The organism is Amycolatopsis rifamycinica, from assembly GCF_000695625.1.
In the GTDB taxonomy this organism is placed as follows: Bacteria; Actinomycetota; Actinomycetes; order Mycobacteriales; family Pseudonocardiaceae; genus Amycolatopsis; species Amycolatopsis rifamycinica.
In genome coordinates this window covers 109457-164043 of record NZ_JMQI01000011.1, presented here as the reverse complement: position 1 = coordinate 164043, position 54587 = coordinate 109457, and the positions used below count along the sequence as shown (strand labels likewise).

General features: G+C 66.3%; 66 protein-coding genes (2 of these 66 running past the window's edge). 45 read left to right on the top strand and 21 right to left on the bottom strand.

What is annotated here, in order from left to right; translation table 11 throughout:
- On the top strand, positions 1-972 hold the 3' portion of the coding sequence (gene prfA, locus DV20_RS05510) for a peptide chain release factor 1 (protein ID WP_043776892.1). It extends 99 nt beyond the left edge of the window; the window shows 972 of its 1071 coding nt (coding positions 100-1071); its start codon lies beyond the left edge, outside the window; its stop codon occupies positions 970-972.
- 119 nt (positions 973-1091) lie between these two features.
- On the opposite strand, the gene DV20_RS46085 is transcribed toward prfA, so the two are convergent.
- From DV20_RS46085 to DV20_RS45425, 7 genes are all read right to left on the bottom strand, one after another.
- Entirely contained in the window at positions 1092-1670 is a 579-nt protein-coding gene (locus tag DV20_RS46085; RefSeq protein WP_084093331.1) for an IS3 family transposase, read from the bottom strand.
- 54 nt (positions 1671-1724) lie between these two features.
- The gene (locus tag DV20_RS05500) at positions 1725-2012 is read right to left on the bottom strand and encodes a transposase (RefSeq protein ID WP_043776891.1); all 288 of its coding nucleotides are present in this window, start codon (positions 2010-2012) and stop codon (positions 1725-1727) included.
- Positions 2013-2122: 110 nt separating this feature from the next.
- Positions 2123-2497 carry a VOC family protein gene (locus DV20_RS05495; protein WP_043776890.1) on the bottom strand — a complete coding sequence of 125 codons (375 nt, stop codon included), beginning with the start codon at positions 2495-2497 and terminating at the stop codon, positions 2123-2125.
- Between the two features lie 11 nt (positions 2498-2508).
- Positions 2509-3774 (bottom strand): mannosyltransferase family protein, encoded by a 1266-nt coding sequence (locus DV20_RS05490; protein WP_043776889.1) that lies wholly within the window; start codon positions 3772-3774, stop codon positions 2509-2511.
- The gene (locus DV20_RS05485; protein ID WP_043776888.1) at positions 3767-4201 is read right to left on the bottom strand and encodes a GtrA family protein; all 435 of its coding nucleotides are present in this window, start codon (positions 4199-4201) and stop codon (positions 3767-3769) included. Before DV20_RS05485 ends, DV20_RS05490 begins: the two co-directional genes overlap by 8 nt.
- Positions 4198-5202 carry a glycosyltransferase family 2 protein gene (locus DV20_RS05480; RefSeq protein WP_043776887.1) on the bottom strand — a complete coding sequence of 335 codons (1005 nt, stop codon included), beginning with the start codon at positions 5200-5202 and terminating at the stop codon, positions 4198-4200. Before DV20_RS05480 ends, DV20_RS05485 begins: the two co-directional genes overlap by 4 nt.
- A gap of 119 nt (positions 5203-5321) precedes the next feature.
- Positions 5322-5465 (bottom strand): hypothetical protein, encoded by a 144-nt coding sequence (locus DV20_RS45425; RefSeq protein WP_160169699.1) that lies wholly within the window; start codon positions 5463-5465, stop codon positions 5322-5324.
- A gap of 270 nt (positions 5466-5735) precedes the next feature.
- Between DV20_RS45425 and prmC the strand changes: the two genes are divergently transcribed.
- Positions 5736-6602 (top strand): peptide chain release factor N(5)-glutamine methyltransferase, encoded by an 867-nt coding sequence (gene prmC / locus DV20_RS05475; RefSeq protein ID WP_043776886.1) that lies wholly within the window; start codon positions 5736-5738, stop codon positions 6600-6602.
- 171 nt (positions 6603-6773) lie between these two features.
- On the opposite strand, the gene DV20_RS05470 is transcribed toward prmC, so the two are convergent.
- A complete protein-coding gene (locus DV20_RS05470) occupies positions 6774-8747 on the bottom strand; it encodes a M6 family metalloprotease domain-containing protein (RefSeq protein ID WP_043776885.1) in 1974 nt (657 codons plus the stop codon).
- 173 nt (positions 8748-8920) lie between these two features.
- Here DV20_RS05470 and DV20_RS05465 point away from each other — a divergent pair, with 173 nt between their 5' ends.
- The 14 genes from DV20_RS05465 (at position 8921) to aroA (ending at position 20997) form a co-directional block, all read left to right on the top strand.
- Positions 8921-9571, top strand: coding sequence for an L-threonylcarbamoyladenylate synthase (locus DV20_RS05465; RefSeq protein WP_043776884.1), 651 nt, complete (start codon positions 8921-8923; stop codon positions 9569-9571).
- A 75-nt stretch (positions 9572-9646) separates the two neighbouring features.
- Positions 9647-10804, top strand: a complete 1158-nt coding sequence (locus DV20_RS05460) for a glycosyltransferase family 4 protein (RefSeq protein WP_043776883.1) — start codon at positions 9647-9649, stop codon at positions 10802-10804.
- Between the two features lie 47 nt (positions 10805-10851).
- Complete coding sequence (locus DV20_RS05455; RefSeq protein ID WP_043776882.1) at positions 10852-11295, top strand: hypothetical protein; 444 nt, start codon at positions 10852-10854, stop codon at positions 11293-11295.
- 543 nt (positions 11296-11838) lie between these two features.
- The gene (gene atpB / locus DV20_RS05450) at positions 11839-12624 is read left to right on the top strand and encodes a F0F1 ATP synthase subunit A (protein WP_043776881.1); all 786 of its coding nucleotides are present in this window, start codon (positions 11839-11841) and stop codon (positions 12622-12624) included.
- 55 nt (positions 12625-12679) lie between these two features.
- Positions 12680-12937: an ATP synthase subunit c family protein gene (locus tag DV20_RS05445; protein ID WP_043777226.1), complete on the top strand. Its 258-nt coding sequence runs from the start codon at positions 12680-12682 to the stop codon at positions 12935-12937.
- A 29-nt stretch (positions 12938-12966) separates the two neighbouring features.
- Positions 12967-13527, top strand: a complete 561-nt coding sequence (locus DV20_RS05440) for a F0F1 ATP synthase subunit B (RefSeq protein WP_043776880.1) — start codon at positions 12967-12969, stop codon at positions 13525-13527.
- A gap of 4 nt (positions 13528-13531) precedes the next feature.
- Complete coding sequence (locus DV20_RS05435) at positions 13532-14356, top strand: F0F1 ATP synthase subunit delta (RefSeq protein ID WP_043776879.1); 825 nt, start codon at positions 13532-13534, stop codon at positions 14354-14356.
- A 57-nt stretch (positions 14357-14413) separates the two neighbouring features.
- A complete protein-coding gene (atpA, locus tag DV20_RS05430; RefSeq protein ID WP_043776878.1) occupies positions 14414-16051 on the top strand; it encodes a F0F1 ATP synthase subunit alpha in 1638 nt (545 codons plus the stop codon).
- 11 nt (positions 16052-16062) lie between these two features.
- Entirely contained in the window at positions 16063-17010 is a 948-nt protein-coding gene (locus tag DV20_RS05425) for a F0F1 ATP synthase subunit gamma (protein WP_043776877.1), read from the top strand.
- Positions 17010-18437 (top strand): F0F1 ATP synthase subunit beta, encoded by a 1428-nt coding sequence (gene atpD, locus DV20_RS05420; RefSeq protein ID WP_043776876.1) that lies wholly within the window; start codon positions 17010-17012, stop codon positions 18435-18437. Before DV20_RS05425 ends, atpD begins: the two co-directional genes overlap by 1 nt.
- Positions 18438-18550: 113 nt before the next feature.
- Positions 18551-18916, top strand: a complete 366-nt coding sequence (locus tag DV20_RS05415; protein ID WP_043777225.1) for a F0F1 ATP synthase subunit epsilon — start codon at positions 18551-18553, stop codon at positions 18914-18916.
- Positions 18917-18941: 25 nt separating this feature from the next.
- Positions 18942-19376: a DUF2550 domain-containing protein gene (locus DV20_RS05410; protein ID WP_013229520.1), complete on the top strand. Its 435-nt coding sequence runs from the start codon at positions 18942-18944 to the stop codon at positions 19374-19376.
- Between the two features lie 52 nt (positions 19377-19428).
- Positions 19429-19749, top strand: coding sequence for a putative quinol monooxygenase (locus tag DV20_RS05405; protein ID WP_043776874.1), 321 nt, complete (start codon positions 19429-19431; stop codon positions 19747-19749).
- A 9-nt stretch (positions 19750-19758) separates the two neighbouring features.
- Positions 19759-20997, top strand: a complete 1239-nt coding sequence (gene aroA / locus DV20_RS05400; RefSeq protein ID WP_043776873.1) for a 3-phosphoshikimate 1-carboxyvinyltransferase — start codon at positions 19759-19761, stop codon at positions 20995-20997.
- On the opposite strand, the gene DV20_RS05395 is transcribed toward aroA, so the two are convergent.
- The gene (locus tag DV20_RS05395) at positions 20994-21569 is read right to left on the bottom strand and encodes a cob(I)yrinic acid a,c-diamide adenosyltransferase (RefSeq protein WP_043776872.1); all 576 of its coding nucleotides are present in this window, start codon (positions 21567-21569) and stop codon (positions 20994-20996) included. The genes aroA and DV20_RS05395 overlap by 4 nt on opposite strands.
- Positions 21570-21630: 61 nt before the next feature.
- On the opposite strand from DV20_RS05395, the gene murA reads away from it, so the two are divergent.
- Positions 21631-22905: a UDP-N-acetylglucosamine 1-carboxyvinyltransferase gene (murA, locus tag DV20_RS05390; protein WP_043776870.1), complete on the top strand. Its 1275-nt coding sequence runs from the start codon at positions 21631-21633 to the stop codon at positions 22903-22905.
- A gap of 1 nt (position 22906) precedes the next feature.
- On the opposite strand, the gene DV20_RS05385 is transcribed toward murA, so the two are convergent.
- A complete protein-coding gene (locus tag DV20_RS05385; RefSeq protein WP_043776868.1) occupies positions 22907-23500 on the bottom strand; it encodes a TetR/AcrR family transcriptional regulator in 594 nt (197 codons plus the stop codon).
- A 78-nt stretch (positions 23501-23578) separates the two neighbouring features.
- Here DV20_RS05385 and DV20_RS05380 point away from each other — a divergent pair, with 78 nt between their 5' ends.
- The 7 genes from DV20_RS05380 (at position 23579) to DV20_RS05350 (ending at position 29443) form a co-directional block, all read left to right on the top strand.
- Positions 23579-24013 (top strand): nuclear transport factor 2 family protein, encoded by a 435-nt coding sequence (locus tag DV20_RS05380; RefSeq protein ID WP_268747395.1) that lies wholly within the window; start codon positions 23579-23581, stop codon positions 24011-24013.
- A complete protein-coding gene (locus tag DV20_RS05375) occupies positions 24006-24824 on the top strand; it encodes an NmrA family NAD(P)-binding protein (RefSeq protein ID WP_043776865.1) in 819 nt (272 codons plus the stop codon). The genes DV20_RS05380 and DV20_RS05375 overlap by 8 nt, the downstream gene beginning before the upstream one ends.
- A gap of 54 nt (positions 24825-24878) precedes the next feature.
- The gene (locus DV20_RS05370; protein WP_043776863.1) at positions 24879-25505 is read left to right on the top strand and encodes a LysE family translocator; all 627 of its coding nucleotides are present in this window, start codon (positions 24879-24881) and stop codon (positions 25503-25505) included.
- Positions 25505-26131, top strand: coding sequence for a LysE family translocator (locus DV20_RS05365; RefSeq protein WP_043776861.1), 627 nt, complete (start codon positions 25505-25507; stop codon positions 26129-26131). Before DV20_RS05370 ends, DV20_RS05365 begins: the two co-directional genes overlap by 1 nt.
- Before the next feature lie 98 nt (positions 26132-26229).
- Positions 26230-26751 (top strand): YdbT family protein, encoded by a 522-nt coding sequence (locus DV20_RS05360; RefSeq protein ID WP_084093328.1) that lies wholly within the window; start codon positions 26230-26232, stop codon positions 26749-26751.
- 60 nt (positions 26752-26811) lie between these two features.
- On the top strand, positions 26812-27339 hold the full coding sequence (locus tag DV20_RS05355) for a hypothetical protein (RefSeq protein WP_043776858.1): 528 nt from the start codon (positions 26812-26814) through the stop codon (positions 27337-27339).
- Between the two features lie 85 nt (positions 27340-27424).
- A complete protein-coding gene (locus DV20_RS05350) occupies positions 27425-29443 on the top strand; it encodes a protein meaA (protein WP_084093327.1) in 2019 nt (672 codons plus the stop codon).
- Here DV20_RS05350 and DV20_RS05345 read toward each other — a convergent pair.
- Positions 29436-29978 carry a cysteine hydrolase family protein gene (locus DV20_RS05345; RefSeq protein WP_043776854.1) on the bottom strand — a complete coding sequence of 181 codons (543 nt, stop codon included), beginning with the start codon at positions 29976-29978 and terminating at the stop codon, positions 29436-29438. The two genes, DV20_RS05350 and DV20_RS05345, sit on opposite strands and share 8 nt — an antisense overlap.
- A gap of 72 nt (positions 29979-30050) precedes the next feature.
- Here DV20_RS05345 and DV20_RS05340 point away from each other — a divergent pair, with 72 nt between their 5' ends.
- The 4 genes from DV20_RS05340 (at position 30051) to DV20_RS05325 (ending at position 32817) form a co-directional block, all read left to right on the top strand.
- Complete coding sequence (locus tag DV20_RS05340) at positions 30051-31034, top strand: GlxA family transcriptional regulator (RefSeq protein WP_043776852.1); 984 nt, start codon at positions 30051-30053, stop codon at positions 31032-31034.
- Positions 31016-31783: an enoyl-CoA hydratase-related protein gene (locus tag DV20_RS05335; RefSeq protein ID WP_043776851.1), complete on the top strand. Its 768-nt coding sequence runs from the start codon at positions 31016-31018 to the stop codon at positions 31781-31783. Before DV20_RS05340 ends, DV20_RS05335 begins: the two co-directional genes overlap by 19 nt.
- 72 nt (positions 31784-31855) lie before the next feature.
- Positions 31856-32356, top strand: a complete 501-nt coding sequence (locus tag DV20_RS05330) for a TetR/AcrR family transcriptional regulator (RefSeq protein ID WP_235190711.1) — start codon at positions 31856-31858, stop codon at positions 32354-32356.
- The gene (locus DV20_RS05325) at positions 32353-32817 is read left to right on the top strand and encodes a DUF2867 domain-containing protein (protein WP_043776848.1); all 465 of its coding nucleotides are present in this window, start codon (positions 32353-32355) and stop codon (positions 32815-32817) included. Before DV20_RS05330 ends, DV20_RS05325 begins: the two co-directional genes overlap by 4 nt.
- On the opposite strand, the gene DV20_RS05320 is transcribed toward DV20_RS05325, so the two are convergent.
- Entirely contained in the window at positions 32789-33334 is a 546-nt protein-coding gene (locus DV20_RS05320) for an NUDIX domain-containing protein (protein ID WP_043776846.1), read from the bottom strand. The genes DV20_RS05325 and DV20_RS05320 overlap by 29 nt on opposite strands.
- 37 nt (positions 33335-33371) lie before the next feature.
- Here DV20_RS05320 and nucS point away from each other — a divergent pair, with 37 nt between their 5' ends.
- Positions 33372-34112 (top strand): endonuclease NucS, encoded by a 741-nt coding sequence (gene nucS / locus DV20_RS05315; RefSeq protein ID WP_043776845.1) that lies wholly within the window; start codon positions 33372-33374, stop codon positions 34110-34112.
- A 54-nt stretch (positions 34113-34166) separates the two neighbouring features.
- On the opposite strand, the gene DV20_RS05310 is transcribed toward nucS, so the two are convergent.
- Positions 34167-34376, bottom strand: a complete 210-nt coding sequence (locus DV20_RS05310; RefSeq protein WP_043776843.1) for a DUF397 domain-containing protein — start codon at positions 34374-34376, stop codon at positions 34167-34169.
- Positions 34377-34383: 7 nt separating this feature from the next.
- Complete coding sequence (locus tag DV20_RS05305) at positions 34384-35214, bottom strand: helix-turn-helix domain-containing protein (protein WP_051735798.1); 831 nt, start codon at positions 35212-35214, stop codon at positions 34384-34386.
- A 308-nt stretch (positions 35215-35522) separates the two neighbouring features.
- On the opposite strand from DV20_RS05305, the gene DV20_RS05300 reads away from it, so the two are divergent.
- From DV20_RS05300 to DV20_RS44695, 8 genes are all read left to right on the top strand, one after another.
- Entirely contained in the window at positions 35523-35882 is a 360-nt protein-coding gene (locus DV20_RS05300) for a hypothetical protein (RefSeq protein ID WP_043776836.1), read from the top strand.
- Positions 35872-36138, top strand: a complete 267-nt coding sequence (locus tag DV20_RS43660) for a hypothetical protein (RefSeq protein WP_084093325.1) — start codon at positions 35872-35874, stop codon at positions 36136-36138. The genes DV20_RS05300 and DV20_RS43660 overlap by 11 nt, the downstream gene beginning before the upstream one ends.
- A 662-nt stretch (positions 36139-36800) precedes the next feature.
- Positions 36801-37670: a S1 family peptidase gene (locus tag DV20_RS05295; protein WP_043776834.1), complete on the top strand. Its 870-nt coding sequence runs from the start codon at positions 36801-36803 to the stop codon at positions 37668-37670.
- 123 nt (positions 37671-37793) lie between these two features.
- Positions 37794-38057 (top strand): hypothetical protein, encoded by a 264-nt coding sequence (locus tag DV20_RS05290; protein ID WP_043776832.1) that lies wholly within the window; start codon positions 37794-37796, stop codon positions 38055-38057.
- 101 nt (positions 38058-38158) lie between these two features.
- Positions 38159-38899: a DddA-like double-stranded DNA deaminase toxin gene (locus DV20_RS05285; protein ID WP_043776830.1), complete on the top strand. Its 741-nt coding sequence runs from the start codon at positions 38159-38161 to the stop codon at positions 38897-38899.
- Complete coding sequence (locus DV20_RS05280) at positions 38893-39312, top strand: Imm1 family immunity protein (RefSeq protein WP_043776828.1); 420 nt, start codon at positions 38893-38895, stop codon at positions 39310-39312. Before DV20_RS05285 ends, DV20_RS05280 begins: the two co-directional genes overlap by 7 nt.
- Positions 39309-40403, top strand: coding sequence for a hypothetical protein (locus DV20_RS44700; RefSeq protein WP_152603630.1), 1095 nt, complete (start codon positions 39309-39311; stop codon positions 40401-40403). The genes DV20_RS05280 and DV20_RS44700 overlap by 4 nt, the downstream gene beginning before the upstream one ends.
- Entirely contained in the window at positions 40400-41413 is a 1014-nt protein-coding gene (locus DV20_RS44695; RefSeq protein WP_152603629.1) for a hypothetical protein, read from the top strand. Before DV20_RS44700 ends, DV20_RS44695 begins: the two co-directional genes overlap by 4 nt.
- A gap of 52 nt (positions 41414-41465) precedes the next feature.
- Here the strand turns inward: DV20_RS44695 and DV20_RS05270 are convergent, their stop codons facing one another.
- Positions 41466-41843, bottom strand: a complete 378-nt coding sequence (locus tag DV20_RS05270; RefSeq protein ID WP_043776826.1) for a hypothetical protein — start codon at positions 41841-41843, stop codon at positions 41466-41468.
- Positions 41844-42089: 246 nt separating this feature from the next.
- Positions 42090-43253, bottom strand: coding sequence for a hypothetical protein (locus DV20_RS46080; RefSeq protein WP_051735796.1), 1164 nt, complete (start codon positions 43251-43253; stop codon positions 42090-42092).
- 118 nt (positions 43254-43371) lie between these two features.
- Here DV20_RS46080 and DV20_RS05260 point away from each other — a divergent pair, with 118 nt between their 5' ends.
- The 6 genes from DV20_RS05260 to DV20_RS05240 all read left to right on the top strand — a co-directional run bounded on the left by DV20_RS05260 (position 43372) and on the right by DV20_RS05240 (position 47488).
- Positions 43372-43716 (top strand): hypothetical protein, encoded by a 345-nt coding sequence (locus DV20_RS05260; protein ID WP_043776824.1) that lies wholly within the window; start codon positions 43372-43374, stop codon positions 43714-43716.
- A gap of 3 nt (positions 43717-43719) precedes the next feature.
- The gene (locus DV20_RS05255) at positions 43720-43962 is read left to right on the top strand and encodes a hypothetical protein (RefSeq protein ID WP_043776822.1); all 243 of its coding nucleotides are present in this window, start codon (positions 43720-43722) and stop codon (positions 43960-43962) included.
- Entirely contained in the window at positions 43946-44104 is a 159-nt protein-coding gene (locus tag DV20_RS45420) for a hypothetical protein (RefSeq protein ID WP_160169698.1), read from the top strand. Before DV20_RS05255 ends, DV20_RS45420 begins: the two co-directional genes overlap by 17 nt.
- A gap of 51 nt (positions 44105-44155) precedes the next feature.
- Entirely contained in the window at positions 44156-46453 is a 2298-nt protein-coding gene (locus tag DV20_RS05250; protein ID WP_043776820.1) for a type IV secretory system conjugative DNA transfer family protein, read from the top strand.
- A 2-nt stretch (positions 46454-46455) separates the two neighbouring features.
- Positions 46456-46698: a hypothetical protein gene (locus tag DV20_RS05245; RefSeq protein ID WP_043776819.1), complete on the top strand. Its 243-nt coding sequence runs from the start codon at positions 46456-46458 to the stop codon at positions 46696-46698.
- A gap of 118 nt (positions 46699-46816) precedes the next feature.
- The gene (locus DV20_RS05240) at positions 46817-47488 is read left to right on the top strand and encodes a replication-relaxation family protein (protein ID WP_043776817.1); all 672 of its coding nucleotides are present in this window, start codon (positions 46817-46819) and stop codon (positions 47486-47488) included.
- 46 nt (positions 47489-47534) lie between these two features.
- Here the strand turns inward: DV20_RS05240 and DV20_RS44690 are convergent, their stop codons facing one another.
- A complete protein-coding gene (locus tag DV20_RS44690) occupies positions 47535-47771 on the bottom strand; it encodes a hypothetical protein (protein ID WP_152603628.1) in 237 nt (78 codons plus the stop codon).
- Between the two features lie 105 nt (positions 47772-47876).
- On the opposite strand from DV20_RS44690, the gene DV20_RS43655 reads away from it, so the two are divergent.
- The gene (locus DV20_RS43655; protein WP_152603627.1) at positions 47877-48647 is read left to right on the top strand and encodes a RusA family crossover junction endodeoxyribonuclease; all 771 of its coding nucleotides are present in this window, start codon (positions 47877-47879) and stop codon (positions 48645-48647) included.
- 18 nt (positions 48648-48665) lie between these two features.
- On the opposite strand, the gene DV20_RS44685 is transcribed toward DV20_RS43655, so the two are convergent.
- Positions 48666-49880, bottom strand: coding sequence for a hypothetical protein (locus tag DV20_RS44685; protein ID WP_152603626.1), 1215 nt, complete (start codon positions 49878-49880; stop codon positions 48666-48668).
- 655 nt (positions 49881-50535) lie between these two features.
- On the opposite strand from DV20_RS44685, the gene DV20_RS43650 reads away from it, so the two are divergent.
- Positions 50536-52752 carry an SGNH/GDSL hydrolase family protein gene (locus tag DV20_RS43650; RefSeq protein WP_160169697.1) on the top strand — a complete coding sequence of 739 codons (2217 nt, stop codon included), beginning with the start codon at positions 50536-50538 and terminating at the stop codon, positions 52750-52752.
- A 559-nt stretch (positions 52753-53311) separates the two neighbouring features.
- On the opposite strand, the gene DV20_RS05225 is transcribed toward DV20_RS43650, so the two are convergent.
- The 3 genes from DV20_RS05225 to DV20_RS05215 form a co-directional block, all read right to left on the bottom strand.
- Positions 53312-53635 (bottom strand): hypothetical protein, encoded by a 324-nt coding sequence (locus DV20_RS05225; RefSeq protein ID WP_043776812.1) that lies wholly within the window; start codon positions 53633-53635, stop codon positions 53312-53314.
- Between the two features lie 268 nt (positions 53636-53903).
- On the bottom strand, positions 53904-54506 hold the full coding sequence (locus tag DV20_RS05220; protein ID WP_043776809.1) for a hypothetical protein: 603 nt from the start codon (positions 54504-54506) through the stop codon (positions 53904-53906).
- A gap of 29 nt (positions 54507-54535) precedes the next feature.
- A protein-coding gene (locus DV20_RS05215) for a recombinase family protein (RefSeq protein WP_043776807.1) crosses the window boundary here: on the bottom strand, positions 54536-54587 show its final stretch. Its footprint extends 833 nt past the window's final position; 52 of the gene's 885 nt are visible here — the last part of the coding sequence; its start codon lies beyond the right edge, outside the window; its stop codon occupies positions 54536-54538.

Genomic DNA, 54587 nt, shown 5'->3' with positions numbered 1-54587 from the left:
AAGCTCGGCCGCCGCTACGCCGAGCTGACGCCGGTCGTGCAGGCCGTCCGCGAGCTGGACACCGCCCGCGACGACCTTTCGGCGGCGAAGGAGATGGCCGGCGAGGACGCGGAGTTCGCCGCGGAGGCCGAGGAGCTGTCGGCCAAGATCCCCGAGCTGGAGTCGAAGCTCACCGAGCTGCTGCTCCCGCGCGACCCGTACGACGGCTCCGACGTCGTGATGGAGATCAAGTCCGGCGAGGGCGGCGAGGAGTCGGCCCTGTTCGCCGGCGACCTCCTGCGCATGTACCTGCGCTACGCCGAGCGTCACGGCTGGAAGGCGGAGGTCCTCGACTCGGTGGACTCCGACCTGGGCGGCTTCAAGGACGTCACGCTGTCCATCAAGAGCAAGACGGCCGACGTCGACGGCGTGTGGTCCCGCCTGAAGTTCGAGGGCGGCGTGCACCGCGTCCAGCGCGTGCCGGCGACCGAGTCGCAGGGCCGCATCCACACGTCGGCGTCCGGCGTGCTGATCTACCCGGAACCGGAGGAGGTCGAGGTCGAGATCGACCCGAACGACCTGCGCATCGACGTGTTCCGGTCCTCGGGCCCGGGTGGCCAGAGCGTCAACACGACGGACTCGGCGGTCCGGATCACCCACCTGCCGACCGGCATCGTGGTGTCCTGCCAGAACGAGAAGTCCCAGATCCAGAACCGCGCCCGGGCCCTCCAGGTGCTCCAGGCCCGCCTGCAGGCGATCGCGGAGGAGGAGGCGGCGGCGAAGGCGTCGGACGCCCGCCGGTCGCAGGTCCGCACGGTGGACCGCTCGGAGCGGATCAGGACGTACAACTACCCGGAGAACCGCATCTCGGACCACCGGGTGAACTACAAGGCCTACAACCTGGACCAGGTCCTGGACGGCGACCTGGACGGCGTCCTGGACGCCCTGGCAACGGCGGACCGCGAAGAGCGCCTGGCGGCTCAGTCCGGCTGACGCCGGGTCGACCTCCTGATCACGCGAGTCGCCCCTTCGATCACGAGCCCGAGCCGTCCGGCCCGTGATTGGAGGGGCGACACGCGTGTGGAGTTGCCCCGGTGAGCGGACACGGATTTTCAGGCAGCGAGGGCCTGACGATAGGTGGTTCGGGCTTCGGCCGGGGTGTTGTGGCCGATGGCGGAGTGGTTGTAGTAGCGCAGCCAGGTGAACACGTCCTGGCGGGCTTGGGCTCGGGTGGGCCAGATCGACGTGCCGATCTCTGTTTTGAGGGTGGCGAAGAAGGCTTCGGCGACGGCGTTGTCGTAGCAGGATCCGACCCGTCCGACCGATGGGCGGATCCGGTGTCCGGCCAAAGCGGCGCGGAACTGGCCCGAGGTGTACTGGACGCCGCGGTCGGAGTGAAACACCGCCTCGGGCTGGATGAGGCCGCGGGCGGTGGCGAGGTCGATCGCGTCGCAGACCAGGCTGGTGCGCATGTGGCTGGCCATGGCGTGGCCGACGATTTCGCGGGTGTGCAGGTCGATGACGGTGGCCAGGTAGAGCCAGCCTTCGAAGGTGGGCAGGCAGGTGATGTCCCCGACCAGCCGCGTGCCGGGCGCGTCAGGTCGGCCTCGACTTCCGCCCTCGCCGCCTGAGCTTGCTCGGCGCGGATCCGCTCGTGGTAGCCCTGCCGGCGCAAGCCCAGGACCTGGCACAACCGCTGGACACCAAACTCGGTGCGGTGTCGGAGATGAACCGGTAGCGGTAGATCATCGATCCATCTCGCGCGCAAAATAGGCGGCCGCTTTCCGCAGGATCTCCTTCTCTTTCTGCAGCTCAGCGACCTGCCGCCGCAACCGCGTCACCTCATCGGCCACCGCCGGGTCCTCCACCGGCCCGGCGTCGGCGGCCTGCTTGGCGGCGTTCACCCACGAGCGCAGGGTCTCGTGGTTGACCCCGAGCTCGCGGGCGATCTGCCGCAACGGCCGATCACTCGAGTTCACCAGCTCGACCGCGTCACGACGGAACTGCTCCGGATACTTCGACCTGCGAGACACCAGGACATCCTCCCTCCAGACCACTGTCTGGAATCAAGGTGTCCGGCCCCCAAGGGGCAACTCCACGTGATTGGAGGGGCGACACGCGTGATTGCAGGGGCGACACGGGCCTAGCGGGGGACCAGCCAGCACAGGCAGAAGGGGTGGCCGGCCGGGTCGGCGTAGACCTGGAAGTCGTCGCCCGACGTGGTTCCGGCCGCCGGCTTGAGGACCGTGGCGCCGAGGGCCATCACCTGCTCGTGGGCCTCGGCGAAGTCCTCGACCCACAGGTCGAGGTGGATCTGCTGCTTCGTCGGGCCGTCCGGCCATTCCGGTGGCACGTGATCGGGGGCGAGCTGCACGCCGATCCGCGGCGCCCCGTCCACCAGCACCATGTGCCAGTCGCCGTCGTCGTCGACCTCGCCGCCGAGCACGCCCGCCCAGAAGCGGCTTTCGGCCGCCAGATCGGCCGCGTCGAACGTCACGACCTGGTGCATGATCCGCATCGCGGAACCTCTCAGCCGGACCAGAACCCCGTGATGAAGCGCAGGTAGATCATGCCGCAGACCAGCGCGTTCGCATAGAGGACCACGTGCACGGCGCCGCGCAGCCGCGGGCGGCGCTCGCCGAACAGCACCAGCGCCACGTACATCACCAGGCACGGCAGCAGGTAGCGGTGCACCGACACCACGTTGTTGTTCATCGTCAGCATCACGATCGACGCGAACCCGAACAGCGCCAGCGGGACGCCCTTCGAACGCAGCGCCACCAGGACGTACACCGAGGACGCGAACAGCAGCGTCAGGCCGATCATCGGCAGCACGTGGCTCATCAGCGTCCACGCGTCCATCCGGGTGTCCCCGAGCAGCGCGTGGCCGGTGATCTTGGCTTCGCGCCAGAGCGTCTCGACGATGTTCGGGTTGAACTTGTGGTACGACCACTCCCGCACGCCCTTGAGCGCGTTGAAGCTGCCGAAGAAGTCCCCGGTCTGGATCTTCATGGCGACCATCACGCCGCCGAGGCCGACGAACGCCGCCGGGAACCACAGCAGGTGCCACGACAGCAGGCCGCGCGGTTTCCAGTCCTTCGACCGCCAGAACTCCAGGAAGCACAGCCCGACGAACACCGCCGCGGTGATGCGGGAGGCCGTCAGCGGGATCAGCGTCAGGCCCATCCACAGCCACTGGCGGCGCAGCGTGAACAGGTAGGCCCAGAAGCCCAGCGCGCAGAACACCGCCTCGCTGTAGAACGAGTGCAGGAAGAACGCGGCGGGCGCGGTCAGGAACGCCGCGACGACCAGCCACGGGGCCCGCTCGCCGTCGAAGAAGTGGCGGCCGATCTTCAGCAGCGCGACCGCGGCCAGCCAGGTGGCGACCAGGTTGACCAGGAACCCGGCGACGAGCAGGCCGATCGTGCCGAAGCTGACCGTCTGCACCAGCCAGACCAGCAGCGGGAACACCGGGTAGAACGCCCGCGTCGGGGCGTAGCTGCCGGTGTAGGCGTGCATGGCGATTTCGCCGTAGTTGCCGGCGTCCCAGCGGTAGGTGTGCGCCAGCAGGCTCGCCGTCGAGCCGATGCCGGTCTTCGGGATGCCCTCGTCGACCGGGCTGGACGGCGCGAACAGGTACGCCAGCGCGATCAGCACCACGTTCCAGGCCAGCACCACGGCGAAGACGCGGGCGTAGTCGCCGTTCAGCCAGGCCCGGCGACTGGCGCGAGCCGTCTCCGGGTGTTCCGGCTCGACCTGGTCGGTGACCCGGGACGGGACGGCCGTGCTAGTCATGCGTGACCTCCGCGACCGGCGTCTCGACCGCCGAAGCGGGCCGGTGCCGGAAGACGACCTTGTTGTAGAGCACGTAGTTCCAGACCAGGCCGACCGCGATCCCGGCGAACTTCGGGATCAGCACGTTCACCCCGGGGAACGCGCTGGTGACCGCGAAGATGATCGCCGCCTGCACCACCCACAGCCCGAACGCGGTGACGCCGAAGAACAGCAGCGCCTGGCGGCGGACGTCGCCGTCCTTGGCCCGGAAGGTGAAGTTCCGGTTGAGCGTGAAACTGAGCAGCATGCCCGTGGTCGTCGAGAGGAAGTTCGCGACGAACAGCGGGACGCCCAGCGTCACCAGCAGCGCGTAGCCGAGGGCGTCGACGAGCGTGTTCGCCACGCCGACCAGACCGAAGCGCAGCTGGGTCGCCGAGATCAGCTTCACCGGGCGCCTCTTCCCGCGTCGGCGCCCTCGCGGGCCGCCACCGGCACCGCCGGGCCGGTGCGCACCGACGCGACGCCGTAAAGCGGCCGGTTCTGCACCTGGGAGTACGTGCGGCCGATGTAGCTGCCGAGCACGCCGAGCATGATGATCTGGATCCCGCCGAGGAAGAACATCGCGATCCCGAGGAACGCCCAGCCGGGCACCGCGGTCTCCGGCGCGAACAGCTTGACGCCGCCGACGTAGAGGATCCCGACGAAGCTCAGGAACGAGATCAGGTAGCCCATGCGCGTGATCATCCGCAGCGGCGTCACCGAGAAGCCGAGGATGCCGTCGGCGGCGAAGCGCAGCATCTTGCGCAGCGGGTAGCCCGTCACACCGGCGTGGCGCTTGTCGCGGTCGAACAGCACGGCCGTCTGCTTGAAGCCGATGTAGCTGACCAGCCCGCGCAGGAAGCGGTCGCGCTCGCGGTACTTGCGCAGCTCGTCGACGACCTTGCGGTCGATCAGCCGGAAGTCGCCGGTGTTCTTCGGGATGTCGACCGCGGCCATCTTCCGCAGGAACCAGTAGAACCCGCCGGCGGTGAGCTTCTTGAACGCCGAGTCCTGCCGCGAGCGCCGCTGCGCGTAGACGACGTCGAAGCCCTCTTCCCACTTCTCGATCAGCTCCAGCGCGACCCGCGGCGGGTCCTGCATGTCGCTGTCCATGATGACGACGGCGTCCGCGTCGACCAGGTCCAGCCCGGCGGTGACGGCCATCTGGTGGCCGAAGTTGCGGGACAGCTCGACCACCGTGACCCGCTCGTCGCGGGCGCTGAGCTCGGTGAGCTTGGCCAGCGAGCCGTCCCGGCTGCCGTCGTCGACGTAGAGGAAGCTGAAGTCGTACTTCCCGGCGAGGGGGGCGGTCACCTCGTCCACCGTCTTGTGCAGCAGGTCGATGTTCTCTTCCTCGTTGTAGATGGGGAAGATGAACGCCACCCGGCGGGTGATCGGCTCTGTGGGCACTGCGGGGCTCCCCGGAGTTTCGGTGCGGAACGGTTCGGGCGGCGCCGTCGAGCAGGCGAATCCCCGACCCGGTGACCTGCATCCTAGAAGATCCGGCCCACCGCGGTCCCGCGGCCCGGTCAGCCCACCGCGGCGGCCGGCTCGGCCATCCGCCCTCCGCCGCCCTGGTGACCGCCGAAGTGGACGACCGCCGCGTCGGCGCCCGCGCCCCGGTGGGCGCGGGCGTCGGGGGCCGTCGAGTGGCCCCCGGCGGTGACCGGCACGGAGCTCGGCCGAGGGTGGCCATCGGCTCGCACACCCCGCCGTACGGGGCGGGCGGCACCAGGTGGCCGGGCAGATCCGGCGGTGGCTCGCCGCCGGGCCGAGCGCACCCCCGGATCGGGGCGCCGCGGCGGTGGCGGGCCGTGCCGGCGGGGTACTTGTCGGCCGATCGGTGCGGGTGCCTCGATACGCTGGACGGCGTGGGACCGGCGCGTGTCCTCACGGGGGAGTTCCGCCTGGTGTGCCAGGCTCGACGAGGTGAAGGACGACGAGTGAACCGGCAGCCGCTGCGCCTGGCCATCATGGAGGCCACCCGCATCCTCGAGCGCGCGGGCGTCGCCTCGCCGCGGTTCGACGCCGAGGTGATCGCCGCGCACGTGCTCGGGGTCGAACGCGGGCGGCTGCCGATGGTGCCGCTGGTCGACCCGCCGGTCATCGAGGCCATCGGCCAGCTCGTCCAGCAGCGCGCCAAGCGCATCCCCCTGCAGTACCTGACCGGCTGGGCGGCGCTGGGCGACATCACCGTCGCGGTCGGCGCCGGCGTGTTCGTGCCCCGGCCGGAGACCGAGCTGCTGCTCGAGTGGGGGGTCAAGTTCCTGCAGGGCCGCGAGTTCCCGGTGGTCGTGGACCTGTGCACGGGCTCCGGGGCGCTGGCACTGGCGGTGGCCCACGCTCGCCCGGATGCGGTCGTGTACGCGGTGGACATCGACCCGCAGGCACTGGCCTGGGCCCGCCACAACGCGGACGTCCACGCCGACGCGGGCAACACGCCGATCCGGCTGTACTCGGGCGACATCGGCGACCCGACGATGTTCGCCGAGCTCGACGGCCTGGTCGACCTGGTGCTGTGCAACCCGCCCTACGTCCCGGAGGGCACCCCGGTGCCCCCGGAGGTCGCCGAGCACGACCCGCCGCGAGCGGTGTTCGCGGAGGAGAGCGGCCTGGCGGTGATCCGCCACGCGATCGCGGCGGGGGCGCGGCTGCTGCGCCCGGGCGGCGGCCTGGCGATCGAGCACGACGACACGCACGGCTCGGCTGTTCCGGCGCTGGTCCGCGCCCGGCGGGTGCTCACCGGGGTCGAGGACCACGCGGACCTGACCGGCCGGGCCCGGTTCGTCACCGCGCGCCGGCTGGGCTGACCGCGGCGGGGCCCGGCGCCTGGGGGCGCCCCCCGTCTTCCACGCTACCGGCGGCCACCGACAGTTCCGTCTGCCCTCCGGACCGCCTGCCGAAGGTGTCCACAAGACGAGCAAGTTGTCCACAAGACGAGCAAGGGGGCCGCCCGAAGTGGCGCGACCCCCCGGCCGGGGCTAGAAACCGAACGCCGTGCAGCTCGCCGTGGCCGTCTTCGACGGGTCGGTCACCGACGTCGCCGTCAGCTTCACCCTTGCCGCCAGGTCGCCGCCCTGGCCGCGCTTCGCGTACGCCGGCACCTTCGCGTGCCCGCCGAACTTCGCCGTCGCCAGCTCGTTCGGCAGCCTGACCTCCCAGCCGCGCGCGTCCGTCGACACGCTCAGCCGGTACGTGTCCGTGTCGTACGGCGCCTTCGCACCCCGCGCCGCACCCGTGTTCAGCAGGCCGAACTCGCAGGTCGCGAGGCCGCCGTGGGCGATGGCCGGCAGTGCCGGGGTCAGTGCCGCTCCACGGGTCTGGCTGCCCGCGCCGTCCAGGGACGCCACCGTCACCGCGTACGACAGGATTCCGCGGCGGTCGCGGGCCAGGTCCGTGATCAAGAAGCGCAGGCGGTTCGCCTCGTCGGTGTACTCGTACGGGCTCGCCGCTTCGGTGCCCGCCTTGAACAGGGCGTCGTTGAGCTGGCGGTAGTCACCGATGGTGATCTTGACCGGCGTCCCGTCCGGCTTCGTGTAGTCGGTGATGCCGATGTCCCGCGGGTTGGCGTCGATCACCCAGTCGAACGGGGCGTTGTCCTTGTTCTTCGTCTTCGTGATCAGCACGCCCGAATCGGGGGTGAAGGAGTCCGAACCCATCCGGTCGACGACCTCGACGGTGTAGTTGTCGTAACCGCCGCCGTCGCAGAACGGGTCCGTCGCCCGGTCGCACTTCGGTGCCTTGTCACCGCCGGTGAGCTTGATGTTCAGGCCGGTGAACGCGCCGGGCTGCGCCTCGGTTTCGCGTGCCGTGAGCCGGACCGAGACCGGGCCGGTCTTCGCCAGCTCGTCGCGGTCGAGCTGCAGCACGTCCGCCGGGTCGACGATGCCGAGCTTCAGCTTGTTGCGCAGCTGGTGCTGGGCGCCCATCGAACTGCCCTGCGTGGCCGGGATCTGCCAGCGGGTGTGCGGGCCGCCCGGCCCGTTGAACGTGCCGCGCGAGAGCATGTCCCACGGTCCGCTGTAGGAGCGCGACGGCGGATTGCCGAACGGGTTGTTGTAGTTGTCGCCGATGCCCAGGATGTGGCTGAACTCGTGCGCGTAGGTCGACTGGCCGGAGCTCTCGGCCTGCACCGAGCTGCCGTTCTGGGCGTTGGGCCAGATGCTGGCGGCCGACGCCCACGACGTCCACGGCACGTACCGCGTGGCCGCGTAGTTGGGCAGGTCGTGGTTCGGCGGCCCGAAGGCGTCGGGCACGTTCTCCTTCGTCCCGAACTTCATTTCGCCGAACTCCTGCCAGGTCGAGCTCTCGTCCTGGCCGGCGGAGAGGTAGAAGACGAAGTCGAACTGGTTCGCGGCGTCGCCGGCGTCGGCGCGCCAGGCGTCCCCGGCGTCCTTGCGGAGGTCGCGGGTGCAGTTCGCGCCGGGTGGGCAGGCGTCCGGCTGGAACTCCATGCCGTATTCGTAGGACTTCCCGGGCATCCGGTACGGCCCGAACGCGGTCAGCTGCACGCCGAACCGGCCGCCGGAGTCCTCCATCCAGTACTCGTTGATGGTGTGGCCGTTGTTGAGGGCGATCGGCTTGTTGAGGAAGTCCTGGTAGTACTGCGCGACGTTCGCCCGCGGGATGTTCGCCGCGGTCGGCGCGGGGTTGCCGAACACCGTCGAGTTCGCCGGTTTCGTGACGACGAAGTCCTGGTCCGGGTAGTCGGCGAGGACGACGGCGCCCTTGAAGGTGCGCTGGGTGGGTTTCAGCGAGGGATCGGCCCAGTTCGTGCCGGGGACCTTGCGGTAGTCGGACCAGGTCATGTGGTCCTGGTTCTCCCAGTGCGCGGCGTCGATCGGGGCGGGCCAGCCACGGGTGAGGGGCTCCGCCGCGGCGGTCCCGGCACCGAGCCCGGACAGCACGGCGACGGCGGCGAGCAGGGCGAGCGCTTTCGGGGTTCTGGGGCGCATGTGCGGCTCCTTCACTGGGAACCCACGGGGGTGGTGGTTCCCGAAGATCGACCGTATTGAGCCGCGCTGTCGTGGTTCCGCCTCGAGACGAGGTCCACCCGCTTGCCCCACGACGAAAGTCGGGCCGCCCGCGGTGGCGGCGGCCGCGGGCGGCGGGGCTACCCTTGGGCGCCATGAGCGTGGTCTACGACTGCAGCAAGCGGGAGACCCGCGCCGACGGGCTCGCCGCCGCCGCCGGGGCGGTCCGGTCCAGCCGGCTGGTCGTCCTGCCGACCGACACGGTCTACGGCATCGGCGCCGACGCCTTCGACGCCGGGGCCGTCCAGGCGCTGCTGCGGGCCAAGAACCGCGGCCCGGACATGCCCGTCGGCGTGCTCGTCGGTTCCTGGTCCACTGTGGACGGCCTGGTGCTCGGGGTGCCGCCGCAGGCCCGCGCGCTCATCGAAGCCTTCTGGCCCGGGGACCTCTCCATCGTGCTGCCGCACGCGCCGAGCCTGCAGTGGAACCTCGGCGACGCCCGCGGCACCGTGATGCTCCGGATGCCGCTGCACCCGGTCGCGCTGGAGCTGCTGCGCGACGTCGGCCCGATGGCCGTCTCGAGCGCGAACGTCTCCGGGCGGCCGCCGGCCCGCACCGCTCAGGAAGCGCAGGAGCAGCTCGGCGACTCGGTCGCCGTGTACCTCGACGGCGGGTCGAGCGGGGAGTCCGTCGCGTCGAGCGTCGTGGACCTCACCGGCAGCGAACCGGTGGTGCTGCGCGAGGGCGCGGTGGGCACGGAAGCCATCGCGGAGGTGCTCGGTGTGCCCGCGGAATCGTTGGCCTGAAGCCGGATCACGGCGGCAACCGCGGCACGATAGCGTGTCGCGGGTGACCCCGACCCCGCGAGCGTGACCCCCCCCGTGCCGCCCACATCCGGTCTCCTCCCCATCCGGGAATACATCCTCGTCGCGCTGACCGCGACGGCCGTGACCTACCTGCTCACCGGCGTCGTCCGCCGGGTCGCGATCCGCGTCGGCGCGATCGCCAACCCCCGCGCCCGTGACGTGCACGTCGCCCCGATCCCGCGGATGGGCGGGGTCGGCATCTACCTCGGCGTCGCCGGCGCGATGGGCCTCGCCCACCAGCTGCCCGCGCTGTCGCACGGCTTCGACGCCTCCTTCGACTCGGTCGGCGTGCTGCTGGCGGCCGGGGTCATTTCGCTGATCGGCGCGCTCGACGACCGGTTCGAACTGGACGCCTGGACGAAACTGGCCGGCCAGGTCATGTGCGCCGGCATCCTGGTCATCTTCGGTGTGCAGTGGGTGTCGTTCTGGGTGCCGTGGGGCGGCACCGGCGGCTCGTTCGGCTCGGTGCTCGTGCTCGACAAGAACCAGGGCGCGCTGCTCACCGTCGTGATGGTCGTCGTCATGGTCAACGCGATGAACTTCGTCGACGGCCTCGACGGGCTGGCCGGCGGCCTCGGCTTCATCGCGGCGGCGGCCACCTGCTCGTTCTCCCTCGGCCTGCTCGACAGCTCCGGCGGCGACGTCGGCACCTACCCGCCCGCGCTGATCGCCGCCACCCTCGCCGGCGCCTGTCTCGGCTTCCTGCCGTACAACTTCCAACCCGCGAAGATCTTCATGGGCGACTCGGGCTCGATGATGATCGGCCTGGTGCTCGCGGGCGCGACGACGTCGGCGTCCGGACGCGTGCCGTACACGCAGTTCAGCGCCAAGGACGCGATCGCGCTGCTCTCGCCGCTCGTGGTCGTGGCGGCGGTGCTGTTCGTGCCGATGCTGGACCTGATCATGGCGGTCGTCCGCCGCACCCGCCGCGGCGAAAGCCCGTTCGCCGCCGACAAGATGCACCTCCACCACCGGCTGCTGGAGATCGGCCACTCCCAGCGCCGCGCGGTGCTGCTGATCTACCTGTGGGCCGGGCTCCTCGCGTTCGGCGCGGTGTCGGTGACGCTGTTCGACGACGTCGCCGCGCTCTGGATCATCGGGATCGGCCTGGTCATCGCGGCGGTGGTCTCGATCGTCCCGCGGCTGCGTTCGCGCAACCAGCCGGGCACCTGACCCGCCGGGGTCTCTACACTCGGGGTCAACCGAGCAGGGAGCCAGGAGTGAGCGAAGCCGAACCGCACGAGCAGGAGAACCCGCACGCCAAGGTGGTGCTGCAGGCGGCCCGCGCGATGACGAAGGCCTCGCTGCTGGTGACCCCGCCCGCAGTGGGAGTGTGCATCGCGTTGTTCAGCATCCTCAACGGCCTGCCCGGCTTCCTGGGCTCGCTCGTCGGCGGGGTGCTCGCGATGCTGGCGTCGCTGTCCACGCTGGGCATGATGAAGTTCAGCGCGGGGCAGGACCCGATGTTCGTCATGGTCATCGCGCTCGGCGGGTACGTCGTGAAGGTCGTCCTGCTCTTCGGGGCGCTGACGCTGCTGAAGGGCGTCACCGCGCTGCACCCGATGTCGCTCGGCATCACGATGATCGTGGCCATCATGCTCGCCGCCGCGGCCGAGTTCGCCGCCTTCCGCAAGACGAAGATCCCGACGATCATCCCCTCCTGACGCCGTCCGTTTTGTCGCGAGCACCCGTTACTCTTCGTGCACCGACCTGCGGCCGCTTGAGTGTGACCGGGACCACAAAAGTGCGCTTTCGTGCGCGCTTGCGGACGGTGACCGGGACCCGGCGACGCCGGTGCCTGCGGCGTTCCGGACGCGGTCCCGGTCCGCGCGGGACCTTAGGTCCCGGGACGACCCGGGACCTAAGTCCTGGGCTGATCGGTTGGTTAGGAGTACGCCTGTCCGGCACGGATTGACCTGCTGGTATGGTCCGCGTCAAGGGTGGCGGCCTCGGCCGTACGCTTCCTGAGACGAACCGCGATCAGCAGTGTGGCGACCGTGTAGTTCCGCGTTCCGGCCGCTGGTCCGAAGTAGACCGCAGGGCAGTGTTCAAGCGAGACAACCCCGTGTGCGGAACGTGAAGGCGTGTTCTGCGGACGGTGGGGTAGCCGCCTCCGACGTCCTGATACGTATCGGGTACGTTAAGTCCAGATCGTGACGATTCCCCCGGCGGAGTGAACGCCGGCCGGGAGAACCGGAAGGAGCCCAGTGGGCGCGCTGGTATTGGCCGAGGGTGCGACGTTCGCGCCGCCCGGCGCCGAAAGCTTCGAGTTGCCGGCGTTGTTCGGCGGAGTCACCAAGCCGATGCTGCTCGTCGTGCTTTCGGTTGTCATCATCGCGGCGTACTTCCTGCTGGCGACCCGCAAGCTGCAGGTCGTGCCGGGCAGGGGACAGTTCGTCGCCGAGTCGATCTACGACTTCAGCCGCAACAACATCGCGCGGGAACAGATCGGTTCGAAGGACTTCAAGCCGTTCGTGCCGCTCGTTTTCGCGTTGTTCACCTTCGTGCTGGTGAACAACCTCTACGGGATCATCCCCCTCCTGCAGTTCCCGACCATGGCGCGGTTCGGTTTCCCGCTCGCGCTGTCGGTCCTCGTCGTCTACCCGGTGTACCACTACGTCGGGTTCAAGCGGCACGGTTTCGCGGGCTACTTCAAGAAGGAACTGGCCCCGCCGGGCGTGCCGAAGGCGGTCCTGCCGCTGTTCGCGCTGATCGAGTTCGCGGAGAAGTTCTTCCTCAACCCGCTCACGCTCGCCATCCGTGTTTTCGCCGCCATGTTCGCGGGTCACCTGATCCTGGCGGTGTTCACCCTGGGCGGCACCTTCCTGCTGACCGAGACCTCGGGCTGGGCGCTGAAGCCGGTTTCCCTGGTGGCGTGGATCTTCGCCATCGGGATGACGTTCCTCGAGGCCTTCATCCAGGTGCTGCAGGCCTACATCTTCGCCCTGCTGTCGGCCGGGTACATCGGCGCCGCGCTGGCGTCGGAGCACTGAGAACACAAGCCCCCGATCCACGCGAGCGCGTGGACCGAAGTGAAGGGAAATGCACGTGAGCAACATCGTTCTGGCCCAGGCCGCGGAGCAGGCCGTCAACATCAACCCCGGTCTCGCCGCCATCGGTTACGGCCTGGGCGCGATCGGCCCGGGCATCGGTGTGGGTCTGATCTTCGCCGCCGTCATCAACGGCACCGCGCGTCAGCCGGAGGCGCAGGGCAAGCTGCAGGGCATCGGCTTCTCGACCTTCGTTCTGACCGAGGTGCTCGCCCTGATCGGCATCGTCATCTACTTCATCGCCTCCGCAGGCTGAGTTCCGCTCATCTCGCTTAAGGAGACGCCGTGCTGAACAGTGCCTTGGTCCTCGCAGCAGAGGGCGAAGTTCACAACCCGATCATCCCCGACATCTCGGAGCTGATCCTCGGCATCGTCGCCTTCCTGATCCTGCTGTTCATCCTCAAGAAGTACGTCGTCCCTCGCTTCGAGGCCGCGTACGAAGAGCGTGCGCAGAAGATCGAGGGAGGCATCGAGAAGGCCGAGCGGGCCCAGGCCGAGGCCGAAGAGGCGCTGGCCAAGTACAAGGCCCAGCTGCAGGAGGCCCGGACCGAAGCCGCGAAGATCCGCGACGACGCCCGGCTCGAAGCCGAGCAGATCAAGGCGGAGCTGCGGGCCGAGGCGGAAGCCGAGTCCCAGCGCATCGTCGCCCAGGGCCAGGCCCAGCTGCAGGCCCAGAAGGCGCAGATCATCGCGGAGCTGCGGGCCGACATGGGCCGCAACGCCGTCGAGCTGGCCAGCCGCATCGTCGGCGAGTCGCTCGAGGACGAGGCGCGCCGCCGCGGCACCGTCGACCGGTTCCTGGCGGAGCTGGAGACCGCCGGTGCCTCCAACGGAGCGGGGAAGTAGCCAGATGACGCTGCATGCTGCGAGCCGTGAAGCGCTCGGCCTCGCCGAGGAACGCCTCGGCGAGGTTCTGGCCGACGCGGGAGCCGACGCGGCCACGGTCGGCGACGAGCTGCTCTCGGTCGTCGACCTGCTGGACCGGGAGATCGGCCTGCGCCGGGCAGTGAGCGACGCCTCGGCGACGTCGGAGGCGCGCACCGGGCTGGTGCGCCGGCTGTTCGACGGCAAGCTGTCCGAACCGGCCCTCAAGGTGCTCGACGCCGTGGCGGGCAGCCGCTGGTCCAGCCCCCGCGAGCTGACCGACGGCCTCGAGTCGCTCGGTCGCTCGGCCCTGCTCACCTCGGCGGAGAAGACCGGGAACGTCGACACCGTCGAGTCCCAGCTCTTCCAGGTCGCGCGGGTCGTGGCCAACCACCCCGAGCTCGAGAAGGCGCTGTCGGACCTGACCGGGACCGCCGAAGCGAAGCGCACGCTGGTGCGCGGGCTGTTCGCCGACAAGGTGGACGTCGTCACCGAGACCCTCGTCGAGCAGGTCGTCCGCCGGGCCAAGGGCCGCGGCGTCGGCGTCGGGCTCGACACGCTGGTCAAGCTGGCCGCGGAGCGGCGTCAGCGCTCGGTGGCCTACGTGACCAGCGCGAACGCCCTGACCGACGAGCAGACCGCCCAGCTGGGCGCGAAGCTCGACGCCATCTACGGGCGGCCGATCGCGCTGCACGTCGAGGTCGACCCCCGGCTCGGCGGCGGTCTCGTCGTCCGCGTCGGCGACGAGGTCATCGACGGGAGCGCGGCGGGGCAGCTCGCGGCGTTGCGCAAGCGGCTGGCCCGGGCATAGCTCCAGGTCACACAAGACTTTGCATACTGGCAAGAACGAAGCGAGAGCGGGAAAGACATGGCCGAGCTGACGATCTCCTCGGATGAGATCCGTAGCGCGATCGAGAACTACGTCTCGAGTTACGCCCCGGACGTGAGCCGGGAAGAAGTTGGCATCGTGATCGACGCCGGTGACGGCATCGCCCACGTCGAGGGCCTGCCCTCGGCCATGGCCAACGAGCTGCTCGAGTTCCCCGGCGGCGTCCTGGGCGTCGCACTGAACCTGGACGCGCGCTCCATCGGTGCCGCGATCCTCGGTGACTTCGAAAGCATCGAAGAGGGCCAGCAGGTCAAGCGCACCGGCCAGGTCCTGTCGGTGCCGGTCGGCGACGGCTACCTCGGCCGCGTCGTCAACCCGCTGGGCCAGGCGATCGACGGCCTCGGCGACATCGAGACCACCGACCGCCGCGCGCTGGAGCTGAAGGCCGCCTCGGTGGTCGAGCGCCAGCCGGTGTCGGAGCCGCTGCAGACCGGTATCACCGCCATCGACGCGATGACGCCGATCGGCCGCGGCCAGCGCCAGCTGATCATCGGTGACCGCAAGACGGGCAAGACCGCCGTCGCCGTGGACACGATCATCAACCAGAAGGCCAACTGGGAGACCGGCGACCCGAAGAAGCAGGTCCGCTGCATCTACGTCGCGGTCGGCCAGAAGGGCTCCACGATCGCCGCCGTGAAGAAGTCCCTCGAGGACGCCGGCGCGCTGGAGTACACGACCATCGTCGCGGCCCCCGCGTCCGACTCGGCCGGCTTCAAGTGGATCGCGCCGTACACCGGCTCGGCCATCGGCCAGCACTGGATGTACGAGGGCAAGCACGTCCTCATCGTGTTCGACGACCTGACCAAGCAGGCCGACGCCTACCGCGCGATCTCGCTGCTGCTGCGCCGCCCGCCGGGCCGCGAGGCGTTCCCCGGCGACGTCTTCTACTTGCACTCCCGCCTGCTGGAGCGCTGCGCGAAGCTGTCGGACGAGCTGGGCGCCGGTTCGATGACGGGTCTGCCGATCATCGAGACCAAGGCCAACGACGTGTCGGCCTACATCCCGACGAACGTCATCTCGATCACCGACGGCCAGTGCTTCTTCCAGTCGGACCTGTTCAACGCCGGCCAGCGCCCGGCCATCGACGTGGGCATCTCGGTGTCCCGCGTGGGTGGTGCCGCGCAGGTCAAGGCGATGAAGTCGGTCTCCGGCTCGCTCCGGATCGACCTGTCGCAGTACCGCGAGCTGGAGGCGTTCGCCGCCTTCGCCTCGGACCTCGACGACGCCTCCAAGGCGCAGCTCGAGCGCGGTGCCCGGCTGTACGAGGTGCTCAAGCAGCCGCAGTACTCGCCGATCCCGGTCGAGGAGCAGGTCTGCACGGTCTGGCTGGGCACGAACGGTCACTACGACTCGGTCCCGGTCGAGGACGTCCGCCGCTTCAACCACGAGTTCCTCGACTCGGCCCGCCGCAAGCACGCGGACGTGCTGGGGACGATCCGCGACAGCGGCAAGTTCGAGGACGAGACGGCCGACAAGCTGGTCGCCGCGGTGAACGAGTTCAAGAAGGAGTTCACCACCTCCGAGGGCAAGCCGCTCGAGGAGAACGCGGACGCCATGGAAGCCGACAAGGTCGGGCAGGAGACCGTCAAGGTCAACAAGCCCGCCCCGAAGAAGTGAGCTGGTAGCTCATGGCCGCACAACTGCGGGAACTCCGGTCGCGCATCAAGGCGACCAAGTCGATCGGCAAGATCACCAAGGCGATGGAGCTCATCGCCACCGCGCGCATCACCAAGGCGCGGGCGAAGGTCGCCGCTTCCCGGCCGTACGCGGACGAGATCACCAAGGTGCTCTCGGCGCTGGCCGGTGCGGCGACCAACCTCGACCACCCGCTGCTGGTCGAGCGCCCGAACCCGAAGCGGGCCGCTGTCCTGGTCGTGACGAGCGACAAGGGCCAGGCCGGCGGCTACAACGCCAACGTGCTGCGGGCCACCGAGGAGCTGCTCGCCCTGCTCCGCGACGAGGGCAAGGAGCCCGTCGTCTACGTGACCGGCAACAAGGGCCTCGGCTACTACCGGTTCCGCGGCCGTGAGGTGGCCGACAGCTGGACGGGCTTCTCCGACCAGCCCGGCTACGCCAACGCGGTGGCGGCCGGCGAGACCCTGGTCGAGTCGTTCATGCGCGGCGCGGACGATGCCGACGGCAACGCCGACGGTGTCGCCGGTGTCGACGAGATCCACATCGTCTACACCGAGTTCGTCTCGATGCTGACCCAGCGCCCGACCGCCAAGCGCGTCGCGCCGCTCGAGGTGGAGTACACCGAGGAGGGCGAGGAGCGGAAGCCGGAGCCCGGCGAGCTGTTCCCCAGCTACGAGTTCGAGCCGAGCGCCGACAAGCTGCTGGACTCGCTCCTGCCGAAGTACATCAACACGCGGATCTACGCCGCGCTGCTGGAGTCGGCGGCTTCGGAGCTGGCCGCCCGCCGGACGGCGATGAAGTCGGCGTCGGACAACGCGAACGAGCTGGTGAACACGCTGACGCGGGAGGCGAACCAGGCCCGCCAGGCGCAGATCACCCAGGAGATCTCCGAAATCGTCGGTGGCGCGAACGCGCTCACCGCAGCAGGAAGTGATGACTGATGACCAGTACTGAAGCCCCGCGCGCCAAGGGGCGCATCGTCTCGGTGACCGGGCCGGTCGTCGACGTCGAGTTCCCGCGCGGTTCCGTTCCCGAGCAGTTCAACGCGCTCAAGGTCGACATCGAGTTCGAGCAGCTGCGCAAGACCGTGACCCTCGAGGTCGCCAGCCACCTGGGTGACAACCTCGTCCGCACCATCTCCCTGCAGCCGCAGGACGGCCTGGTGCGCGGCGCGGAGGTCACCGACACCGGCGGCCCGATCACCGTCCCGGTGGGCGACAAGGTCAAGGGCCACGTCTACAACGCCCTCGGCGAGTGCCTCGACGAGCCCGGCTACGGCGAGGACCTCGAGCGCTGGGGCATCCACCGCAACCCGCCGTCCTTCGACCAGCTCGAGGGCAAGACGGAGATGCTGGAGACCGGCCTCAAGGTCGTCGACCTGCTCACCCCGTACGTCCAGGGTGGCAAGATCGGCCTGTTCGGCGGCGCCGGCGTAGGCAAGACGGTGCTCATCAAGGAGATGATCACCCGCGTCGCCCGCAACTTCGGTGGTACGTCGGTGTTCGCCGGTGTCGGCGAGCGCACCCGCGAGGGCAACGACCTCTTCCTGGAGATGTCCGAGGACGGCGTCATCAACGACACCGCCCTGGTCTTCGGCCAGATGGACGAGCCGCCGGGCACGCGCATGCGCGTCGCGCTCTCCGCGCTGACCATGGCGGAGTACTTCCGCGACGTCCAGAACCAGGACGTGCTGCTGTTCATCGACAACATCTTCCGGTTCACCCAGGCCGGCTCCGAGGTGTCGACCCTGCTGGGCCGCATGCCGTCGGCCGTGGGTTACCAGCCGACGCTGGCCGACGAGATGGGTCAGCTGCAGGAGCGGATCACCTCGACCCGGGGTCGCTCGATCACCTCGATGCAGGCGATCTACGTGCCGGCGGACGACTACACCGACCCGGCCCCGGCGACGACGTTCGCCCACCTGGACGCCACCACCGAGCTCTCCCGGTCGGTGTTCCAGAAGGGCATCTTCCCGGCGGTGGACCCGCTGGCGTCGACGTCGACGATCCTCGACCCGTCCATCGTCGGTGAGGACCACTACCGGGTGGCCTCCGAGGTCATCCGGATCCTGCAGAAGTACAAGGAGCTGCAGGACATCATCGCGATCCTCGGGATGGACGAGCTCTCGGAAGAGGACAAGCTGACCGTTCAGCGCGCGCGCCGCATCGAGCGGTTCCTGTCGCAGAACATGCTGGTCGCCGAGGCCTTCACCGGCCAGCCGGGCTCGACCGTGCCGCTGTCGGAGACGATCGAGTCGTTCGACCGCATCACCAAGGGTGACTTCGACCACTACCCGGAGCAGGCGTTCCTGGGCATCGGTGGCCTCGAGGACCTCGAGAAGAAGTACAAGGAAATCACCAAGAAGTGAGTTCCCGACGACGGCGGGGGCAGTGTCCGATGTGGACTCGAGCCCCCGCCGTTCTCATAGCTTGAGTCAGACCTATTACACTCGGTGGCAACACCCCGAGTTAAGGAGTGCACGTGGCTGAGATGTCCGTGGAGCTGGTGGCCGTCGAGCGCCGTCTCTGGTCGGGTACTGCCACTTTCGTGGTGGCCCAGACCACCGAGGGTGAGATCGGCATCATGGCCGGTCACGAACCCGTGCTCGGGCAGCTGGTCGAGGGTGGCGTGGTCAAGGTGACGACCACCGACGGGGAAACGGTCTACGCGGCCGTGCACGGCGGGTTCCTCTCCGTGACCGGTACCGGGGTGAGCATCCTCGCGGAGAGCGCCGAGCTCTCCGACGAGATCGACGTCGAGGCGGCCAAGGCGGCCCTGACCGGGGACGACGAAACCGAGCGGGCGAGGGCTTCGGCCCAGCTCCGCGCAGCGAATCAGTCGGCCTGAGCGCGAGACGGGCAGGAGCCGGGCCGTGAAGATCACCGTGGTCGTAGCAGGGCTCCTGATCGTGCTCGCGGTGCTGGCCGCCTGGTACGGCCAGCGGTGGATCCGGATGCGCCGCGGCGGCGGCGTGAGCGTCGCGCTGCGGTGGCGTCCGGACAACCCGCGGTCCAGCTGGCACCTGGGGCTGGGCCGCTACGAGGGCGACGAGTTCGTCTGGTACCGGGTGTGGAGCCTGCGCACCGGCGCCGACCGGGTCTTCCAGCGCGAGAGCATGCAGATCGCCGACCGCCGCGACCCGTCCGGCACCGAGGCCTACGCCGTCCCGGAGGGCTCGACGGTGTTGCGCTGCGAGTCGGAGACCCAGGAAGCGATCGAGATCGCCATGGGCCCCGGCGCGCTGACCGGCTTCCTCTCGTGGCTCGAGTCCGCCCCACCTGGTCGACGCCTCCCGCGCGCCTCGTAGCTGTCTCATTCCGAGACGGCCGGCGGCGCCTCCCGGGCTTACCGTGGAGGCCATGATTCTCATCGTGGTCAAGTGGCCGGTGAAGCCCGAGTACGCGGATTCCTGGCTGGACATCGTCGGGGACTTCACACGCAGCACCCGCGCCGAGGCGGGCAACAAGTTCTTCGAGTGGTCCCGCAGCGTCGACGACAAGAACACCTACGTGCTGGTCGAAGGCTTCGAGGGCCAGGACGCGGCCGTCGCGCACGTCGGCTCCGAGCACTTCAAGACGGCCGTCGCGACGCTCGGTGCGTACATCTCCGACAACCCGCGGATCATCAACGTCCAGGACGCCTCCGACTGGGGCCCGATGGCCGAGATCTCCCCGCACTAAACTCACTGCGTGACCCTCGTCGAGATCCCCGGCTCCAAGTCCGTCACCGCCCGTGGCCTGTTCCTCGCCGCCGCCGCGCACGGCACCACCACCCTCGGCCGTCCGCTGCACTCGGACGACACCGAGGGCTTCGCCGAGGGCCTGGTCAAGCTCGGCTACCGCGTCGACCGGCAGCCGGGCGCCTGGACCATCGAGGGCCGGCCGTCGGGCCCCGGGGTCGCCGAGGCCGACGTCTTCTGCCGGGACGGCGCCACGACCGCCCGGTTCCTGCCCGCGCTGGCCGCGGCCGGCACCGGCACGTTCCACTTCGACGCGTCCGGCCAGATGCGCCGGCGTCCGCTCGGGCCGCTGACCGACGCCCTGCAGGAGCTGGGCGTCGACCTGACCTTCCACGGCGAGCCGGGGCACCACCCCCTGACGGTCCGCGCGAACGGCGTCAAGGGCGGTGAGCTGACCCTCGACGCGGGGTTGTCGTCGCAGTTCCTGACGGCGTTGCTGCTGCTCGGCCCACTGACCGCGGAGGGCCTGCGGATCACGGTGACCGACCTCGTGTCGGTGCCCTACGTCGAGATCACCCTCGAGATGATGCGCCGGTTCGGCGTCGACGTCCGCCGTGAGGGCAAGACGTTCGTCGTGCCGCCGACGCCGTACCAGGCGTGCGAGTACCCGGTGGAGCCCGACGCGTCGACGGCGAGCTACTTCCTGGCCGCGGCGGCCGTCACCGGCCGCACGGTGACCATCCCGGGCCTCGGCTCGGACGCCCTGCAGGGCGACGTGCGCTTCGCCGACGTCCTGCGCGAGATGGGCGCCCACGTCGAGCTGACTCCCGATTCGGTGACGGTCGCGGGCCCGTCGGACGGCCTGCGCGGCATCACGGTGAACATGCGCGACATCTCGGACACGGTCCCGACCCTGGCGGCGATCGCGCCGTTCGCCTCCGGGCCGGTGCGCATCGAGGACGTCTACAACACGCGGATCAAGGAGTGCGACCGGCTCGACGCGTGCGAGGAGAACCTGCGCGCGATGGGCATCGAGGTCGCGACGGGCCGCGACTGGATCGAGATCCAGCCGGGGCCGCCGACGGGCGCGCTGGTGAAGTGCCGGCGCGACCACCGGATCGCGATGGCCTTCAGCGTCACGGGCCTGCTGGTCGACGGCGTGACCCTGGATGACCCGGAGTGCGTGAAGAAGACGTTCCCCGGCTTCCACCAGGCCCTGGCGGAGCTGCGCGCGAACTGGGGGGTCTAGGCGGGCTGCCCGCCCGGCTGCCACAGCACGTCCCCGTCGGGGTTGGCCAGCCGGGCCAGGATGAACAGCAGGTCCGACAGCCGGTTCAGGTACTTCAGGGCGATCGGGTTCGTCGTCTCCGGCTCGGCTTCGTACAGGGCCCACGCGCTTCGCTCCGCGCGCCGGGACACCGTCCGCGCCTGGTGCAGGAACGCCGCCCCCGGCGTGCCGCCCGGCAGGATGAACGACGTCAGCTTCGGCAGGCGCTCGTTGAACTCGTCGCACCAGCCTTCCAGCCGCTCGACGTACTTCTCGGTGATCCGCAGCGGCGGGTACGGCGGGTCGTCGGAAATCGGCAGGCAGAGGTCCGCGCCGACGTCGAAGAGGTCGTTCTGGACGGTGCGCAGCACGTCCGCGATCTCGCCCGGCAGGGAGCCGGCCGCGATCGCCAGGCCCAGCACGGAGTTCGTCTCGTCGGTGTCGGCGTACGCACCCAGCCGCGGGGACGTCTTCGGCACGCGCGAGCCGTCGCCGAGCGCGGTCGTGCCGTTGTCGCCGACCTTGGTGTAGACGCGGTTGATGCGAACGACCATGGACCCACCATAGCGGCCCCCGCCCGGGCCGAATCCGGGCGAGAGGGCATGATTGGCGGCCATGAGCGAGCACTTCGACGTGCATGGCGGAGCCCGGCTGGTCGGCGAGGTCGACGTGGTCGGCGCCAAGAACAGCGTGCTGAAGCTGATGGCCGCGGCCCTGCTGGCCGAGGGCACCACGACCATCACGAACTGCCCGCAGATCCTCGACGTCCCGCTGATGGGCGACGTGCTGCGGAGCGTCGGCTGCGAGGTCGTCATCGAGGGCGACACGGCCACCATCACGACGCCGGCCGAGCTGTCGCACCGCGCGGACTCGGCGGCGATGGGCAAGCTGCGCGCGTCCGTCTGCGTGCTGGGGCCGCTGGTCGGCCGGCTGAAGCAGGCCGTCGTGGCGTTGCCGGGCGGGGACGCGATCGGTTCGCGGCCGCTGGACATGCACCAGAACGGCCTGCGCAAGCTGGGCGCGACGAGCACGATCGAGCACGGCTGCGTCGTCGCGAAGGCCGAGACGCTGGTCGGCGCGCAGATCTGGCTGGACTTCCCGAGCGTCGGCGCGACCGAGAACATCCTGATGGCGGCCGTGCTGGCCGAGGGCACCACGGTCATCGACAACTGCGCGCGCGAGCCGGAGATCGTCGACATCTGCACGATGCTGACCGAGATGGGCGCGAAGATCGAAGGCGCCGGGACGTCGACGCTGACCGTGCACGGCGTGGAGCAGCTGCACCCGACCACGCACAGCGTGATCGGCGACCGGATCGTGGGCGCGACCTGGGCGTTCGCCGCCTCGATGACCCGCGGCGACATCACCGTGCGCGGGGTCAACCCGCACCACCTCGACCTGGTCCTGAACAAGCTGCAGCTGGCCGGCGCGGACGTCGAAACATTCGGCGACAAGGGTTTCCGCGTGGTCCAGCCGGAGCGCCCGAAGGCGGTCGACTGGGTGACGCTGCCGTACCCCGGCTTCGCGACCGACCTGCAGCCGTTCGCGGTGGCGCTGTCGGCGGTGTCGGAAGGCACGTCGATGATCACGGAGAACGTCTACGAGGCGCGCTTCCGGTTCATCGAGGAGATGGTCCGGTTGTCGGGCGACGCCCGCACGGACGGCCACCACGCGGTGGTCCGCGGCGTCGAGAGGCTCTCGAGCGCGCCGGTCTGGGCGTCGGACATCCGCGCGGGCGCGGGGCTGGTGCTCGCGGGCCTGTGCGCGGACGGCGTCACCGAGGTCTGGGACGTCTTCCACATCGACCGGGGCTACCCGCACTTCGTCGAGAACCTGAACCGCCTGGGCGCGAACATCAAGCGCGTCACCGGCGAACCCGAGCGGAAGTGACTCAGCCGCCCTGCGCGCCCAGTGCGCGCAGGGCGTACTCGACGAGCCGGTCCACGTAGTCCGGCTCGGCGGGTGCCTGCCGGACGATCAGGCGCCAGTAGATCGGCGCGGCCAGCACGTCCAGGGCCATCTCCAGGTCGAGGTCTCCGGGCAGCTCGCCGCGCGCGACGGCCCGGCGCAGCATCACTTCGCCGACCTCGCGCCGCGATCGGCCGACCTGCTCGCGCACGGTGCGGTTGCGCTCCGGGTTTCGCGCGTCCTCCGCGACGAGGTCCGGCAGGATCCGCGAGAACAGCGGGTGGGTCAGCCAGTCGATCAGGGCCTGCATCGTTTCGCGCAGATCGCCGCGCAGTGATCCGGTGTCGGCCACGGTCGCGCGGGTCACGCTGAATTCCGTGACCACCGCGGCGATCATCTCTTCCTTCGACCGCCAGCGCCGGTAGAGCGCGCTCTTGCCGACCCCGGCGCGTTTCGCCACCGCCTCCATCGACAGCCGGCCGTATCCCTGATCGGCCAGTTCCCGGAGGACGGCGTCGGTGATGGCCTGCGTGACCTCGGGCTGGAGGACCGCGGCGCCGGTCGGGGTGCGTGCCATGGAGGCAGTCTAGCGGGTGGACGGAACGGTACCGTCCCGTCTACTCTGACGTCGGGACGGTACCGTCCCGTCCGAACGTTGAAGGAGGCTGCGATGCGCGACTTCGTCGAGCACGCGCTGGAGTTGCTGCTGAAGCACGACATGGCGGGGTTCGCCGGGCTCTGGGCCGAGGACGGCGTCCTCGAATTCCCCTTCGCCGCGCCCGGTTACCCCCGGCGCGTCGAGGGGCGCGAGGCGATCCGCGAGTACCTGCGCGACTACCCGAACCTGCTGGACATCCGCGAAATCACGGCGAAGACCGTGCACGAAACGACCGACCCGGCCGTGGTCGTCGGCGAGTTCACCGTCGCCGGGGTCGTGGTGGCCACGCAGAAGCCGTACGAGCTGTCGTACATCGCGGTGATCACCGTCGAGGACGGCGAGATCCGCCACTACCGCGACTACTGGAGCCCGCTCGCCGCGGCGGAGATCCTCGGCGGCGTCGAAGAGCTGACGGCGGCCTTCGGTGGCTGACGTCCTGGTCCTCGGCGGCACCGGCACGACCGGCCGCCGGGTCGTCGCGGGCCTGCGCGCGAACGGCGTCCCGGCGCGGGCCGCCACCCGCAAACCGGGCCGACCGGGCGAAGTCCGGTTCGACTGGACCGACCGCGCCACCCACGCCGGCGCGCTGAGCGGGGTTTCGGCGGTGTACCTCTTGCCTCCCATCGGCGAGGTCGACCCCGTGCGGCTGGTGCGGCCGTTCTTGACCGACGCCCTCGACGCGGGCGTCCGGCGGGTCGTCCTGCTCAGCTCGTCGGCCGTCACCGGCGACACCCCGGGCCTCGGCGACCTGCAGCGGCTGGTGCGCACGGCGCCGGAGTGGGCGGTGCTGAAGCCGTCCTGGTTCATGCAGAACTTCACCGGCGAGCACCTGGTCGCCCAGGGGGTGCGGGACGGCGAGATCGTCACGGCCACCGGCGACGCGCGGGTCGCGTTCGTCGACGCCGGCGACATCGCGGCGGTCGCTGTCCGCGCATTGACCGATCCGGCCCCGCACAACACCGAACACGTCCTGACCGGCCCGGCCGCGCTGAGCTACGCCGAGGCGGCCGCGATCGTGTCCGCGCACCTCGGACGCCCGGTGCGGCACCGCCCGGTCGGCACGGCGGAGTTCGCCGAACGCGTGGCGGCGTCGGGGATCCCCGCCGGGTTCGCCCGCGTGCTGGCCGCCCTCGACGAGGACATCCGGGGCGGTGCCGAAGACCGCGTCACCCCGGTCGTCGAGCAGGTCACCGGGCGGCCGGCCCGTGCGTTCGAGACCTTCGTGCGGGAGGAACTCCGGTGACGTGACCGAAATCCGCGAGACCGGGCCGGTCGCGGTGGATTAGCGTGGGCAGCCGTGACGTGGAGTTCGTACGGCAGTTACCTGGTCATCGTGGTGCTGATCGTCCTCGCGCCGGGGCCGGACACGATGGTCATGCTCAAGAACGCGTTGTCCGGTGGGTTCCGGGGCGGCCTGCTCGCGTCGCTCGGCATCTTCGCCGGCAACGTCGTGCAGGGCAGCGCCGCGGCGCTGGGGCTCGGCGTCCTCATCGCCCGGTCGCAGCCGGTGTTCGTCGCGCTCAAGTGGGCCGGCGCGGCCTACCTCGGGTACCTCGGCGTCCAGGCGCTGCGCGGCGCCTTCCGCGGCGACTACCCCGCGGTCGGGGAGGTCCAGCGGCGCCGGGGCGGCGGCTTCCGGCGGTTCCGCGAGGGCTTCCTGTCCAACATCACCAACCCGAAGGTGCTGGTGCTGTACCTGTCGGTGCTGCCGCAGTTCCTCGACCCGGCGCGCACGACGACGGGGGACGCGCTCGCGCTGGCCTACACCGTCGCCGTGCTCGGCGTCCTGTGGCTGCTCGTGCTGCTGGTGTTCGTGCACCGCGTGCGGGCCTGGCTCGAGCGCCGCCGGGTGCGCCGCACGCTGGACGGCGTCACCGGCACCGCGCTGCTCGGCTTCGGCGCCGCCCTCGCCCTGGAGTCCTGATGAGCTGGAGCACGTACGCCGGTTTCGCCGGGATGATGGCGTTCCTGGCGATGATGCCGGGCCCGGACACGATGGTGGTGCTGAAGAACGCCCTGACCGGTGGCGCCCGCGGCGGCGGCTGGGCGTGCGCGGGCATCACGGTGGCGAACTTCCTGCAGGGCACGGCGGCCGCGCTCGGCCTGGGCGCGGTGATCACCCGGTACCGCCCGGTGTTCGAGACGGTGAAGTGGCTCGGCGCGGCGTACCTGGTCTTCCTGGGCATCCAGGCCTTGCGCGGCGCGTGGCGCGGCGACTACGAAGCCCTCGACGACGTCCGGAAGGCCCGCGCCTCCCGCGGACGGCGGTTCCGCGAAGGGTTCCTGTCCAACGTCACCAACCCGAAGGTCATCGTGCTGTACCTGTCGGTGCTGCCGCAGTTCCTGACACCGGGCGTGACGGACCAGGCCGACGCCCTGCTGCTGGCGTACACGGTGGCGGCCCTGGGCGTGGTGTGGCAGGTGCTGCTGCTGTTGTTCGTGCACCGGGTGCGGGGCTGGCTGGGACAGCGGAAGGTGCGCCGGGTGATGGACGGCGCGACGGGCACGGCACTGGTGGGCTTCGGAGCGGCGCTCGCACTGGAGGGCTGACGGCTTTCGCCCGTGACCACGCGATCGACCGGGCACAGAAGGTGCACGAGCGCACGCGAGACTCGGCGGGAGGCACTCCGGCGGAGTAGTGTTCGGCCATGTCAGCAGGCGAAATCGATCTTCTGCCCGGTGAACGCGTGCTCTGGGCGGGGGAGCCGGTCCAGCGCCCGCTCTACGTGGCCGCGGACGGGGTCATCGCCCCGGCCGGGCTCGTCCTCGCCGCCGCCGCGCTCTGGTTCCTGCTCACGAAGCAGCCGAGCGGTCCCACGATGGCCCTGACGGTGGTGGCGCTGGTGCTCGGCCTCTACGGCGCGGCCGGCCGGTCGATCGTCCGCTACCTCGCCCTCGGGCGCACGACCTACGCGGTGACGGACAGCCGGATCATCGCGCGCTCGGGCCTGTTCCGGCAGAAGGAGCGCTCCAGCGAGCTGGCCGGTCTGTCGGAGCCGGTGCTCAAGCCAGGACCCTCCCGCACCGGGACCATCACCTTCGGCGGATCGGGCGCGGTGACGCTGATGGGCGTCGGCGAGCCCAAGCGCGTCCGCGACCTGCTCACCAAGGCCATCGACGAGGCCAAGGCCCGCCAGGCCCCGCCGGAAGCGGGCAGTTCGGCCGCCTGACCGGGCAACCCGCGGCCCTCCTCGGAGCGTCACCCCGGCAAGAACGCCGGGGAGGTCGCCGTGGACGAGCCGATCATCGCCCTCGAGCCGGGGGAACGGCTGCTGTGGTCGGGACGGCCGCGGCGGGTCACCCCGACGGGGCTCGAGTGGTACCGCATCGTCTTCGGCGCGGTCATGGTGTCGGGGCTCGCCGTCGCCATCGGGCTGCCGGTCACGGGCGGCGTGGTCCCGGTTCCGCTCGTGGTCGTGGCGGCCGTGGGGCTCGCCATCGTGGTGGGGCCGGTGTTGTGGCGGCTCCGGACGACGCGCCACGCGGTGTACGCGGTGACCGACCAGCGGGTCGTGGTGGCCGACTCCGTCTCGGGCCGCACCCGCGCGTACGAGTACCTGGAAAACCTGGAGCTCCCGGTCGTCCGGCGCGGCCGGAACGGGATCGGCACGCTCACCTTCACGAGGCTGGACGCGTCCGTGCACGTGTTCGGCTACGCGGTGCCGAAGCGGCACCAGCCGGCCCCGATCGAGATGTTCGCCGTGCCGGACGCCGACGGGCTCCGCGAGCTGATCGTGCGGGAGCAGGGCGCGGACTGACGTCACCCGGACGTGTCCGATGGCACTGCCCCCGTAAGTTACCGGCCGGTACACTCGACGAAACGTCCACCGCCGGAGGTGCCCCGTGCCGTACCCAACGGACCGCGAACGAGACCGCCCCTGGGTGATGCGCACCTACGCCGGGCACTCCTCGGCGACCGCGTCGAACGAGCTCTACCGGCGCAACCTCGCGAAGGGGCAGACCGGGCTCTCGGTGGCGTTCGACCTGCCCACCCAGACCGGCTACGACCCGGACCACCAGCTCGCCCGCGGCGAGGTCGGCAAGGTCGGCGTCCCGGTGTCGCACATCGGCGACATGCGGCAGCTCTTCGACGGCATCCCGCTCGCCGAAGCCAACACGTCGATGACCATCAACGCGCCGGCCATGTGGCTGCTCGCGCTGTACGTCTCCGTGGCCCGCGAGCAGGCCGAAGCGGAGGGGCGCGACGTCGGCGAGGTCCTCGCGAAGCTCGCCGGCACCACGCAGAACGACATCATCAAGGAGTACCTCTCCCGCGGGACCTACATCTTCCCGCCCGGGCCGAGCCTGCGGCTGATCACCGACGTGATCGCCTGGACCGTGCACCACGTCCCCAAGTGGAACCCGATCAACATCTGCAGCTACCACCTGCAGGAAGCCGGCGCGACGCCGACGCAGGAAGTCGCGTACGCGCTGTGCACCGCGATCGCCGTGCTCGACGCCGTCCGCGACTCGGGGCAGGTCGACGAGGCCGACATGGCGAAGGTCGTCGCGCGGATCTCCTTCTTCGTCAACGCCGGCGTCCGGTTCGTCGAGGAGATGTCCAAGATGCGCGCGTTCACCGCGCTCTGGGACGAACTCACGCGGGATCGCTACGGCGTCACCGATCCCAAGGCCCGCCGCCTGCGCTACGGCGTGCAGGTCAACTCGCTCGGGCTGACCGAGGCCCAGCCGGAGAACAACGTCCAGCGGATCGTGCTCGAGATGCTCGCGGTGTCGCTCTCCCGCGGCGCCCGCGCCCGCGCGATCCAGCTGCCCGCGTGGAACGAGGCCCTCGGCCTGCCGCGCCCGTGGGACCAGCAGTGGGCGCTGCGGATGCAGCAGGTGCTCGCGTTCGAGACGGACCTGCTGGAGTACGAGGACATCTTCGACGGCTCGCACGTCATCCAGGCGAAGGTCGACGAAATCATGGCCGGCGCCCGCGAGGAGATCGCCCGCGTGCAGGACCTCGGCGGCGCGGTCGCCGCGGTCGAGAGCGGCTACATGAAGTCGCAGCTGGTCGCCTCACTGGCCGAATACCGCCGCGCGATGGAGAACGGCGAACGGATCCTGGTCGGCGTCAACAAGTTCGGGACGACCGAACCGTCGCCCCTGCAGGCCGAAGGCGCGAAGGCGATCGAGACGATCGACCCCGCCGTCGAGAAGGCCGCCGTCACGGCCATCGAGGAATGGCGGTCCCAGCGGGACAACGACGCCGTCGAGCGGTCGCTGGCGACGCTGAAGGAACGCGCGCGGACCACGGAAAACCTCTTCGAGGCCACTGTGGACTGCGCGCGGGCCGGCGTGACCACCGGCGAGTGGGCCGGCGCGCTGCGCGAGGTGTTCGGCGAATACCGGGCGCCCACCGGCGTTTCCGCCGCCGCGGTCGCCGGCACGGGCGACCCCGAGCTGGAGCGGGTGCGCACGCGGGTCCGGGAAACCGAGGCCGAGCTGGGCGAACGGCTGCGGATCCTGGTCGGCAAGCCGGGCCTCGACGGGCACTCCAACGGCGCCGAGCAGGTCGCCGTCCGGGCGCGCGACGTCGGCTTCGAGGTCGTCTACCAGGGCATCCGGCTGACACCCGAGCAGATCGTCGCGGCCGCGGTGCAGGAAGGCGTGCACGTCGTCGGGCTGTCCGTGCTGTCCGGTTCGCACCTCGAGGTCGTCCCGCACGTCGTCGACGGCCTGCGCGCCGCCGGCGCCGGTGACGTGCCGGTGATCGTCGGCGGCATCATCCCGCCGGACGACGCCGCGCTCCTGGCCGAACGCGGCATCGCCCGGGTGTTCACGCCGAAGGACTACGAGCTCACCGGGATCATGGACGGCATCGTCAGCCTGATCCGCGAGCGGCACGGCCTCAGCTGAGCTCCGCCAGGATGTCCTTCGTGGACTTCACGGTGGCGAACTGGTTCGCCAGGTTCGCCGCCGTGACGCGGTACAGCTCGTCCGCGGTCACCTCCGGGAGGTCGAACGTGAACGTGGCGTCGAGGGCGAAAGTGACGTCGTAGCCGAGGTTCCCGCCCATCCGCGCGGTGGTCTCGCAGCAGAAGTTCGTCTGGATGCCGGCCAGGACGAAGCTCGTGATGCCGCGCTTGCGCAGCCACGCGTCGAGGTCGACGTCGCCGATGAACGCCGAGTTGACCTGCTTGCCGAAGACCAGGTCCGGGCGGGCGCCGTCGAGTTCGGGCTTGAAGTCGTTGCCCGGCTGCCCCGGCCGCAGCGGCGAGTCCGGCTTGACGGAGTCGTGGTGCACGAGCACGACGGGCAGCCGCCGCTCCTGCCACGCGTCGAGCAGGGCCTTCATGTTCGCCTCGGCGCCCGGGTTGTTGCGCGGGCCCCAGAACTCCGCGTCGTCGAACCCGCGCTGGACGTCGATCAGGATGAGTGCCGTTTCGGTCATGCCGTCGAGTTTCGCCTGCTCCCGCCGTCGCGGGGGAGTGGCAGAAGAGGCGCGATGCGGTACTTTCCTGCCATGCGCACGATCGGCGTCCTCCTCCTGCCCGGCACCCGGATGTTCGACCTCGCGGTGATCGGCGAGGTCTGGGGCCAGGACCGGACCGACAGCGGGATCGGGCCGTTCACCGTGCGGCTGTGCGGCCCGGGCCGGGTGCGGACGCCCGTGTCGCCGTTCGGCGACGTCGCGGCCACGCACGGGCTCACCGGGCTCGACGGCTGCGACCTCGTGCTGGCGCCGGGCCGCGACGACCCCCTCGCGCCGGTGCCGCCGTCCGCTGCCGCGGCGCTGCGCCGTGCGCACCGGGCCGGGGCGACCGTCGCCGGGTTGTGCTCCGGCGCGTTCACGCTCGCCGCCGCCGGCCTGCTCGACGGCCGCCCGGCGACCACGCACTGGCGCGACTTCGACGCCCTCGCCCGCGTCGCGCCGCGAGCGGAGTTGCGGCGCGACGTGCTCTACACCGAGGACGGCGGGGTCCTGACGTCCGCGGGCGTCGTCGGCGGCCTCGACCTCTGCCTGCACCTGGTCCGGCGCGACCACGGCGCCGACGTCGCCGCCGCGCTGGCCCGCCGGCTGGTGATGCCGCCGGCGCGCGAGGGCGGGCAACGGCAGTACGTCGACAACCCGCTGCCGCCGCCGTCGGCCCAGCCCGGCCTGACGTCCACAATGGACTGGGCGCTGGCCAGGCTCGGCGCCGGGATCGGCGTCGAGGACCTGGCCGGGCACGCGCGGATGAGCGAACGGACGTTCCACCGCGAGTTCGCCGCGGCGACCGGCGTGACCCCGGGACGCTGGCTGCGCGTCCAGCGCGTCCGGTACGCGCGGCAGCTGCTGGAGACGACGTCGCTGCCGGTCGAGCGGGTCGCCGAGCGGTCCGGGCTGGGCACGGCGGCCAACCTGCGGCGCCGGATGCGCGCCGAGGTCGGCGTCGGCCCGGACAGCTACCGGCGCACATTCCGGTCCGGAGGGGCTACCGTCGGGGAATGTACGAGCACCTGCTGATGAGCCGGGACGGCGACACCGTCACGATCACCATGAACCGGCCGGCGCGGCGCAACTCGCTGTCCGCGGACCACCTCGCCGAGCTGCTCGCCGCGTTCCGCGCGGCGGGGGCGTCCGACGCGACCGGCATCGTGCTGGCCGGCGCGGGGCCGGTGTTCTCCGCCGGGCACGACTTCGCCGACGTCGCCGCTCGTGACCTGGTGGGCGTCCGCGAGCTGCTGACGTTGTGCACGGACCTGATGAAGACGATGCAGTCGATCCCGCAGGTCGTCATCGCGCGGGTGCACGGCCTGGCCACCGCGGCGGGCTGTCAGCTCGTGGCGTCGTGCGACCTGGCCGTGGCCGCCGAGTCGGCGGGTTTCGCGTTGCCGGGCGGCAAGGGCGGCTGGTTCTGCCACACGCCGGCGGTGCCGGTGGCCCGCTCGATCGGCCGCAAGCGGCTGATGGAGCTGGCGCTGACCGGCGACGTCATCGACGCGGCGACGGCGCTCGACTGGGGCCTGGTCAACCGGGTCGTGCCCGGCGACCAGCTCGACGACGCCGTCGGGGACCTGCTGTCGCGGGCGACGCGCGGCAGCCGCGCCAGCAAGTCGATGGGCAAGGTGACGCTCTACGCCCAGCTCGACCGGCCCGAGGCCGACGCGTACGCGATCGCCCTGGAGGTCATGGCCGCGGCGGCCCAGCTGCCCGGCGCCCGCGAAGGCATGGCGGCGTTCCTGGAGAAGCGCAAACCCTCCTGGCCCGACTGACCCGAGGGGCACTTTCACGTGAAAGTGCCCTTTTCGCGGTCCGGAGTCCATACCATACGGTATGGTATGGACATGGCGGGCAAACGGGACTGGCTGGACGCGGGGTTGGTGCTGCTGGCGGAGCAGGGCGCGCCGTCGGTGACGATCGAGCGGCTGACCGAGCGGCTCGGACTGTCCAAGGGCTCCTTCTACCACCACTTCAAGGGCATGAGCGGCTACCGCACCGCGCTGCTGGAGCACTTCGAGGCCGAACGCACCACGCGGTTCGTGGAGCAGGCCGAAGCGGCGGAGGAGGACCGGCTGGGCGCCCTGCTCGAGCTCGTTCTCGCGCCGGGACCCGGACCCGAGCTGGAGATCGCCGTCCGGGCGTGGGCGTCGCAGGACGCCGAAGCGAGAGCTGTCCAGGAGCGCGTGGACCGGACCCGCGTGGCCTACCTGACCGAGATCAGCGGCGACGCCGACCTCGCTCAGGCGCTGTACCTCGTCGTCGTCGGCGCCGGCCAGGTCGTGCCGCCGCTGTCCGGGCGGCGGCTGAAGAGCGCGTTGGAACTCGTACTGGGGAGAAGGAAATGACCGGGCCCTACCTCGACGGCGCCGATTACGTCGAATTCAAGGAAATCGAGAGCGAGAACAGCCTCCGCGAGTTCGTCGCGGGTGTCTTCGGCTGGTCACCGGCCTGGGTGAAGGCCCTGTTCGGCGTCCGCTACCTGCTCGCCAAGGCACTGCGGCTGGACACCGCCTCGGTGCCGCGCACCGGCCGCCTCCGGCCGGAGGACGTCGGTTTCGCGCCCGGTGACCGCTTGGCGTTCTTCACCGTGCGCGCCGGCGACCCGGAGCGCTACCTCGTCGCGGGGGTCGACGACAGCCACCTGACCGGGTACCTGACGGTCGAGGCGCTGCCCCGTGGCTTCCGCCTCGGCACGATCGTGCACTTCCACAATCGCGTCGGCCCGGCCTACTTCGCGCTGATCAAGCCGTTCCACCACCTGGTGATCCGCGGGATACTCAAGGCCGGTGCCGCTCGAAGAGCATGAGCTGCGCCCAGGCGGCGATCGACTGCGCGTCGGTGATGTCGCCCGCGAGGATCATCTTCTCGACGTCCGCCCGCGCGAACCACGCGCTGCGCATGTCCTGCTCCTCGTGCTCGCGCTCCGGCTCGCCCTCGGCGATGTCCGTGGCGAGGAACACCCAGCCGCGCTGGCTGCTCATGCCGGCGGCGACGTCGAGCTTGCCGAGCGGAACCATCGAGCCGGCCCGCAACCCGGTCTCCTCGCGCAGTTCCCGCACGGCGAGCTCGGCCGGCGGCACGTCGGCCAGGTCGGGCGCGGTGCCCTGCGGGAACTCCCAGCGGCGCTCGCCGAGCGGGTAGCGGAACTGCTCGACCAGCCGGAACCGGTCGCCGTCCTGGGCGATGACGAGCGCGTAGTCCGGTTTGTCGATCACGCCGTAGATGCCCGGCGAGCCGTCGGTGCGGCGGATATCGTCCTCCCGCACCGTCATCCAGTTGTTCCGGTACACCTCGCGGGACGCGACACGCTGAATGGGGTCCACGCGCCCAGTATCACCGACCCTGTCCTACCCTCCTCGGGTGCGTCTCGTGATCGCGCGGTGCCAGGTCGACTACGCCGGCCGGCTCACCGCCCACCTGCCGATGGCCACCCGCCTGCTGCTCGTCAAGTCCGACGGCTCGGTGTCGGTGCACTCCGACGACCGTGCGTACAAGCCGTTGAACTGGATGAGCCCGCCCTGCTGGCTGATCGAGGACGGCAAGCTCTGGATCGTCGAAAACAAGCAGGGCGAGAAGCTGGTGATCTCGATCGACGAGATCTTCCACGACTACGCCCAGGCCCTGGGCGCCGAACCGGGCCTGCAGAAGGACGGCGTCGAAGCGCACCTGCAGGAACTGCTGGCCGAGCACATCAAGACCCTCGGCGACGGCTACACGCTGGTCCGCCGCGAATTCCCGACGGCGATCGGCCCGGTCGACATCATGGCCCGCGACGCCGAAGGCCGTTCGGTGGCGGTCGAGATCAAGCGCCGCGGCGAAATCGACGGTGCCATAAGCGCTCTACCCGCCGATACCTCACGTGCCCGCCACTGGGCCGTGGAGGTGAAGCGTCGCGCCACGATCGACGCCGTAGAGCAGCTCACGCGGTACCTGGAACTCCTCAACCGTGATCCGCTCTTGGCACCAGTCGGTGGCATTCTCGCTGCTCAGGCCATCGCGCCGCAGGCGCGCACCCTGGCTGAGGACCGGGGCATCCGGTGTGTCGTTCTTGATTACGACGAACTTCGGGGCATCCCCAGCGAAGAGATGCGCCTCTTCTAGCGACCAACAGACGAAGAGCCCGTCCTCGCGCCTTCGAGGACGGGCTCCTCCGTGTCACGCCGGCCGCCGGAACTCGCCGTCTTCAACGCCGCCGATGAACGCGTCCCACTCGCCCGGGGTGAACACCAACACCGGCCCCGTCGGGTTCTTGGAGTCACGCACGGCGGTCAACTCGCCTACGTGCGCGACTTCAACGCACTGGCCGTTGCCGCTGCTCCGTGAGCTCTTACGCCACATGGCACCCGACAGATCAACCTCGGTCATGATCGATCTAACCTCCCTTCGCCTTCAGCTCGCTGGCAATCTCCTTGATGAGTGATGCCGAATCGTTAGGGCTGAGCGCCACCGCCACCAGGTTGTCGAAGATGGATCGATACCGGGTGATGTCGGCGTCCGACTCTAGGAAGAGATCACCAGCCATCGAGTCGATGTAGATGAGGTCAGTGTCCATCGGATCCTCGAAGTCCATCAGGACGAACTGACCCGGCATGCCGGGATGAGCACCGGCACCAAACGGGATCACTTGGAAGGTGATGTTCGGCGACTTCACCACGGTGCTCAGGTGCTTCAGCTGCTCGCCCATCACGGCGGCGCCACCAACCAGCCGCCGCAGTGCCGCCTCGTCGACGATCGCCCAGAACTTGAGCGGCTTGTCCTTGGTGAGGACGGCCTGCCGCTCAATCCGAGCCTGAACACGGTCCTCGACCTCGTCATCGGTCGCCGAGGGAAGAACGCCACGAATCACTGCGCGGGCGTACGCCTCGGACTGGAGCAGGCCCGGCAAGAACAGCGACTCGTAGTTGCGGACGCCCTGCGCCTCGCTCTCGAAGCTGATGTAGGCGGTGTACTCCTCCGGCAGCTCGGAGTGGTACGGCCTCAGCCACCCCTGCTGCGTCGCGTCCTTGAGCAGGCTGATCAAGTAGTCACGCTGCTCAGGTTGGACGTCGTAGAGGTTGAGCAGCGCCATCATGGTGCGCTTCTGCGGGCGTGCCCTCGCCGTTTCAATCCGGTAGAGCGTCGCCTCGTTGATGCCGGTCTGCTCGCTCACCTGTTCGCGGCTTAGATCGGCCGCTCCACGAAGACGGCGCAGCTCAGCAGCCATCCGACGCAGTCGGACGGATGGTGTCTGCCTCCTCGGTGCCACGGTGTCGATCCTTCCTCACCCCTTCGGTCGGGGCCACGTAAGTGTGGCCGTCCTCTACCTGGTCTTCCAAACCGGGGGCGTTTGCAACCCGCGTAAACGCAAGGCGTGCGTTTGCCTCCATGCGGAGGCATCCTTGCATGCGGTACCGGTCGCTGTCCTCCAACTCCGCACCGTTACCGCCACCGGGACCGGCCGGACGGCGTGAATCCGACGCCCGCTGTCCGGCTGGTCCCGCCACGACCACGCACGTAAGCAAGGGGCACGTCATGGAGCTGCTCGATCGGCCGCTCATCGCTGAAGGGAGGACTGGTCAGCTGGCCTACGGCTACATGAAGGTTCCTCGTGACATCGAGGACGAAAAGGTCCGGGTGATGGAGATCCGCATGCGGGCATACGCCACCGACTTAGGGCTGACGTTCTCGGATTTTTTCTATGAGTTCAGCTGCGGCTCTCTCACGGTGTTCGACGAGATGATTGAAGAGCTGGTAGTAAAGGGGGCTCGTTACGTCATCGTGCCGACCCTCCGCCACTTTGCGCGGCACCGACTCTTGCAAGAACAGATGATTGCGCGCGTCTACCGCTTGGCCAACGCCGAAGTACTGGACCTGAGCGCATATGAACGATGACCGCAAACTCAACATGCTGATCGTTCGCCAGCTCGGCGACGTCAATCGGCTTACGGGCGAGTTCGTCGCTGGGATTCTCGACGGCTCAATCAGCAAAGAAGACCAGATCGCTTTCGCGACCAAACTCACCGACCTTGCAGGTTTCATCAAGCAGCGTGCTACCGGCGAGGTTGAGCGGGGCTCGGTTATTGAAGGAGAAGTTCAAGATGACTGTGGTACTTCAAGCGCCGGTTCAGCAGACCATCCAGATTCCTGAGCCTCGCGTTGAGATGGACCGACCACGCAGGCGGGACACGCTTCTCCTTGCTACTGCTCCCTCGGCTCTCAGCTCCGCTTATTCGTTCATCGTCCTGACGCTTGAACGCTGGCAGACACCGCAGCTGATCGACAACGCAAGTGTGCTCGTTCACCAGCTCGTCACGAACGCGCTTGAACAGGCTCCTCAAGACCTGCTGTCGCTTATCCGAATCAACCTGTTCGGCTTCGCGAGGTTCGTCATCATCGAGGTACACGACTCGTCGAGCGTATGCCCGCCAGAGCTCGAGGACGGCTACGAGGGTGAAGCATCCCTTTTGGAGGCGCTACACGGGTGTAGTCGGCGGTGGGGCGGTATGCCGACACCCACAGGCAAGTTGATATGGGCTGAACCACTCCCGGCGCCCGAGATAACTGAAGCGGGCCTACCTAAGCGCAGGCCGGCGCCGACGCCTTATCCGCGTGAATCACCTACGCCCCCCGCACGACAATGAACTTCTCCAATGGATCGCAGACGGCCTGAGGGATTGGTAAGCCTCCACCAATCCACGCTCGGCTCTCCGTTGGAGTCCGGCCCCTCTCAACCGGCGGCAGGTTGAGAGGGGCGCTCCTCTTCCGGCTGTCCGCCGGAGGCTAAGAAATCCCACACAAGAGAGAGTGATAGTGAAGAAGACTGTCCTCGCTGCGTCCGCCTTGGCCGTCGCAGCAACCCTGCCTTCAGCATCCATCGCATCGGCCGACGTCCACACGGACATCGTCGGCGGCACCGGGGCGACGGGTAACACGTCGTGGATGGTGTCGCTCCAATTCGACGCTCCGAAGTACGACCGGACCAACTACCACACCTGCGGCGGGACGCTCGTCTTCCGCAACTGGGTGGTCACCAACGCCCACTGCGTGACGGACATGCCGCCGTCGCTCCTGAAGACGAAGCGCTTCAACTCGACCGGGTGCGAACAGGGTAAGCCGATCCCCACCGCCGACAAGCAGTTCAAGGTGCGCGTGGGCTCGAAGGACCGGACGAACGGTGGGGAGACGGCCAGCGTGGTGCAGATCGTCGCGCACCCGGACTGGCACTGGGGCATGACCGCCCCCGTCGACGACATCGCCATGCTCAAGTTGGACCACCCCGTCAACATGCAGCCAATCCAGCTCGCTGGTCGGGCGGCACTAGCTGGTGACCGGCTCAGGATCTATGGCTTCGGCGGCGACCTGCCGGACTGCTCGGGTGATCTGCCCACCCAGCTCCAGCAGCTCGACACCAAGGTGCTCCCGCCCGCCAAGTGTGCCGAAGCGGGCCAGTCCGCTGGGGAGATCTGCACGAACAACCCGCACCAGACGGACGGCCCTGGCCCGGGTGACTCAGGTGGCCCCGCGGTGAAGTTCAACCGGGACGGCACGGCACAGCTGGTCGGCTCGTGCAGCCGTGCGGCGGCCGAGTTGCCCGGCGAATCGCCCACCATCTACACGAGCGAGCCGGACTTCCGCGACTGGATCTACAACACAGCGCGCGGCGTGAGCGCCGCCGCATAGTCCTTAACCACGAACACCCCTTGGCCGTCTGCGGAGGCCAAGGGGTGTTCGTCTTTCTGGTGTGCGTAACGGATAAGACGTACTCGGCGACTTCCAGGCACGTTGTGAAACTGGGGAGATGCAATGAGCAGGCGCAATGACTTTTGGGACGGCTCAAACCCGCTCGGCCTGCTGGTGTGGTTGATCGTTCTTATCGGCCCTATTACGGTCGGGGCATACCTCGGCAGGGTGATGCCGGGATGGTGCGGGCCGGCCTACGGCCTGATCATCGGCTGGCTGGCGACCGCGCTCTCGGGCAACTCGCGGTACCGCTGGGTGGTCGGCGGTGTCGCGCTCGTCGTCGCCACGCTGAGCTGGTACCTCAGCCGCGTCGCCTCTCTTGATTGATCGATACTAGCTATCGCGCCTGACCCACGTGGGCTAAACAGCCTGTTCAGACGCATCCTCGCCTGCTTCTATGTTCCTAGCGATCTTGCTAGGGGGAGTAGGTGTCGGTCGAGGACGTCGCGCGCGACGTGAACACCGCGATCAGCAAGCTCCCGGCTGCCGCCCTTGAACAAGCTGGTCAAGCCCTCCAAGAGGCGCACGCTGCCCTGTTGCAGGCCGTGCAGGGCACCGGTGACCAGGAGGCCAGCCATGCGGTCGGACTTCTCGCAGGCGCCGTCGCCGACTTGGGACGCATCAATCAGACGCTGACAACTGCCGCCCAAGGACTCACCGGCTATCTGTCGAAGGTCGGCAAAGTAGAACCGCCGCCTTCTAGCGGCAGCCGGCCGGAGCCATCCGCGGCGAAGGATCAACCGGCTGTCCCTCGCAAGCTTGATCCCGAAAAGCTGGAGGAGCTTCGCTCGAAGTTGCCCCCGTCGGTTCCGAAGCCGAACCCCGAGAACAAGAAAACCCACGGCCAGTGGGTAGATGCGCAAGGTAACGTGCACACCACGGTAAGTGGTGAGGATCAAGCGTCAGCGGCGGCGTGGGAGCGGCTTCAGCAAGCCGGGGTGCCCGCCAACCGGAAGCCGGTCATCACGACGCACGTCGAGGCCAAGGTTGCCGCCGGGATGATCCAGAGCGGCCAGCGGCACACTGAACTGGTGTTGAATAACCGGCCCTGCGTCGGTCCGTTGGGATGCGACTCGCTGCTGCCCGTCCTGCTCCCGAAGGGGTACAGCGTCACCGTGTACGGTCCGGATGGCTATGAGGAGACGTTCGAGGGAGGCGAAGAGTGGTAGCGCTCGACATCTGGTATGACCAGACGCCGAAGGACGACGAGGGCAATGTCGTGATCCGCGTGAACACCGCCGCCGAGCTGGACGAGCTGATCGACCGCATCATCGCGGAGACGGCCGACAACGTGGCTCCGCCGATGATCCAGGTGGCCCTCTCCGGTGTGAAGCGCTCGCCTGCCCTTGAGGTTGGCCTCGGCAAGGAGAAAGGCTTCATCGGGTACACCTCCCGCACCGAAGGTGGCTGGACCGTCGGCGACGGCGACCCGGACGCCTTGGTTGACTACATCTACATGGGTAACCACAGCGAAGTGCCGGCCAGCGCTGAAGTCCCGATATCTACCGTGCGCCGCGGGTTACATGAGTTTCTGGTAGCTGGGACGCGGCCGAGTGTCGTGGAGAGTGACGCATTGTCATGACGGTAGATTTGTTTGCTGAACTTTCTGCTGAGCAAGAGTCCTTACTTCGGGTGATCGTCAAACCGGCAGAAGAGTACGGCGTGTGGCCTACCTGGCAGTACGTCGACACTGTTTTCAGCAGGACGGGCGGTGACGCGCTTGAGGTTCTTAAATCGCTCCCTAAGGTCCGAAGTGTTTACGGTCGAAGCGTGTACGGATTAGTGGGAGTCAATAATAGGATTCTCGCCGAAATAGATTTTGATAAGATCGACAAGCCTGCAGACGATGATGACGTCTGCCTGGCGATCTCAGCTGCATTGCACTTGCCCGAGTTGGTGCCAGTTGCCAATGAATTTCTAGGTGTTCTGCGCGTGCTAGTAGACCGGATGCTCAATTCCGAGGTTGATCCACTGAAAGTCTCGCAGGTGACCATCACCTCAGGAGATCTCCAGGCGCGACTGCACTTTTTGGATCCCAATGACTTGATGCTGATGGAAGGTTGGCTTTTTATTGAGCCAGTTCCAGTGGTTGACTTGGAGTCCGACGGGGACGATTATGCTTTGCATCGTGATGAGCTGAAGTTATTTCGAGGAGTTGAAGATATCGCCGATTATGTACGTAGAGTCATATCGTGGGTGGCTGCGTGCGGCGATGAGGAGAAGCCTGCTGTTATCCAGTCGAACCTTGCTTCTATAGACGTGTCGCGGCCGAGCTATGTTGATCAAACGCTGATTGAGAAGCTGGAGTCCGCACAAGCGGCTACAAAGTGGAACTTGAAGAAGTTCCTTCAGTTGCTTCGCGAGCTGAACGAGAACTATGCACTGGGGCATGCCTACGCGTCGCACACGTTGCTGCGAGCGATTATCGATCACGTGCCACCCATCTTTGGGAAGGGCAACTTTAAATCCGTGGTCGAGCAGTACGGTTGGAGTGCAACCGACAAGAAGTACATGAAACGCCTAGAAGACTTTCGAGGTCAGGGTGACGACGCTCTGCACCGCATGATTCGAGAGCGCGAGGATATTCTGGACTTCGAGGATATGCCGCCGCGGGTGCTGATCAACCGGCTGATTGATGAAGTGGTTGCTCTATTGAATGCGGGTACGCCGTGACTGTCCTTGATCTCCTCTACTTCAGTGGTCAACAGCAAGCGCCGACTGTGCCAACACCAAGTCAACCTTCGGTGGTGCTACAGAACTTGTCTTCGATCGGTACGTTCATCGCAGCTGTCGCAAACGTTGGCCTCGTTGTTTTCGCGTTAGTTCAGTTGTGGCTGCTGCGTCGACAGGTCAACCTTGCGCAAGACCAAACTAAGGCCGCGACGGAAGCAGTAGAAGCTGCCCGCGATTCTGTTGACGCAAGTCGTTCAGCGGTGGTCGAGTCGGCTCGGATTCGGGTCGATGAGCGGGCGCCGAGAGTGGTGGCACTAATGGAAGCACCGCGGTGGCCAGCTCTGATCGATGAGACGCGCAGTATGATGCCAGGCGGCGGTGAACTCCGCCTGTGGCACCATAGATCGCTGGCACAAAGCGCGGAAGCCTCTCCTGCTGAGCCATTCGTATTCCCGCGTGATGAGAATTGGTTCATGTGGTTTCGCATTAATGGGGTGCTGGTAAACGAGGGTGCAGGAACGGCGCGTGTGCGTCTCGACGGCGAGGCTCATTTCATTGAGGGCAGCTCTCCGCTAATTCCGCGAGAATCGAATATCCCGGTTCCGCCGCCCGTTGGAACGCTGGACCGCCAGGAGTATCTCCTGCGGTCGGGTGAAAGTGCGCTGTTTGAGTGGGCATATGGTCACCCTCTTAAGGAGTGGGCAGACGCCTATGAGAATCCGAATCCACCCAATCCGTTCAGTGCAGCATTTCTGGTTGTTACTGTCTTCGACTACTTTGAACATGGCGTGATGGATCATATCTACATCGAGACTGGGTGCCGTCCGATTGTTCCGGTACCTAACGCGCACGGTCAATGGACCGTGCCGCAAGACTCCGCAGAAGTCGCACAAGGTCTCACCGTTTATCCGACTCGTCGGACGTACCGGTCAGAACCTCGTGGAGATATGAAACCGCCTCCCTGGGAGGAGGTGTACCGTGAATGGAACAAGAAGCACTATCCTAGCTGATAAATGAAGAACACCCCGTGTGCGACGGCGGACACGGTGGTGTTCTTCGCCGTCAGGCGGGGTGTGATGACGGTCGCGAACTGGGAGGGATGACGGAGTCAACGACTTCGATCTCTCCCTGGTGCGGCTTCACGATGCGCTGGAAGTATCCCGGTTCGGTGATCTTCTGGCCATCAACCATGATGTACAGACGGACACGGAGCGGTCCCTCGAACGGGTCAAATCCAGATTGGCGAATCCAACCCTCGATGCACCAGTCCGGATCGTCGAAGCAGGCGAATGGGGCTTGGTCCGGCGTTTCATCCTGCGGCTGGTAGATTTGTTCTACCGACGTGACGATGATTTCGAGGTCGGCGACCTCGTCCAACTGCATCCTGACGCTCAATGGCTTCGGGTTGCGGTAGGTGCTTTCGAAGAGAGCGGCCTGCACATCCGCAAGGGAAAATTAAGGGCTGAACGTATAAACCTTCTGGCCAGGCTTGAAATGTGCACGGACCAACATTCCTGTGTAGCTATCACCATCGCGTGAGTGAGTCATGGCGCGAGCCTCCTAGTTTACCAACATGACGCGCCGCCGACGACTATTTTAATCAGCAGGGCGTCATGTTGGTGCCGACTCAAGCGCCAGGTCCGACAATACCATTGATATACGTTTTCAACTATTTGTCAAGGAAATCTAACTTCCACATGAGGTCGTGGCGGTGTAAGTCCGCAAAGCGTCCTTCGTGAAGTACGCCTCAGCGAAGATGCACCCGGGCTGCGAGGTGAGCATCCGGCTGAGCCCGTATGGGATGGGAGTAGCGTTCGGCGGCTTTCCTGCCTCGGGCTCAGTTGCGTCGACCACTGTATGTGTCGACGGGCGGTGAACGACCACGTGCAATGTCCAGCCGTCCGGCACCTTGTAAGTGGCCTCCAGGTCGTCGTTCCAGACGACGCGTGCCCAAATTGTTGAACATGAGGGCGAGCGGCGGAGGTGAAGAACGCCTACCTGCTTCCCCTCCGGCCCGATGACCGGCGGCGTGCTCGTGCCCTCGACCGCTTCACTCGGCGGCGGATCGGCGCATCGGATACCAAGACTTCCGTCGGGTTCGGAGCCGCGCGGGTCGTGGCCGTCGTATTTCGCCATCAAGACCGGATCAGGCGCGGGGGCCGTGGAGCCGGTCGGCGGCATCGTGGTCGGCTTCTCGTCAGTGTTCTTCACGATGGCGTAGACCACCGCCCACAACAACACGACCGTTGCGGCGATGCCGCCGCCAATCAACCACAAGCGCCGGCTGCGTCGTGGAACATGCGGTTCTACTGGCCTCGGCGGTGCCGTGACAGTGATGTCATAAGAGGTGTCACCACTGTCCTCTTGAAGCTTCGCCATCACGATGTCCGCTGGTGAGGGCGGTGTTGGCGCGGGTTGGTTGTGGGGGAGCGCCCGAATCGCCGCCGCAAGAAGTTTCGCTCCCTCTTCCATGTAGCGCCGCACCTGACGTGGGCTCTTAGGGACGTACGCGGTCTCCTTCTCCTTCGACGCCGTCATGCGCCGTACCCGATCTTCGCTGCCCTCCCCGGCTGGGAAGTCGATCGCCAGCCCAGCGCGGAACGCCTTCATGATGAGCGGGTTCAAGGGCGGGCCCGGTAGCTCTTTGACGAGCCGCGTGAGCTCTTCTAGCGCCTCTTCCGGGGTAGCCGCGCCCAGCGCCGCCAGTAACAGAGGGTGCGCGGTGAGAGTTGAGAGTGACAGTCCTTCTTTGGACGCGATGATCGACTTGATCGCGTCGGCTAGCTCGTCGCGCGTTGCTTCCTTACCGGCGTCACCTGTGCCGACAGTGTGCATGAACCAGTATGTCATGACGGCGACATGACACAGCCGTCGTTGTCATGACCTCCTTGATCAGCGACAGTGACACCGCTTTTCGAGTGATTCACCGTGGTGCTTGTTAGTCCAACTGCACTACGGAAGGAACACCGTGAGTAACGAGCTCAGCATTTTCGGCGGCTACTCCGGCTCACAGGAGCCCTCTCGGCCGATGTGGCCGGGGGAGCGGCGGGAACACCGCGCGCTGGAACGCCGGACCAACATGGCCATCTCGGAAGCCGTGGCGAACGCCAACATCAAGGTCCTTGAGGGCGAGCTGCGCAAGCGGTTCACCGAGAAGACCATGTACGACGTCGCCGACGTCATGGGGCTGTACCAGCAGCTCTCCGGGAACGACGCGACCATCGCGACGGCGTTGGCCCCGATCGTCCAGGAGTACGTCCGTGGCTCCGCCCGCGAGGTGCGGAACTTCGGCGGCCTGCTTGGAGGGCTGTAGAAGATGACCGTCTTCGTCGTCTTGGCGCTCCTGCTGCTCCTGGCTGTGGCACTGGCTGGAGGGTGGCGCTACCTGATGAAGCCGCCCGCGCGGCCGACGCGGCGGTCCATCCAGGTGTCGCCGCTGCTGATGGGCACGCCGACCAACAAGTACGCCGTGATGAACAAGATGCGGGCGGTCGCCGAGGAGCACCGCTCCAGGGAGGTGGTGATCTTCCCGGAGGATCGCGATGAAGAAGGCGCGTAGTTCGCTTGTGCTGCTGCTCCTGGCGGCCGTGACCGTCAAGGTGCTGTGGGACGTGGTGGAGCCGATGATCCCCTACCTCATCGCAGCGCTTGCCGTTGTGCTGATTATCGGCTTCATCTACCACCGAATCACGCGCTGGTAAGTCGGAAACTACAACGCTGGGACCCATGCTGACGTGCGAAAATGAGTCAGCATGGGTCCCACGATTTTGTACACCACCTCTGTTCTGGCGGCGCTCGTTCCGGGCGCATTGTTCGTGGGACGTATGCACATGAAGAAGAACATCCAGCCGCACCGCTCGTACGTACTGACCTTCCCGACCGACCTCTCGGGCGATCAGCTCGTGACGTGGCTGACCTCGGTCACGGGCACGCTGCGCACAGGCCCCGGCCGCCTGCTCGGCGTGCCGACGATCGTGTTCGAGGTCTGGGCCGACGAGCTCGGCATCCGCCACCGCTTGAAGGTGCCCGCTGGGTACGCGGAGTACATCGTGCCGCAGCTCCGCTCCTTGATCCCAGGCATCACGGCGACGCCGGAGGGCTCGAAGAACGGGACGCCGGCCGCGGAGGCGACCTACGACTTCACCAGCGCGCTCGAGATCGGCCAGACCAACCCGCTCCGCGGCTTGCAGGTGAACGACAGCGTGGCGCTCTCGGCGAGCATCTTGACCAACCTCCAGGGCCTGAAGTCGGGGGAGAAGCTACTCATCCAGTGGGTCACCAGCCCGGCACTCCAGGAACGCCCTCCCCGAGGTGGACACGTTCAGGCTGGTCAGAGCGGACTTCTGGCTCAGGTGCTCTCCGGTAGCGGCGAGGCCGATAAGGCGGAGCTTGCCGACCGCCAGGCGCGGGCCAACCAACCGAGCTTCCTCGGCGTCCTCCGGGTGGCCGCGAAGGCCAGCACGAAGAAGCGGGCGGACCAGCTGCTCTTCAAGGTGAAGGCCAGCGTGGCGAGCGTGCGCAGCCCGTACAACAGCTTCAAGAAGCGGCTCGTCACGACGAAGACCGTAATCGGGCGCATCAAGGAAGCGAGCGCCCCCTTCGTGTTCCCCGCGCAGCTGTCGGCGAACGAGTTGAGCGGCCTGATCTCGTGGCCGCTGGGTTCGCCGCATATCGCCGGACTTCCACAGAGCCGGACCCGTCACCTTGCGCCGACCGGCGCAGTGCCAAAGGCCGGACGGGTGATCGCCCGGTCCAACTTCCCTGGCGCGGAACGGTTGCTCGCGCTGTCCCCGGTGGAGTCAGCCCAACACCTACAGGTGGTCGGCCCAACTGGTTCAGGTAAGACGGCGCTGCTCAGCAACTTGATCGCGCAGGACATGGCGGCCGGCCACGGGGTCCTGCTGATCGAATCGAAGGGCGACCTCTTCAACACGGCGCTCCAGCTCGTGCCAGAACATCGCGTTCAAGACGTCGTGCTCGTTGACGTGGCCGACGTCGATCACCCCGTCGGCTTCAACATCCTGCAGGGCAGCCCGTACGTCGTGGCGGCCGACATCCAGCGGCTCTTCGACCACCTTTATCCGCAGGATGCACGCGGTGTGCGGGTTCGCCAGGGCTTCTACCACTTGATTCTCACCCTGATGATGAGCCGGAACATCGCGGGCGCGACGTTCGCGGACATCGCCCCCTTGAGCGTGCCGAGGGTCGACCAGGTGGACTTCTCGGACGAGATCGTTAGGGGCGTGTCGCACGTCGAGGAACTGGCGACGTGGTGGCAGGAGATTACGAACCTTCCCCGTGCGCAGCGTGACCTGTACTTCAAGCCAATCACCGACCGGATCTGGCAGCTGACGTCACGGCGTTCTATCCGCAACATCATCGGGCAGAGCACCAGCACGATCAACCTGCGCGACGTCATCGCGAAGAAGAAGATTCTGCTGGTCAACCTCGGACGCGCCACTGAAGGCAAGGACACGGCCGGCTTGCTCGGTAGCTTGATCCTGAACTCCATCTGGAGTGCGGTGCAGGCTGGAGCGGCTGATCCTCGCGATCCAACCATGCTGTATTTGGACGAATTCCAGGACTTCTTGAATCTGCCAATCTCCCCGGCCGACATGTTCGCCCAGGCCCGCAGCATGGGGCTGGCCGTCACCGTGGCGCACCAGTTCTTGAACCAGCTCAGCCGTGAGTTGCAAGAGGCAACCCAAAACAACGCCCGGTCAACCGTGGTGTTTCAGACGTCGGCCGACGAAGCCCGCCACTTCGCCCGGCAGTTCGGCCGCAGCGTCACCGAGGACGACTTCATGCACCTGCGCCGTTTTGAAGTTTTGATGCGGCTCGCCACGGCAGAAGGTGTCAGCGTGCCGGTTACTGGCGTCACGATGCCGCCCCGAGAACCGACCGGTTTCGGTGCGACGGCCCGTGAAGAGTCCCGCCAAAAGTACGGCCGTCCCGTGAGGGACGTTGAACGCGACATCGCCACCAGGCGCGGCGTGAAACAAGAACCGAAGAAGAAGCCGAAGCTTGGCGGTAAGGAGTGGAGGAACTAACCATGCGGAGCGATCAGGAGCTGCTGTCCGAACTTGCCTATTTGCGGCGAAGTTGCAACTACTTGCTTGCTGCTTTGGATGACGTGGAGAAGGCAGCGTCAGCCCTAGGCGAACTGGACAGCTTCAAAGAAGGCATGGTGTCGGCGGAAACGACCCGATCGGCGGGATCGATCAAAACCCACGTCGATCTCGCCACTCGCTACGCCGAGGACTGGAAACACGCCCTCGGCGACCTGCTGACCTAGGCGAACCCTACCGGCCTATCCCTGGCAAGCCCTAGGCGTAACCCTACCCCTTTAGACCCCTGACCAGGGAGAACGTAGGAGCCTTTAACGACGTGACTAAGTAAGGAGGATTGAGCATATGGAACTATCAGCCCGCGACCTGGAGGTCTTGAAGCTGGTCGGCATGTTCGGCCAACTTGCTTCAACGCACCTGGTCGAGCTGGTGTTCGCGGATCGGTCGCATAGTGTGCCCGATACTGTCCTTGGCCGCTTGGTGCGAAAGAAATTCCTTTCACGCGTCGGCCGTCGGGCCAGTAGCGATAAAGGCGGCGCAGGTGCGTACGTCTACCAGCTCGGCCGATTTGGCCGTTCCCTGCTGGGCGTGGAGGGTCGGGCCTCACCTGTAGTGAACAACCACGCTCTCATGATCGCCGACACCTATGCGGCGCTGCGGCGTGCTGAAAAGGCGCAGCTTCTCGTGCTGCGCGAGTGGGCGGTAGAGCTGCCGCTTCCACCGGTCCGAGCCGACCTGTTTGTGGCCGTCGACTATCCGGCGCAGCGGCGAAGCAGTAGCTACTACCTTGAAATCGACCTCGGCACGGAGCGGCCGGTTCGGCTCATGGAAAAGCTCGACGGCTACCGCCGGGTCTACGAGGCCAGCACGGCCGAGTACTTCCCGTACGTGGCGTTCGTCGTCCAGCAAGCGGCCAGAAAGAGCGAGATCGAGCGCATCATCCGGCGGCACCCGGGCTCGGAGCTGTTCCGCGTCTTCCTGCTCACCGAACTGCTCGATGAACTGGCCGTTCTATGACACCGCCGGCACCGGGCCCGCGGCCGAACACCTAAGTTGTTCGCTCTTACCGGTCTTTGTCGTGCCGCTGACGAACGGTGGCATATCGGACCAGGCTGCACCCGAAGAAGCCGACGGCCAAGGCCAGGCCGGCGCCGACGATAGTTCCTGCCGAAGAACAGCGGTCACCTGTGCAGAAGAACGGGTTGACCAGCGGCGGCACGAGGTACACCAAAGAAGGGCTGGCAACTGCGATAGCTGCGCCGATGATGAGGCTTATCCGTTGTGTCGTGAAGCGTGGCATATAAACTGATTATCTCAGTTAGAGGCCGTTAGTTCAAGAAGTCCACCGGTTGTCACTAACGTTGCGGTGTATGCTGGATGTAGACACTAATTCAAGGAGATCGATGTGGAACCGTTGCCACCAGTGGACATGACGCATCCTATCGTGCGTCACGTGTGGCCATTAGCCAAAGCGCCTTACGATGCGCGTCTTCAGGCTGCGTTGGTGGCGTTCAATGAGGCGCATGATGACAGTCTTTCTTTTCCGCTCAGTCCTACCGACGCCCGACGTGTCGCCGTGTGGCTCCGTAAAGAGGAGATGAGCACGCCGACAAACGCAAACGGCCATACGTATGACCTCTTAAATGGTCGCCGAGATGTATTATTCCCGTTCGTGCATTCGGAGTTGAGCAGCAAGATTACTTGGCTCCAACAGGCACCCTGCATCACCTGCGTAGCGGACGATAAAGCCGAGCCGGGGCGGATGAGCTTCCCGATTCAAGCTGCGCCATTCTCGGCGCAGTCTGTGACACCCGAGCGGCTGAAACGAATCAAGGCGGCGATTACGGCCGACCTTGCTGGCCGAACGTACTCCGGCTTTAAAGAGCCAGCCTTTTCGCGCGGGCGGTTTTGCGTCAACGTCGTGTCGATTGTTCCGGCGAAGGTGCATATCAAGGACGTCGACAACATGATTAAGGGCCTGCTCGACGCGATGAGCGGCGTCGTGTATCGCGACGACAAGCAGATACAGCACGTTTCGAGCCACAGAGTCGAACACGATGGACCGAAGGCGTTCTACTTGGTTAGCGTGCTCCCAGTATTGGACATCAGCAGTGATGTGATTGACCATGAACTACGGATCAGCTTCGCAGGAGCACCGCCGATCGACATCGACTAACCTACCGGTCGGCTGACCTCAAGTTGGGCCGCCGGATCTGGCGTTATGAAGGCTCGCGACATCGACACTGCGCCTTTGGTCATGTTGTTCATTGGAACGGCTTCTGAGGCCGGTTTCAAGTCGCTGGATGCGTCGTTCGTGGTCCTGAATATTGGTATATGACTTCGGATAGTCGCGGCTACATGTAAATATTACCTTATTTCCTCCGTTCCTTGTAATGTCAGGAGCTTCCTGAGGTATAACGACAATTGAAGTCATCCTGTGGTCGTCTGCGAACCTGAGATGCAAGTCCTTCATGTAAATTGCGCCAGTTTCGCATGCAAAGTAGTCGCCTGCAAATTCGTTTTGTCCAATCGAGATCGCAGGTACCCCTTTGGTCAGGTTTCCTCGGCTGTCCAAGTGAACGATGTCCATGGCAGCCTGAAATAAGTGGAAAGCATGCTTCAGTACGACTCTGGCGTCTCGTGGTTTAAGGACACTTATGATTTCGGCGTATCGGTCGAAATTTGCTCTGGTCAGGCTTGCAGGGGCAGTGAGCCACGCTCGGACCTCGTTGAAGCGAGTTGACAAAGCGACATCCGCTTCCTTTACTCGACAGAAAATGCAAGCAGTGGTGCCGCTCTGCAAGAAGTGCTGGTATGCATCATTATTTCGGAACCACTCATGCTGAGGCTCGTTTAGTGCGCCTTGGATCACGGCGTAGGTCGGGTTCGTGCCAGAAGGAAAAAAATGAGTCTGACACACCGCCTCTCCGCATTTTCGGCAGGTTGCGCGCGCTTCCCATCCGCAGAAACATATAGCTGCTCGTCGTTCTGACTGATCGATCAGTAGGGAGCCTCCGTTTATTGATCCGATGAAGTTCCCATGTTTCACCTGACCATAGTTCGATACATGCACATTGCCGTCGGCGCTGCTTGTCTCAGACGATGAAAGCCTCTGAATGATACTTTCGATCTGGGCGGCGAAAGTCTCATCTGCATCTGCTGCTTCTTCGATAGCTAACGTTAGACGCTGTTGGGTTCGCATTGACACATCGCCTTGGGCGGCTTGTTGCTCGAGTCTTTGAAGCGCGGGATCACCTTGGAGCTTCGTCTTCACCAACTCGTGAAGACGTTCAAGTGACTCGTCGATGGCGTCGTCAACGATCTCGTCAACGATGACCCCGGCTCGCCGAGCTTTGCGAGCCGCCCATGCGATCAGGAAGCCTGCGATAAGTTCGATTCCTGAAACCACGCCTGTGCCCTCCCTGGAGATGTCCTGGTAGGTAGTCGCCTGAGTTTGAACAGTCGTTGCTCTGGTCGAGTAGATGTTATCTGACTGTGACCCGGTGAGTGTGCTTAATCTAACGTCGCACAATCTATGTTTTACGACCTTAGATTCGGTTTACAGGGGTCGAAGACTTCTAGTCCACGGTCTTCGCGTCCTGTCTAGTTGACGATGCGTCCAGTACGCTGGGCTGATGTCTTTACGCGTTCAGCCGATAATGGCCTGGTAGGCGCGTTCTAGCGTCAATGCTTCGACACGTAATGTGGATATTGCAACCCATTGACAGCCGCTAGGTTTGATGTCTCGGCGTGCGTCGGCCGGCATACATGACGCCGCGCTGTCTTGGCAGGTCGGACGCAGTGTCACGGGTGTCATGTCATGACGTTCATGCCCTGAGTGCGAAGACGTCACCACTTTCCTGCTGTGTCTGATGGCGATCGAGTTCTATGGTGTCTTGCTCGTTGTATTTCGCACCATATGCGCGAAGGCGAAACCATGTCATAAATAACAAGGCTCTTCGGCCATTTTCGCTAGTTCTCGACGTGGAAAGGATGTGAGGCGCGTAATGCGTCCGGAAAAGCGAGGGGTATGGATACTCGCTGTGCTTGGGTTACTGGCGTCAATGATGACGGCACTCCCGAGTGTGGCGAGCGCTGCAGAATCGGTTCCTCCGCTTCAGTGGCCTCCGGTTGCGACCAATGGTTCTGGCTACGATCTCGCCGTCAGTACCAATGGAAACGTCACAGTTCCTTGCAGCTACACCAATGCGCAGGATCTTGTGACGTACAACAGCGCCGGGCAGCTGGTGCAAACTATCTCCCGCAATCAAGTGGTGGACGGTATCACCAACTGTATTTCACGCCCAGTTGTCGACAAGAACGGCGTGGTCTACGGAGTACCTGTTGGCACGAACTACCAAGGCGTCACCATGTGGGGGCCTAACCTGCTTGCTTACAGTGGTAATACACTGAAGTGGAAATACCCTGTAGCGAGTGGTTGCGGACTCTACCCCGCTGTTGGTGCCAACGGCATCGTGTACATTACGACTGTCGTAAATGGGGTTCAGCACATCATCGGGCTCACTCCTGATGTGGCAACTGGGCAGACGCAGCCGACCAAGGTGGTCGATATCGCACTGTCTGAAACGAAGTGTGTCTATGGGCTCCATCCGTATAAGGATGGTCTCATGGTCGAGTGGTACAAGGATACTATCGGCAACGAGTATCCTGGAAATCCGAAGTTCTACAGCTACTCGGGGAAGTACCTGGGACAGTCACCTGTTTCGATCGATCCTCGGGACGAAGCTGTCAACGCTGACGGTCAGTACTTCGCAACCCAGTACACGTGGGGAAGTTACAAGAGCGCCAGTGTCGCGATGTACAACTCTCGTACGAGGGCTGTTGCATGGACCACTCCGGCGTCAACCTCGGGTGCCAATGTACAAATATTCCAGTTGCACGCCTTCCAGGGCGGGGTGGTCGGGATCGTCAACGAGCAGCGGATGATCGGAGGATTCCCGGCGACGCCGACTCAGTACGTGTACACGATCGTCACAATCAACTCGGTCGGCCAAAAAGTCCGGTCGGTGACGCTTCCGTATGCCGACCCACAAGGCCGCACCTACGGCGCAACCAGCTTCTCGGTCGATGCGTCCGGTAATGTTTCGGTTGTGCGAGGAGGTCAGGCGACAACAGCAGGGGGTTCGACCGTTAGTACGGTGGAGCTTTCAATCTACAATGCCGTGAGCGGGGCGTGGAGCAACCAAACCTCGCTTGTAGGTGATCTGGGTGGAACGCAGCCCAACTCGTACTACTTCGGAGGTGGAGCAGTCACGGCGAACAACACTCTTTTCTTCACGGCAACGTGCAGTGGAGGGTGTGCTTACCAGAAGAAGTTGTACGCTGCAAAGGTCGCCGGGCTTGGTGTCGATTACCCGAGAGGAGAAATTCTCACGACAACCACGCCTGCACAGCCCGTTCCCGTGCCATACGTGGCCTTGGGTGACTCGTATTCTTCCGGTGAAGGAGTAGAGCCATTCGAGCCGAGTTCCAACGCCGGTAATAACATGTGTCATCGGAGCAACTTCGCTTATTCGCAGCTCACGTCGAGCAACCCGAAGCGGGCTTCGAGTCTCGCTCTTGGGAAGTTCGTGGCGTGCTCGGGTGCTGAAACAGGGCAGGTTCTCGCGGACGACTCGACGAACGGAGAGCAAGCACAGTACAAATGGCTCAATGCAAGCACGAAGGTCGTGACCATCACCATCGGCGGAAACGACATTGGATTCGTCCCGTTTGGCCAGGCGTGCGTGCTGGATGCGTGCAACTTCACCAGCCCGGCCTATGCCACTGCCGTGAACAACATCAACAACCTGCTGCCGTCGGAGCTGGAGACAACGTACAAGAAGCTTCTGGACACGGCCACAGGAGCGAAGGTTTATGTTCTCGGCTACCCGCAGGTGGCGCCGGTGAAGGTGGCCTCTGACCCGATGGATATCAGGTGCAAGTACCTGTACGACAGCGGGTACGACTCCACCGGGACGATCCCGAAGTACTGGGAGGATGCTCAAGCGGCGCGCGATGTCGTGACGAAACTCGATGCGAAGATCGCATCGGTGGTCAGCAAAGTACGCGGGTTGAAGACGGATTACCAGCGGCTGCAATACGTCGACGTGAACGCGAGCGGATCGCCGTTCGCCGGTCACACGGTGTGTGCGGATCCTGGTGAGTCGTACTTCAACAACCTCGACCAATGGGTCGGGCATCCCGCGTATGCGCTCCACCCGAACGCGCGTGGTCAGCAAGCGTACGCCGACATTCTCGCGGCCGTGCCGGTCCCGTAAGGAGGGCTGAAGAAACACTCGGTCCCGGAACGCATATTCAATCAGCGTTCCGGGAATTCTTAGTTTTGTCTTTAATTAGTTAGTTGCTACAATCGTAGTAAATGTATAGCAAAAGTAAACCTATCCGAACTCTGAGTTCACCAGTATCAAAGGTGTGGAGATGGTTGACGCAACGATGGGTCGGAGTTTGCATCACCCTGGTTCTTTTGGTGACACTGAACCTCTTCACCGGAATTATTTCTTACGGGTTTACGTGGGCTCGTTGCCTTCGCCAGCCCATTACGGCGTCGACGTTTGCGGCGGATTATCACTATTATGTCCCCGGTCAGCAAGGTTATGGTCCTAGTATGTTCGCTGAATATTACTGCTCGACTGAAGAGGCGGGAAAGAAGTTTCATCCAGCATCATGGTAGGTCGCAGAGCTTAAAGATTTCGCTCAACTGCTGTAGCTGCTGATATCGGCTAGAATTGAGGCCCCGCTCCGACGTACCTTGCGGCTCGTCAGAACGGGGTTCCGCCTCAATCGCCGGGAGCGGTGGCGAGAAGCGGAGCTTCACCACTACCCGTTGCCGTTGCCGACACGGGTACCCGGAAGCCGGCCGCGGGTGCCGCGAGCGTTCTTGATGACGTCGGCCATGTTGGGGGACAACTTGTTGAAGTCGGTCATCCGCATGGCGACGTCCCGCTTGGTGCCGTTGGGCATCTGGATTTCGAGCATCACGAGGTCGCCGATCTCCTTGAACTGCTCGACTTCACTCACGAGGACGTCGAGCGCCTTGGACTGGTCGATCTGCGGGTGCTGTCGCACGATGACGACGGCGAACTCGGTGTCTGCTGCTTCCTCGTTGCTAAGGTCGGAGACCTTGCGGCTTACGATGGCCATTTCTGCTCCACTGGGTTGGGGGTTAAAGCAGCCAGGGCGATCCTGGCTATCTTCTATTTAACGATGGCTCAACGAAGGGCGTCTATGGTGGTTAATACAATTGACGACGTCCGACTGATGTGCTTAGCTGGAAGTAGATGAGTAACGAAGCGCTGCGGGCATATATGAAGAAGTCGACACAGCAAAGCGGTGTGCCGCTTCGCTTAAAGGATAAAAATCTTTTGAGGCAGATTGCCGCCCTGTTGAAGTAGTATTGCGTTTTCGACGCTTATGCTTTCCATTTCACTTCAACGCGCTCGGGGTCGAACCTGAAGCGCCTGTCGGACAGTTGGCATTCGTAGTATGGCTTGCCTCCACCCGGTTGAATGATGATCTTATCTATCACCAGGTCCATGATGCCGCGCTTCCATTGAAGGCTGTCGGTGGCGAACCAAGCTTCCTTGACGGTCGTGTCGACCGGTACTAGAGCGTTCGCCTGGTGACTCCGACTTACCTGGTCGATCTCGTGGTTGATGTCATCAAGTGCTGCCTGAGCCTCGCTCTTGGAGAAGAGCATTTCTTCGCGTGTCATGTCACCGCGGCCGTAGTCCTTTAGGATGTCCTTCTTGCGCATCTCTAGTAGTGAGCGGTCTTCGAGCAGCTTTTTCAGGCGCTCCCCGGTCTCCGGCTTGGTGTCGAGGAGCTTGCCGAGGTCGGGTGTATCAAGGCGGAAGAACAGACAGCTAAGAACGAAGTCCTCAAGTGGCTCCGATCCGATAGTGACTCCACCGCATCCACGCTTCCGCTCGGTGTCACCTTGAACACGACAGTGGTAGATGGGCCTTAGGGGCTTCTCAGGCTTGTCACGCTTAGTCTCGCCGTTCAACGTCATGCCGCACCCACCACAGACCAACAGGCCGGTCAGGAGGTACTTCCGCGCCTTTGGGCGGTCCTTGTACTCTCCATGCCAAGC

Excerpts from the sequence above, each read along its gene's own strand:
- DV20_RS05495 (WP_043776890.1), bottom strand. The coding sequence starts at position 2,497 with ATGCGGATCATGCACCAGGTCGTGACGTTCGACGCGGCCGATCTGGCG.
- DV20_RS05490 (WP_043776889.1), bottom strand. The coding sequence starts at position 3,774 with ATGACTAGCACGGCCGTCCCGTCCCGGGTCACCGACCAGGTCGAGCCG.
- DV20_RS05470 (WP_043776885.1), bottom strand. The coding sequence starts at position 8,747 with ATGCGCCCCAGAACCCCGAAAGCGCTCGCCCTGCTCGCCGCCGTCGCC.
- DV20_RS05465 (WP_043776884.1), top strand. The coding sequence starts at position 8,921 with ATGAGCGTGGTCTACGACTGCAGCAAGCGGGAGACCCGCGCCGACGGG.
- DV20_RS05435 (WP_043776879.1), top strand. The coding sequence starts at position 13,532 with ATGACGCTGCATGCTGCGAGCCGTGAAGCGCTCGGCCTCGCCGAGGAA.
- atpA (WP_043776878.1), top strand. The coding sequence starts at position 14,414 with ATGGCCGAGCTGACGATCTCCTCGGATGAGATCCGTAGCGCGATCGAG.
- DV20_RS05425 (WP_043776877.1), top strand. The coding sequence starts at position 16,063 with ATGGCCGCACAACTGCGGGAACTCCGGTCGCGCATCAAGGCGACCAAG.
- atpD (WP_043776876.1), top strand. The coding sequence starts at position 17,010 with ATGACCAGTACTGAAGCCCCGCGCGCCAAGGGGCGCATCGTCTCGGTG.
- DV20_RS05405 (WP_043776874.1), top strand. The coding sequence starts at position 19,429 with ATGATTCTCATCGTGGTCAAGTGGCCGGTGAAGCCCGAGTACGCGGAT.
- DV20_RS05395 (WP_043776872.1), bottom strand. The coding sequence starts at position 21,569 with ATGGTCGTTCGCATCAACCGCGTCTACACCAAGGTCGGCGACAACGGC.
- murA (WP_043776870.1), top strand. The coding sequence starts at position 21,631 with ATGAGCGAGCACTTCGACGTGCATGGCGGAGCCCGGCTGGTCGGCGAG.
- DV20_RS05385 (WP_043776868.1), bottom strand. The coding sequence starts at position 23,500 with ATGGCACGCACCCCGACCGGCGCCGCGGTCCTCCAGCCCGAGGTCACG.
- DV20_RS05365 (WP_043776861.1), top strand. The coding sequence starts at position 25,505 with ATGAGCTGGAGCACGTACGCCGGTTTCGCCGGGATGATGGCGTTCCTG.
- DV20_RS05360 (WP_084093328.1), top strand. The coding sequence starts at position 26,230 with ATGTCAGCAGGCGAAATCGATCTTCTGCCCGGTGAACGCGTGCTCTGG.
- DV20_RS05345 (WP_043776854.1), bottom strand. The coding sequence starts at position 29,978 with ATGACCGAAACGGCACTCATCCTGATCGACGTCCAGCGCGGGTTCGAC.
- DV20_RS05340 (WP_043776852.1), top strand. The coding sequence starts at position 30,051 with ATGCGCACGATCGGCGTCCTCCTCCTGCCCGGCACCCGGATGTTCGAC.
- DV20_RS05335 (WP_043776851.1), top strand. The coding sequence starts at position 31,016 with ATGTACGAGCACCTGCTGATGAGCCGGGACGGCGACACCGTCACGATC.
- DV20_RS05330 (WP_235190711.1), top strand. The coding sequence starts at position 31,856 with ATGGCGGGCAAACGGGACTGGCTGGACGCGGGGTTGGTGCTGCTGGCG.
- DV20_RS05325 (WP_043776848.1), top strand. The coding sequence starts at position 32,353 with ATGACCGGGCCCTACCTCGACGGCGCCGATTACGTCGAATTCAAGGAA.
- DV20_RS05310 (WP_043776843.1), bottom strand. The coding sequence starts at position 34,376 with ATGACCGAGGTTGATCTGTCGGGTGCCATGTGGCGTAAGAGCTCACGG.
- DV20_RS05305 (WP_051735798.1), bottom strand. The coding sequence starts at position 35,214 with ATGGCTGCTGAGCTGCGCCGTCTTCGTGGAGCGGCCGATCTAAGCCGC.
- DV20_RS05300 (WP_043776836.1), top strand. The coding sequence starts at position 35,523 with ATGGAGCTGCTCGATCGGCCGCTCATCGCTGAAGGGAGGACTGGTCAG.
- DV20_RS43660 (WP_084093325.1), top strand. The coding sequence starts at position 35,872 with ATGAACGATGACCGCAAACTCAACATGCTGATCGTTCGCCAGCTCGGC.
- DV20_RS05290 (WP_043776832.1), top strand. The coding sequence starts at position 37,794 with ATGAGCAGGCGCAATGACTTTTGGGACGGCTCAAACCCGCTCGGCCTG.
- DV20_RS44700 (WP_152603630.1), top strand. The coding sequence starts at position 39,309 with ATGACGGTAGATTTGTTTGCTGAACTTTCTGCTGAGCAAGAGTCCTTA.
- DV20_RS46080 (WP_051735796.1), bottom strand. The coding sequence starts at position 43,253 with ATGACATACTGGTTCATGCACACTGTCGGCACAGGTGACGCCGGTAAG.
- DV20_RS05255 (WP_043776822.1), top strand. The coding sequence starts at position 43,720 with ATGACCGTCTTCGTCGTCTTGGCGCTCCTGCTGCTCCTGGCTGTGGCA.
- DV20_RS45420 (WP_160169698.1), top strand. The coding sequence starts at position 43,946 with ATGAAGAAGGCGCGTAGTTCGCTTGTGCTGCTGCTCCTGGCGGCCGTG.
- DV20_RS05250 (WP_043776820.1), top strand. The coding sequence starts at position 44,156 with ATGGGTCCCACGATTTTGTACACCACCTCTGTTCTGGCGGCGCTCGTT.
- DV20_RS05245 (WP_043776819.1), top strand. The coding sequence starts at position 46,456 with ATGCGGAGCGATCAGGAGCTGCTGTCCGAACTTGCCTATTTGCGGCGA.
- DV20_RS05240 (WP_043776817.1), top strand. The coding sequence starts at position 46,817 with ATGGAACTATCAGCCCGCGACCTGGAGGTCTTGAAGCTGGTCGGCATG.
- DV20_RS44690 (WP_152603628.1), bottom strand. The coding sequence starts at position 47,771 with ATGCCACGCTTCACGACACAACGGATAAGCCTCATCATCGGCGCAGCT.
- DV20_RS43650 (WP_160169697.1), top strand. The coding sequence starts at position 50,536 with ATGATGACGGCACTCCCGAGTGTGGCGAGCGCTGCAGAATCGGTTCCT.
- DV20_RS05225 (WP_043776812.1), bottom strand. The coding sequence starts at position 53,635 with ATGGCCATCGTAAGCCGCAAGGTCTCCGACCTTAGCAACGAGGAAGCA.
- DV20_RS05220 (WP_043776809.1), bottom strand. The coding sequence starts at position 54,506 with ATGACGTTGAACGGCGAGACTAAGCGTGACAAGCCTGAGAAGCCCCTA.